General features: G+C 38.2%; 57 protein-coding genes, 1 tRNA gene and 2 pseudogenes (1 of these 60 running past the window's edge). 26 read left to right on the top strand and 34 right to left on the bottom strand.

Features of this window, described 5'->3' with window-relative positions:
• A pseudogene (locus tag CRJ00_RS12480) lies at positions 1 to 236 on the top strand (IS110 family transposase); the annotation flags it as partial.
• A gap of 360 nt (positions 237 to 596) precedes the next feature.
• Here CRJ00_RS12480 and CRJ00_RS12485 read toward each other — a convergent pair.
• Both CRJ00_RS12485 and CRJ00_RS12490 read right to left on the bottom strand, forming a co-directional pair.
• Positions 597 to 1,184, bottom strand: a complete 588-nt coding sequence (locus tag CRJ00_RS12485) for a TlpA family protein disulfide reductase (RefSeq protein WP_099367200.1) — start codon at positions 1,182 to 1,184, stop codon at positions 597 to 599.
• 41 nt (positions 1,185 to 1,225) lie between these two features.
• Complete coding sequence (locus CRJ00_RS12490) at positions 1,226 to 2,734, bottom strand: TlpA family protein disulfide reductase (protein ID WP_099367201.1); 1,509 nt, start codon at positions 2,732 to 2,734, stop codon at positions 1,226 to 1,228.
• Positions 2,735 to 2,904: 170 nt separating this feature from the next.
• On the opposite strand from CRJ00_RS12490, the gene CRJ00_RS12495 reads away from it, so the two are divergent.
• Positions 2,905 to 4,089 (top strand): class I SAM-dependent rRNA methyltransferase, encoded by a 1,185-nt coding sequence (locus CRJ00_RS12495; RefSeq protein WP_099367202.1) that lies wholly within the window; start codon positions 2,905 to 2,907, stop codon positions 4,087 to 4,089.
• 3 nt (positions 4,090 to 4,092) lie between these two features.
• Here CRJ00_RS12495 and CRJ00_RS12500 read toward each other — a convergent pair whose 3' ends face one another.
• From CRJ00_RS12500 to CRJ00_RS12550, 11 genes are all read right to left on the bottom strand, one after another.
• A complete protein-coding gene (locus CRJ00_RS12500; protein ID WP_099367203.1) occupies positions 4,093 to 4,845 on the bottom strand; it encodes an SGNH/GDSL hydrolase family protein in 753 nt (250 codons plus the stop codon).
• 43 nt (positions 4,846 to 4,888) lie between these two features.
• Positions 4,889 to 6,076 (bottom strand): aspartate aminotransferase family protein, encoded by a 1,188-nt coding sequence (locus tag CRJ00_RS12505; RefSeq protein WP_180268490.1) that lies wholly within the window; start codon positions 6,074 to 6,076, stop codon positions 4,889 to 4,891.
• A gap of 45 nt (positions 6,077 to 6,121) precedes the next feature.
• Positions 6,122 to 6,565 carry a hypothetical protein gene (locus tag CRJ00_RS12510; protein ID WP_257213776.1) on the bottom strand — a complete coding sequence of 148 codons (444 nt, stop codon included), beginning with the start codon at positions 6,563 to 6,565 and terminating at the stop codon, positions 6,122 to 6,124.
• Entirely contained in the window at positions 6,565 to 7,494 is a 930-nt protein-coding gene (locus tag CRJ00_RS12515; protein WP_099367205.1) for a hypothetical protein, read from the bottom strand. Before CRJ00_RS12515 ends, CRJ00_RS12510 begins: the two co-directional genes overlap by 1 nt.
• 34 nt (positions 7,495 to 7,528) lie before the next feature.
• Positions 7,529 to 8,074, bottom strand: coding sequence for an RNA polymerase sigma factor (locus CRJ00_RS12520; protein WP_099367206.1), 546 nt, complete (start codon positions 8,072 to 8,074; stop codon positions 7,529 to 7,531).
• 6 nt (positions 8,075 to 8,080) lie between these two features.
• Positions 8,081 to 9,034, bottom strand: coding sequence for a transketolase family protein (locus tag CRJ00_RS12525; protein WP_099367207.1), 954 nt, complete (start codon positions 9,032 to 9,034; stop codon positions 8,081 to 8,083).
• 19 nt (positions 9,035 to 9,053) lie between these two features.
• A complete protein-coding gene (locus tag CRJ00_RS12530) occupies positions 9,054 to 9,902 on the bottom strand; it encodes a transketolase (protein WP_099367208.1) in 849 nt (282 codons plus the stop codon).
• Positions 9,903 to 10,048: 146 nt separating this feature from the next.
• On the bottom strand, positions 10,049 to 10,243 hold the full coding sequence (locus CRJ00_RS12535) for a hypothetical protein (RefSeq protein ID WP_099367209.1): 195 nt from the start codon (positions 10,241 to 10,243) through the stop codon (positions 10,049 to 10,051).
• A 135-nt stretch (positions 10,244 to 10,378) separates the two neighbouring features.
• Entirely contained in the window at positions 10,379 to 10,933 is a 555-nt protein-coding gene (locus CRJ00_RS12540) for a NifU family protein (protein ID WP_099367210.1), read from the bottom strand.
• A gap of 72 nt (positions 10,934 to 11,005) precedes the next feature.
• On the bottom strand, positions 11,006 to 12,355 hold the full coding sequence (purB, locus tag CRJ00_RS12545; RefSeq protein WP_099367211.1) for an adenylosuccinate lyase: 1,350 nt from the start codon (positions 12,353 to 12,355) through the stop codon (positions 11,006 to 11,008).
• Between the two features lie 97 nt (positions 12,356 to 12,452).
• Positions 12,453 to 12,683 (bottom strand): hypothetical protein, encoded by a 231-nt coding sequence (locus CRJ00_RS12550; protein WP_099367212.1) that lies wholly within the window; start codon positions 12,681 to 12,683, stop codon positions 12,453 to 12,455.
• A gap of 236 nt (positions 12,684 to 12,919) precedes the next feature.
• On the opposite strand from CRJ00_RS12550, the gene CRJ00_RS12555 reads away from it, so the two are divergent.
• Both CRJ00_RS12555 and CRJ00_RS12560 read left to right on the top strand, forming a co-directional pair.
• Positions 12,920 to 14,269, top strand: coding sequence for an acyl-CoA dehydrogenase family protein (locus tag CRJ00_RS12555; RefSeq protein ID WP_099367213.1), 1,350 nt, complete (start codon positions 12,920 to 12,922; stop codon positions 14,267 to 14,269).
• Positions 14,270 to 14,372: 103 nt separating this feature from the next.
• The gene (locus tag CRJ00_RS12560) at positions 14,373 to 14,834 is read left to right on the top strand and encodes a hypothetical protein (RefSeq protein ID WP_099367214.1); all 462 of its coding nucleotides are present in this window, start codon (positions 14,373 to 14,375) and stop codon (positions 14,832 to 14,834) included.
• Between the two features lie 96 nt (positions 14,835 to 14,930).
• Here CRJ00_RS12560 and yidC read toward each other — a convergent pair whose 3' ends face one another.
• Positions 14,931 to 16,757 (bottom strand): membrane protein insertase YidC, encoded by a 1,827-nt coding sequence (yidC, locus tag CRJ00_RS12565; protein ID WP_099367215.1) that lies wholly within the window; start codon positions 16,755 to 16,757, stop codon positions 14,931 to 14,933.
• Between the two features lie 36 nt (positions 16,758 to 16,793).
• Positions 16,794 to 18,404 (bottom strand): CTP synthase, encoded by a 1,611-nt coding sequence (locus CRJ00_RS12570; protein WP_099367216.1) that lies wholly within the window; start codon positions 18,402 to 18,404, stop codon positions 16,794 to 16,796.
• 135 nt (positions 18,405 to 18,539) lie between these two features.
• Between CRJ00_RS12570 and CRJ00_RS12575 the strand changes: the two genes are divergently transcribed.
• Positions 18,540 to 19,529, top strand: a complete 990-nt coding sequence (locus CRJ00_RS12575; RefSeq protein ID WP_099367217.1) for a potassium channel beta subunit family protein — start codon at positions 18,540 to 18,542, stop codon at positions 19,527 to 19,529.
• A 98-nt stretch (positions 19,530 to 19,627) separates the two neighbouring features.
• Here CRJ00_RS12575 and rplS read toward each other — a convergent pair whose 3' ends face one another.
• On the bottom strand, positions 19,628 to 19,972 hold the full coding sequence (gene rplS / locus CRJ00_RS12580) for a 50S ribosomal protein L19 (protein WP_099367218.1): 345 nt from the start codon (positions 19,970 to 19,972) through the stop codon (positions 19,628 to 19,630).
• A 305-nt stretch (positions 19,973 to 20,277) separates the two neighbouring features.
• On the opposite strand from rplS, the gene CRJ00_RS12585 reads away from it, so the two are divergent.
• Positions 20,278 to 20,351: transfer RNA gene (locus CRJ00_RS12585), tRNA-Pro, on the top strand.
• Positions 20,352 to 21,129: 778 nt separating this feature from the next.
• Here CRJ00_RS12585 and CRJ00_RS19190 read toward each other — a convergent pair.
• Positions 21,130 to 21,891, bottom strand: a pseudogene (locus CRJ00_RS19190) (recombinase family protein); the annotation flags it as partial.
• 295 nt (positions 21,892 to 22,186) lie between these two features.
• Positions 22,187 to 23,656 (bottom strand): recombinase family protein, encoded by a 1,470-nt coding sequence (locus CRJ00_RS12595; protein WP_052217447.1) that lies wholly within the window; start codon positions 23,654 to 23,656, stop codon positions 22,187 to 22,189.
• Positions 23,657 to 24,411: 755 nt separating this feature from the next.
• On the opposite strand from CRJ00_RS12595, the gene CRJ00_RS12600 reads away from it, so the two are divergent.
• From CRJ00_RS12600 to CRJ00_RS12660, 13 genes are all read left to right on the top strand, one after another.
• Complete coding sequence (locus CRJ00_RS12600; protein ID WP_038330820.1) at positions 24,412 to 24,801, top strand: single-stranded DNA-binding protein; 390 nt, start codon at positions 24,412 to 24,414, stop codon at positions 24,799 to 24,801.
• A 45-nt stretch (positions 24,802 to 24,846) separates the two neighbouring features.
• Entirely contained in the window at positions 24,847 to 25,920 is a 1,074-nt protein-coding gene (locus CRJ00_RS12605) for a DUF932 domain-containing protein (protein WP_038330823.1), read from the top strand.
• 54 nt (positions 25,921 to 25,974) lie between these two features.
• Complete coding sequence (locus CRJ00_RS12610; RefSeq protein WP_052217449.1) at positions 25,975 to 26,253, top strand: hypothetical protein; 279 nt, start codon at positions 25,975 to 25,977, stop codon at positions 26,251 to 26,253.
• A 121-nt stretch (positions 26,254 to 26,374) separates the two neighbouring features.
• Positions 26,375 to 26,863 (top strand): hypothetical protein, encoded by a 489-nt coding sequence (locus CRJ00_RS12615; RefSeq protein WP_236688160.1) that lies wholly within the window; start codon positions 26,375 to 26,377, stop codon positions 26,861 to 26,863.
• Between the two features lie 204 nt (positions 26,864 to 27,067).
• Positions 27,068 to 27,670: a PRTRC system protein E gene (locus CRJ00_RS12625; RefSeq protein ID WP_038330828.1), complete on the top strand. Its 603-nt coding sequence runs from the start codon at positions 27,068 to 27,070 to the stop codon at positions 27,668 to 27,670.
• 26 nt (positions 27,671 to 27,696) lie between these two features.
• Positions 27,697 to 27,915 carry a PRTRC system protein C gene (locus tag CRJ00_RS12630; RefSeq protein WP_038330829.1) on the top strand — a complete coding sequence of 73 codons (219 nt, stop codon included), beginning with the start codon at positions 27,697 to 27,699 and terminating at the stop codon, positions 27,913 to 27,915.
• 17 nt (positions 27,916 to 27,932) lie between these two features.
• Positions 27,933 to 29,087 (top strand): hypothetical protein, encoded by a 1,155-nt coding sequence (locus CRJ00_RS12635; protein WP_038330831.1) that lies wholly within the window; start codon positions 27,933 to 27,935, stop codon positions 29,085 to 29,087.
• A 10-nt stretch (positions 29,088 to 29,097) separates the two neighbouring features.
• Entirely contained in the window at positions 29,098 to 29,811 is a 714-nt protein-coding gene (locus CRJ00_RS12640; RefSeq protein ID WP_038330833.1) for a PRTRC system protein B, read from the top strand.
• On the top strand, positions 29,808 to 30,617 hold the full coding sequence (locus tag CRJ00_RS12645; protein ID WP_038330835.1) for a PRTRC system ThiF family protein: 810 nt from the start codon (positions 29,808 to 29,810) through the stop codon (positions 30,615 to 30,617). The genes CRJ00_RS12640 and CRJ00_RS12645 overlap by 4 nt, the downstream gene beginning before the upstream one ends.
• A 321-nt stretch (positions 30,618 to 30,938) precedes the next feature.
• Complete coding sequence (locus CRJ00_RS12650) at positions 30,939 to 32,117, top strand: hypothetical protein (protein ID WP_038330836.1); 1,179 nt, start codon at positions 30,939 to 30,941, stop codon at positions 32,115 to 32,117.
• Positions 32,117 to 34,378 carry a hypothetical protein gene (locus CRJ00_RS12655; protein ID WP_038330838.1) on the top strand — a complete coding sequence of 754 codons (2,262 nt, stop codon included), beginning with the start codon at positions 32,117 to 32,119 and terminating at the stop codon, positions 34,376 to 34,378. The genes CRJ00_RS12650 and CRJ00_RS12655 overlap by 1 nt, the downstream gene beginning before the upstream one ends.
• Positions 34,379 to 34,528: 150 nt before the next feature.
• Positions 34,529 to 34,795, top strand: coding sequence for a transposase (locus CRJ00_RS19005; protein WP_206366949.1), 267 nt, complete (start codon positions 34,529 to 34,531; stop codon positions 34,793 to 34,795).
• A 20-nt stretch (positions 34,796 to 34,815) separates the two neighbouring features.
• A complete protein-coding gene (locus CRJ00_RS12660; RefSeq protein ID WP_218962213.1) occupies positions 34,816 to 35,619 on the top strand; it encodes an IS3 family transposase in 804 nt (267 codons plus the stop codon).
• A gap of 87 nt (positions 35,620 to 35,706) precedes the next feature.
• On the opposite strand, the gene CRJ00_RS12665 is transcribed toward CRJ00_RS12660, so the two are convergent.
• The 12 genes from CRJ00_RS12665 to CRJ00_RS12725 form a co-directional block, all read right to left on the bottom strand.
• Positions 35,707 to 36,051: a histidine kinase gene (locus CRJ00_RS12665; protein WP_099367219.1), complete on the bottom strand. Its 345-nt coding sequence runs from the start codon at positions 36,049 to 36,051 to the stop codon at positions 35,707 to 35,709.
• Between the two features lie 725 nt (positions 36,052 to 36,776).
• Entirely contained in the window at positions 36,777 to 37,226 is a 450-nt protein-coding gene (locus tag CRJ00_RS12675; protein ID WP_038330842.1) for a DUF3872 domain-containing protein, read from the bottom strand.
• A gap of 11 nt (positions 37,227 to 37,237) precedes the next feature.
• Positions 37,238 to 37,798, bottom strand: a complete 561-nt coding sequence (locus CRJ00_RS12680) for a conjugal transfer protein TraO (protein WP_038330845.1) — start codon at positions 37,796 to 37,798, stop codon at positions 37,238 to 37,240.
• A gap of 21 nt (positions 37,799 to 37,819) precedes the next feature.
• Positions 37,820 to 38,722, bottom strand: coding sequence for a conjugative transposon protein TraN (gene traN / locus CRJ00_RS12685; protein ID WP_038331136.1), 903 nt, complete (start codon positions 38,720 to 38,722; stop codon positions 37,820 to 37,822).
• A 23-nt stretch (positions 38,723 to 38,745) separates the two neighbouring features.
• The gene (gene traM / locus CRJ00_RS12690) at positions 38,746 to 40,098 is read right to left on the bottom strand and encodes a conjugative transposon protein TraM (RefSeq protein WP_038330848.1); all 1,353 of its coding nucleotides are present in this window, start codon (positions 40,096 to 40,098) and stop codon (positions 38,746 to 38,748) included.
• The gene (locus CRJ00_RS12695; RefSeq protein WP_038330851.1) at positions 40,085 to 40,372 is read right to left on the bottom strand and encodes a hypothetical protein; all 288 of its coding nucleotides are present in this window, start codon (positions 40,370 to 40,372) and stop codon (positions 40,085 to 40,087) included. Before CRJ00_RS12695 ends, traM begins: the two co-directional genes overlap by 14 nt.
• A 10-nt stretch (positions 40,373 to 40,382) precedes the next feature.
• Positions 40,383 to 41,006: a conjugative transposon protein TraK gene (gene traK / locus CRJ00_RS12700; RefSeq protein ID WP_038330852.1), complete on the bottom strand. Its 624-nt coding sequence runs from the start codon at positions 41,004 to 41,006 to the stop codon at positions 40,383 to 40,385.
• Positions 41,007 to 41,026: 20 nt separating this feature from the next.
• Positions 41,027 to 42,022, bottom strand: a complete 996-nt coding sequence (gene traJ / locus CRJ00_RS12705) for a conjugative transposon protein TraJ (RefSeq protein ID WP_038330855.1) — start codon at positions 42,020 to 42,022, stop codon at positions 41,027 to 41,029.
• 3 nt (positions 42,023 to 42,025) lie between these two features.
• On the bottom strand, positions 42,026 to 42,658 hold the full coding sequence (locus tag CRJ00_RS12710; RefSeq protein WP_038330858.1) for a DUF4141 domain-containing protein: 633 nt from the start codon (positions 42,656 to 42,658) through the stop codon (positions 42,026 to 42,028).
• A 27-nt stretch (positions 42,659 to 42,685) separates the two neighbouring features.
• A complete protein-coding gene (locus CRJ00_RS12715) occupies positions 42,686 to 45,187 on the bottom strand; it encodes a TraG family conjugative transposon ATPase (RefSeq protein ID WP_038330860.1) in 2,502 nt (833 codons plus the stop codon).
• Positions 45,184 to 45,513 carry a DUF4133 domain-containing protein gene (locus CRJ00_RS12720; RefSeq protein ID WP_038330861.1) on the bottom strand — a complete coding sequence of 110 codons (330 nt, stop codon included), beginning with the start codon at positions 45,511 to 45,513 and terminating at the stop codon, positions 45,184 to 45,186. The genes CRJ00_RS12715 and CRJ00_RS12720 overlap by 4 nt, the downstream gene beginning before the upstream one ends.
• 11 nt (positions 45,514 to 45,524) lie before the next feature.
• A complete protein-coding gene (locus tag CRJ00_RS12725) occupies positions 45,525 to 45,830 on the bottom strand; it encodes a DUF4134 domain-containing protein (RefSeq protein ID WP_038330864.1) in 306 nt (101 codons plus the stop codon).
• A 193-nt stretch (positions 45,831 to 46,023) separates the two neighbouring features.
• On the opposite strand from CRJ00_RS12725, the gene CRJ00_RS12730 reads away from it, so the two are divergent.
• Genes CRJ00_RS12730 through CRJ00_RS12740 form a run of 3 tightly spaced genes read left to right on the top strand, consistent with a single transcriptional unit; the run spans position 46,024 to position 50,337 of the window.
• Positions 46,024 to 46,320 carry a helix-turn-helix domain-containing protein gene (locus CRJ00_RS12730; protein ID WP_038330866.1) on the top strand — a complete coding sequence of 99 codons (297 nt, stop codon included), beginning with the start codon at positions 46,024 to 46,026 and terminating at the stop codon, positions 46,318 to 46,320.
• Positions 46,321 to 46,342: 22 nt separating this feature from the next.
• The gene (locus tag CRJ00_RS12735; RefSeq protein WP_038330868.1) at positions 46,343 to 48,424 is read left to right on the top strand and encodes an ATP-dependent endonuclease; all 2,082 of its coding nucleotides are present in this window, start codon (positions 46,343 to 46,345) and stop codon (positions 48,422 to 48,424) included.
• Positions 48,406 to 50,337 carry an ATP-dependent helicase gene (locus CRJ00_RS12740; RefSeq protein WP_038330870.1) on the top strand — a complete coding sequence of 644 codons (1,932 nt, stop codon included), beginning with the start codon at positions 48,406 to 48,408 and terminating at the stop codon, positions 50,335 to 50,337. The genes CRJ00_RS12735 and CRJ00_RS12740 overlap by 19 nt, the downstream gene beginning before the upstream one ends.
• A gap of 25 nt (positions 50,338 to 50,362) precedes the next feature.
• Here CRJ00_RS12740 and CRJ00_RS12745 read toward each other — a convergent pair whose 3' ends face one another.
• From CRJ00_RS12745 to CRJ00_RS12755, 3 genes are read right to left on the bottom strand one after another with little or no spacing between them, the layout of a single operon-like run.
• Positions 50,363 to 50,998, bottom strand: coding sequence for a hypothetical protein (locus CRJ00_RS12745; protein WP_038330872.1), 636 nt, complete (start codon positions 50,996 to 50,998; stop codon positions 50,363 to 50,365).
• A gap of 5 nt (positions 50,999 to 51,003) precedes the next feature.
• Entirely contained in the window at positions 51,004 to 51,441 is a 438-nt protein-coding gene (locus CRJ00_RS12750) for a DUF3408 domain-containing protein (RefSeq protein ID WP_038330874.1), read from the bottom strand.
• 5 nt (positions 51,442 to 51,446) lie between these two features.
• Positions 51,447 to 52,214, bottom strand: coding sequence for a ParA family protein (locus CRJ00_RS12755; protein WP_038330876.1), 768 nt, complete (start codon positions 52,212 to 52,214; stop codon positions 51,447 to 51,449).
• 724 nt (positions 52,215 to 52,938) lie between these two features.
• Between CRJ00_RS12755 and mobA the strand changes: the two genes are divergently transcribed.
• Together mobA and mobB are read left to right on the top strand one after the other, a co-directional pair.
• Positions 52,939 to 53,370: a conjugal transfer protein MobA gene (gene mobA, locus CRJ00_RS12760; protein WP_038330878.1), complete on the top strand. Its 432-nt coding sequence runs from the start codon at positions 52,939 to 52,941 to the stop codon at positions 53,368 to 53,370.
• Between the two features lie 5 nt (positions 53,371 to 53,375).
• The gene (gene mobB, locus CRJ00_RS12765) at positions 53,376 to 54,653 is read left to right on the top strand and encodes a conjugal transfer protein MobB (RefSeq protein WP_038330880.1); all 1,278 of its coding nucleotides are present in this window, start codon (positions 53,376 to 53,378) and stop codon (positions 54,651 to 54,653) included.
• A gap of 160 nt (positions 54,654 to 54,813) precedes the next feature.
• Here mobB and CRJ00_RS12770 read toward each other — a convergent pair whose 3' ends face one another.
• Positions 54,814 to 55,965 carry an Atu1372/SO_1960 family protein gene (locus CRJ00_RS12770; protein ID WP_038330883.1) on the bottom strand — a complete coding sequence of 384 codons (1,152 nt, stop codon included), beginning with the start codon at positions 55,963 to 55,965 and terminating at the stop codon, positions 54,814 to 54,816.
• 83 nt (positions 55,966 to 56,048) lie between these two features.
• Here CRJ00_RS12770 and CRJ00_RS12775 point away from each other — a divergent pair, with 83 nt between their 5' ends.
• Together CRJ00_RS12775 and mobC are read left to right on the top strand one after the other, a co-directional pair.
• The gene (locus CRJ00_RS12775; RefSeq protein ID WP_038330885.1) at positions 56,049 to 56,828 is read left to right on the top strand and encodes a helix-turn-helix domain-containing protein; all 780 of its coding nucleotides are present in this window, start codon (positions 56,049 to 56,051) and stop codon (positions 56,826 to 56,828) included.
• 108 nt (positions 56,829 to 56,936) lie between these two features.
• Positions 56,937 to 57,671: the beginning of a conjugal transfer protein MobC gene (mobC, locus tag CRJ00_RS12780; RefSeq protein WP_038330888.1), read on the top strand. It continues 1,263 nt past the right edge of the window; 735 of the gene's 1,998 nt are visible here — the first part of the coding sequence; it begins with the start codon at positions 56,937 to 56,939; the stop codon falls past the right edge of the window.

Consider the following 57,671-nt stretch of genomic DNA (forward strand, 5'->3'; position numbering starts at 1 on the left):
GCGTAAAGGGAAAGGGGCATATCTGCAAGATGGGGATGGGCCAGGTCAGAAAGGTGCTGTACATGGCGGCAATATCCGCCATCAGGAGCAACACCGCCTGCAGTGAGCTTTATGGGAGGTTGATGGAAAAAGGAAAGCCATACAAGGTCGCAATCATAGCAGTGGTGAACAAACTGATCAAACAGGCATTCGCCATCGCAAAATCTGGAAAGGGCTACATCGCAAAAGCGGCCTAATCAGAATATTATTTGGAGAAAATTTAATTTATTATTTGGATATATACACAGTTCATTGCGAGGCACGAAGCAATCTTTAGTCATGCTTTACCCTGTTCATGTCATGCTTTACCCTGTTCATGTCATGCTGTACTCTGTTCATGTCATGCTGAGCATCGTCGAAGCATCTGTTCGTGGTTCCCATTTACAGATCCTTCGACTTCGCTCAGGATGATATGGGAAGATTGCTTCGTCGTACCTCCTCGCAATGACGCCCAAGATTACTTCCTCGTACCTCCTCGCAATGACGTGCAAAGTTCCTCGCAATGACGTGTAAAGTTTCTCGCAAGGTTAGGCAAAGTTCCTCGCAATAACGTTTCTTTATTCCCCTACAAACTGCCTCAACTGCTCAAATAAAACTTCCTTAGAGCTCGGTCTTTTCGCATCCTTTACCACAATCTCCCCATTTTTAATAATCAAATATCTAGGAATCAACAGGCTTTTCCTTTCCCCCATATTCCTACCAAACATCTCCACCAATTGCTTTTTCAGTGTATCATTAGGACGCATATGATATCCTTCCAGGTTATGGCTTTTGATCATCTCCTTCCAAGTACCATCATCTTCCGGTTTATCAATGGATACATACAGTTTCTCAATATGATGCTTATCTGTAAACTCCTTCAACAAATCATTATATTTAAATTGTTGAACACATGGTCCGCACCAAGTCGCCCAAAAATCTACATAAACCACCTTATCTTTGAAAAACTCCTGAATCTCTTTAATATCATTGATCTTTTCATAAGCGGGAATAAACTTTATTTTCTCTGAAACTTCATGTTTAGCTGAATCTTGTAAGGAAACAAGCGCAGCATAAGCCTCATTCTTTTTTACTGATGTTGATGCATTTCCATTCCACACCATTAACATCGGCAGCAAAATGCCTAGTGATAATACCTTTTTCATAGTTTGTGTATAGATTTTTTTATATCAATTCGAAAATATCCTTAATTCTTAGTTTTAAAACTTTGTAGCTGTTCATATAAACCTTCCTTATTACTCGGTCTTTTTGCATTCATTTGAACAATCTCTCCATTTTTAATGATTAGATAATAAGGAATACCAAAACCTCTCCTTCCCCCAAAATCTTGGGAAAACTTTTCCCGAAGTTGATCCGATAACGCTTTAGATGCCCGCATATGATACCCTTCCAAATTATAGTACTTGATCATTTCCTTCCATTTATTATCCGATTCATCAATATCCACAGATATGTACAGTTTTGTAATCCCATTCTTATCCGCAAATGCTTTTAGACCATCATTATAAGCAAACTCGCTTTTACATGGTCCACACCATGTTGCCCAAAGATCAACATAGACCAATTGATCTTTGAAAAAGGATTCTACCTCACTAAAATTGGTAATCTTATCATAATTATCAACAAATTTTATTTTATCGGAAAAATCCTTTTTGATAGCACTTTGATAATGTTTAATCTTATCGATCTCTGGCATCAAATAAGGTAAAATAGCACTGTTTGGGTATTTTGCCGCCAAGGTTTCATATTTTCCGATCAGAAAGGAATCATAATTTTCCTGTATGATGCCCAATTCAATGCCCTGAGCCATAGCATATTCCTCATTAGCAGGATCAGGAACTAAAAGCGCTAGCTTGTACTCAATCTCCGCATAAGATCCTGTAATTTTTGGAATGGGTTGTTGTTTGTAAGTGTCTATATCAAAATAATATTTCTCAATGCTAGCCCGAGTCTGTAACAGATCAAAAAACGAATTTCGACTTTTGTTCAAAGGATTATTAAAGTCATAATCCTTTACTAAGTTTTTCCAATTGTCTAAGAAATATTTAACTGTTTGTTCTGCCAAAATCACGCTATCTTCGATGAGTTTCAACCTGTAAATCGAATCTTGTAGAACATAACTGTTTACAGAAAGATAGTAAGTATTTATTTCTGCAGTAATACCATCCTTAAATGCACGATCTATCGCTTTTATTTTAAATAAAGAATCCATTTGGTACAATTCTTTATCCCTCTTTCTGTCTACAGCCTCCTGCGCTGAGGCTATACTTTTATATTTTTTGAGATAACCTTCTGCAACACTTTGAAAAAAAGGCCTTTTGTAGGTGTCGTAAAGGTTTTGACCGACTTCATTGGACCCATTTAATAGCAATTCCACTGTTGCATCAGGCTTCATCGTAAAGGTCAACCAAACTTCATCGCCAGGTTTCAGGTATAGTGTTTTTCCATTGCCGGCATGACTAATGCTATAAAATCCAGGAAATTTCACCGTCTTCTTAAAATCCAGCACACCAGCCTTATTGATGCTCGTGTCTATTTTTGCAAGGTAAAAATATTGACCATCGACTGGGGGAATTATACGGACTTCTGGGTCTCCAAGAATATCTGATTTTATATGAATGTTAACTTCCTGGGCGTTTCCCTTTAAAATCAAAAAGGAGAAAACACAGATTAATAGTGATATATAGTTGTTCATGCTGCGGTTTATTAGAGTCTATTGGTTATTATTACTAATATACAGTTTAATTTTTTAATTCATTATCTGCCATTAGTTTTGTCTTACTTAAATCGGTCTGTAAGTGAGGTGTAAGTGAAAAAACACAAAAAGAACCCATCGTTCTATCCAATTGTTTTATTTTTGTAGCCATGAAAAAAATAATCCTTAACAAAGGGAAAGATAAGGCAGCTTGGCAGTTACATCCGTGGATATTCTCTGGAGCGATTGCAAGAGCACTTGGAAGTCCTCAAAATGGAGACATCGTTTCTGTTTTCAACCATGATGATGAATTCATTGCTTATGGGATGTATAATGGCAATTCAAGGGTAGCCGTTCGTTTGTTGGAATGGGATCCTCAACAGGAAATCAATGAGCAGTGGTGGAGGAATAGGGTAGCGCGCGCTGTGAAAAACCGTAAAGGATTATTACAGGAAGACAATAACACCCTAAGATTGATCTTCGCTGAGGCGGATTTTATTCCTGGTCTCATAGCAGATAAATATGGGGATTATATTTCCATTCAGGTGCATGCAGCCGGAACGGAAGTGGTGAAACATATAATTGTTGATGAATTGGTGAAACAATTGTCACCAAAAGGGGTTTATGAACGATCTGATCTAAAGGCGAGGGAACATGAAGGATTGCCGGACCTAAATGGTCTTCTTTATGGTGAGGTTCCACCAACTTTCGTCGATATCTTGGAGAATGGTATCCATTACCAGGTCAATATTGTGGAAGGTCAGAAATCAGGATTTTATTGCGATCAACGGGAGAATAGGGCGATTACTGCCCGATACGCTAAAGGCAAAAAGGTATTGGATTGTTTCTGCTATTCTGGAGGCTTTACCTTGAATGCTTTTCGTGAAGGCGCCGTTTCCGTAACATCGGTAGATAGTTCTGCTCTTGCCATAGAAACCCTGAAAAACAATGTCAGGAAGAATGGTTTTGATGAAAATAAGCATGATGCTGTTCAATCGGATGTCAATAAATATTTGAGGGAACTGGGTGAACAGGGGGAGAAATTCGATCTGATTATTTTAGATCCGCCAAAATATGCTCCATCTCGTTCAACGTTGGATAAAGCTTCCCGAGCGTATAAAGACTTAAATAGAAGGGGTTTGATGTTGTTGAACAGTGGCGGGTTATTGGCAACCTATTCCTGCTCCGGAGCCATGGATATCGACACCTTTAAACAGGTGATCGCCTGGGCTGCGCTGGACGCAGGAAAAGAGATCCAATTTATTTATCAATATTGCCAACCGGAAGACCATCCTGTGAGGGCATCCTTTCCTGAAGGAGAGTATTTGAAGGGATTGTTGGTTAGAGTAGTTTAACACCTACTTCAACAATCCCAACCAAGCTTCTGCCATTAGGTTTGCACCAGCCATAGTGGTGTGAACTCCGTCTGTAGTCCAGTATGCGCCATTATTAGCTTTTAGACCTTTATCAAAAACCTGCTGAAAGGGTAAGAAAACCGCCTTATATTCCTGGGCTACTTCCCTACATGCCTGTTGGTATTTGGTGAAATCTGGGAACCAAGAGTCATTCACATGTTTCACATTATTTACCGCAAATGGTTCACAGATAATTAATTTTACCCCCGGAAGTTCTTTCATGGTCTTATCCAATAACTGCTTATATTGGGCTTTATATTGTTCTGGGGTATTGGATGCTCCGCTATCCTTTGTACGCCAATAATCATTTACCCCGATCATTATACTCAAGATAGTTGGTTTAAGCGCAATAGCGTCTTGGTCCCAACGTCCGATTAGATCAGGAACTCTATTACCGGATATTCCACGATTATAGATTTTAAGATTTTTTGCAGCATGTTTGTTCAACAAGGTGCTGGCAGCCAACATGGCGTAACCATTTCCGAAAGCATTTCCTTCATTGGCATTTCCGTTGTTCCGATTACGTCCGGCATCGGTAATGGAATCTCCCTGGAATAAAATAATATCATTTGGGGAAACTCGAATTTTACCTGCTTTAGCTGAAGAAAAATCCTCCGCTTTGACCAAAGAAGACCCTACTGCGGTTGCAGCAATGCCTAACAAACCTTTTCTTAAAAAGTCTCTTCTGTTATTCATGATGTTTGTGATAGGTTGATATTGTTACAGCAATTTAAGCAAACTAACAGAATTTGACAATGGCTTCCCGGATTATTTTACAGGCTTCCTGAATTTCATCCATAGAAATGGTCAAAGGAGGTGCGATACGTAAGGCCGTTTCACAATGTAAATACCAATCGATAATTATCCCTTTTTCGGCACAATAGTTACTTACTGCATATACCTGATCGAAGTTTTCCAATTGAAGGCACATCATGAGTCCCAAGCCTCGGATTTCCTTGATCTGTGGTATATCCAATTCAGTACGAAATAGATTGGCCTTTTCGTTTACCTGACTTAAAAGGTTTTCCTCTTGAATGACTTTTAGAGAGGCTTTAGCTGCGGCACAACTCACCGGATGTCCACCAAAGGTGGTGATATGACCCAACATGGGATTATCCTTGATCACATCCATCACTTCTTTTGGAGCGATAAAGGCTCCTAAAGGCATTCCTCCACCGATACCTTTCGCCAGCATCAGGATATCTGGAACGATATCAAAATGCTCAAATGCAAACAATTTACCGGTTCTTCCAAAACCCGTTTGGATTTCATCAAAAATCAAAAGAGCGCCCGTTTCATCACATCTTTTTCGTAAGGCCTGCATATATTCTTTTGATGGTACCCGCACGCCCGCTTCGCCTTGAATGGCTTCCACGATGACCGCTGCGGTTCTTTCACTGATCTTTTCAAGATCGGAAAGATCGTTATAATCTATAAAGGAAACCTCCGGCAGTAGGGGAGCATAAGCTGTGCGATACTCCTCATTGCCAATCAGACTTAAAGCGCCTTGGGTGCTGCCATGATACGCTTTTTTGGCGGCAATGATTTCTCTTCTGCCTGTATATTTTTTGGCTACTTTCATGGAACCTTCCACCGCCTCCGCTCCAGAATTGGTGAAATAGACCGAACCATATTTTTTTGGTAACACGTCCAATAGGGCGGTCGCCAATTCCACCTGTGGTGCTTGTACAAATTCACCGTAGACCGTTACATGCATGAATTTTTCCAATTGTTGATGGATGGCGGCCAAAACTTTTGGATGCCTATGTCCGATATTGCTTACGTTGAATCCAGATACCAGATCCATATAGCGCTGTCCATCGGGACCATATAAGTATATGCCTTCTACGCGTTCTACTTCAATCAATCGTGGGGAATTGGATGTTTGGGCTGTATTTTTTAAGAATAACTCTCTATTACTAATCATGGGGATAAAGATACTAAAAAGTAAAAGCTCCTTTGGAGAGGAGCTTTAATCATTTCTATTACGGCTATCAAGTTCTTTGTAGAGTAGCTTGATAAACTCTTGTTCGATGGCGAAAAACTGTGAGGCCCTGGTCTGATCGAGCACCTCTGCAAATTTACCTCGGTATTTCTTTTTTATTTCAACTTCTTTGGCGTCATACTCGATGATATCCTGGCCTCCCCTAAAATTATTTGATCTTGGAGAATTTCCAGCATCTGCTGCACGCTTATTTTTCTGCGATTTAACATCCATGATCTCCTTGGTATATTGATTGTACAAAGGGAAGAAGCGTTGTGCTTCTGCTGGAGTTAATTTCAGTTGTTTGGTGATATAGGCTGATTTTTGTTTCTCGATCGCTTCAAAACGTTCCTGACGAGACTGTCCCTGAGCCACAAAGCAAGCAAACCAAATCAGACAAATCGTTGTAATTACCTGTTTTAAACGAACCATTATAATGTATAATTTAAGTATTCTTTCAAATCTTCAGCATCAATCCCACTTCCAACAGTTGTGGATTCATCCTGAGGTTCATAAATATACTCAGCGAATTCACTAATGTCGGATGCATCACTGTAGCTGGAAAGGTAGTTTAAGATTTCCTCTTCTGGGATCTCATTCAAAGCTAAGGAATTCTCCTTGCTTTCGTTATTAGGATCCGCATTAAAGGTATTAACAGCTACAAAAATACTGACACAAGCTGCAGCAACTGCACTTATCCAAGCATATTTTCTAAAACCACCACCTTGGTTCGCATCTTTTTTGGCGGCAGGCATTTGAATGACTTTCGGTTCATTTACCTGATCCAAGATTGCGTTTTCCAATGTATTGAAGTATCCCGCAGGAACTCCAAAGCCATCTTCACCAACGGTAGCTTTCAGTTTTTCTACGGCAATGCTGGCCATAATACTGTCTTCTGATTCGGCAAAATAGCCTTCAGGAACAGCAAAACCATCTTCTTGTTTCGCAATAGGTAATTCCACTTGGTCTACTTTGGCCATAATTCTATCAGCCAAATTTTCAAAATAACCTTGTGGAACTTCGGTCAATCCATCCTGGAGCTGATTGATTTTCACTTGAGCCATCACCTGATCATCTAGCTTATCAAAGTACCCCTGGGGCACTTGGAAGCCTTCACCCTCCCTTAATCCGTCGATTTTAATGTTGCTGATCAGTTGCGATTCCAATGTATCGAAATAACCTTCAGGTGTGCTGAATCCGGCTGTATCCTTTCCTTTGATTTCTTCCAGTTTTACTTGGAAAAGGATGCGAGATGGAAGTTCATTGAAGTAGTTATCAGGTACAATGAAAGGGTTGACACGCAACGAATTAGGTAAGTTGTTGCTTCCCGTGTTTTCGTGATATGTGTTGTTTTCTTTCATGGTACACTAATAGATGGTTTAGAGGCCAAAAGGTTTAATCGTGAGCGGCAAAAAAGTTCTCTATCTTTTTAACTGCAAGATGGTAGGAGGCTTTTAAAGCCCCAACACTGGTTCCCAATACTTCAGATATCTCTTCATACTTCATATCTTCAAAGTATTTCATGTTAAAAACCAGCCTTTGTTTGTCTGGCAAAGTTAAAATGGCTTGTTGTAATTTCAATTGGGCTTTATCGCCATTGAAATAGGATCCGTCGGCCAAAGAGTCGGATAAGTAAGCAGAGCTTTCATCATCCAATGAAACACTCTGCTTTTGTTTTTTCTTATTCAGAAAAGTAATACATTCATTGGTCGCAATACGATATAACCAAGTATATAATTGCGAGTCTTCCCTGAACTTCTCCAAGTTGCGCCATACCTTAATAAAAATATCCTGTACAACATCGTCAGCGTCGTCATGGTCAATCACCATCCGTCGAACATGCCAATATATTTTTTGCTGATATTTTTTTAGCAATAATCGGAAAGCCTCTTCACGAGTACTTTCGTCAGCGAACTTTGCTATTATCAGAGAATCTTCCATAGAGTATTATTTTCTGCTGATGACCTTACGCACGGCATTTACGATATGCGCTGCGTCTAATCCATATTTTTCCATTAATTGTGCTGGAGTACCTGATTCGCCGAAGCTATCATTTACAGCAACGTATTCTTGTGGAGTTGGAAGGCGCTGAGCCAATAACTGCGCAACACTATCTCCTAATCCACCTAAACGGTTATGTTCTTCGGCTGTTACCACACATCCAGTTTTTGTAACTGATTTTAGGATAGCATCGTCATCCAATGGTTTAATGGTGTGGATATTGATGATTTCAGCACTGATGCCTAATTTCTCCAACTCTTCACCCGCTTGGATAGCTTCCCAAACCAGATGTCCTGTAGCGATGATGGTCACATCCGTTCCTTCATTCAACATCACTGCTTTACCAATCTCGAAAGTTTGATCGGCAGGAGTGAAGTTAGGAACCACAGGACGGCCAAAACGTAAATACGCTGGGCCTTCGTGGTTAACTAACGCTAAAGTAGCTGCTTTTGTTTGGTTAAAATCACAAGGATTGATCACGGTCATTCCTGGCAACATCTTCATCAAACCAATGTCCTCAAGAATTTGGTGGGTTGCACCATCTTCACCTAAGGTCAATCCGGCATGTGAAGCACAGATTTTTACATTTTTACCAGAATAAGCAATAGATTGACGGATCTGGTCATAAACACGTCCGGTAGAGAAATTGGCAAAGGTACCGGTGAAAGGGATTTTACCACCAATGGTCAATCCCGCTGCAATACCCATCATATTTGCCTCTGCGATTCCGATTTGAAAGAAACGCTCTGGGTATGCTTTGATAAAATCGTTCATTTTCAATGAACCGATAAGGTCAGCACAAAGTGCCACTACATTTTCGTTCTGTTTTCCGGCTTCCAGTAATCCAGCGCCAAATCCTGAACGAGTATCTTTAGATTCTGTATAAGTATATTTTTTCATGTTAAGCTGCTTCTAACAATTAATAATCACCAATTGTTCTAGGGATTTGGTTCAATGCCGTCTCCAATTGTTCATCATTTGGAGCAACACCGTGCCATTTGTGTGATCCCATCATGAAATCTACACCTTTACCCATTTCGGTATGTAATAAAATGATCACGGGTTTTCCTTTTCCGGTACGAGATTTTGCTTCGTCCAATCCAGTGATTACCTGTGCCATATCATTACCTTGAGCAACTTCTAACACGTCCCATCCGAAAGCTTCCCATTTAGCGCGTAAATTACCTAATGAAAGTACATCTTCAGTGGAACCATCGATTTGTGCATTGTTATAATCAACTGCAGCGATAATATTATCCATTTTGTTGTGAGGTGCATACATTGCAGCTTCCCAAACTTGACCTTCCTGCAATTCACCATCACCCATTAATACATAAACAAGGCTATTGTCTTTGTTTAATTTCTTGGCTTGAGCTGCACCGATGGCTACAGAAAGCCCTTGACCCAAAGAACCTGACGCTACACGGATACCTGGAAGGTGCTCGTGTGTAGTTGGGTGTCCTTGTAAACGGGAATTGATTTTTCTGAAAGTAGCCAATTCGCTTACTGGAAAGTATCCAGCTCTTGCTAATGTACTGTAGAAAACTGGAGAAATGTGGCCATTTGATAAGAAGAATAAATCTTCGCCTACACCATCCATGTTAAAAGAAGGGTCATGCTTCATAGCATGGAAGTACAATGCCACAAAATAATCAGTACAACCCAAGGAACCTCCTGGATGACCTGATTGACATGCATGTACCATACGAACGATGTCTCTTCTTACTTGTGAAGCAACTTGTTCAAGTTTGTTTATGTCTGCACTCATCTTAATTATAATATTTCGATAATTTGCGGATAAAGTTAATGATTTTTAATGTAGTGCTCCTTATAAACCTGAATTATTATAAGGTAAATGCAAGAGAAAATAATGATTTTTTTGTTTATGTCTTCTTTCTAGGCTAAAGTTTAATTTTATTTCAGTTCTTCGATTTCTTTTAAGGTCAAACCTGTTGCTTCTGAAATAACTTCAGGAGTTACTTCCAATTTTTTAAGTTTTTTGGCGATGGTAGTTTTCGTTTCTTTACTTCCTTCCTTACCACCTTCTAGTCGTTCATATTCTTTAACTATATTAGTATCCCAGATGTTTTTAAGTTTTGTATTGAACATTTCTTTTTCCTCCTTAAGAAATAAATATCCTAATTAATATGATAATTCATAAAAATCTATTGGTAATCAAATTATTAACAAAAAAAAGGATTGCCTTTCGACAATCCTTTTAAGTATTTTTATGATTAAAAAGGTTTACATTGCATTCGCTACCACCTCATTAACTTCGGGAACCATGCGTTTTAATAAACCTTCGATTCCTGCTTTTAAGGTAATGGTTGATGAAGGACATCCGGAACATGAACCGCGAAGTTCAACCGTTACGATACCATCATCAAATGACTTATACGCAATTGCTCCACCATCCTGTTCTACAGCCGGGCGAACATAGTCATGAAGAACCTGTTGGATTTTCACTTCCACTTCCGAACCTTCGAAAACAACCTCTTCAGAATGCTCGATCGGTTTTACCGCTAATTCTGATTCCACCGCACCTTTAACAAATTCTTTCAACAAAGCTTCGATATCAGACCATTCTGCATCATCGGTCTTTGTTATGGTTACGAAATTGCTAGCGAAGAAAACACCATTCACGAAATTGAATTTGAATAATTCTTTTGCAAAAGCAGATTCCTGTGCCTTTTCTCTATCAGGATAATCCAAACTTCCATTGATCAACAATTTGTTGACCAAGAATTTCATGGTCGCAGGATTTGGAGTACTTTCTGTATATACGTTTATTGTTGCCATTATTTCTCTTTCTAAAATATTTAACAAAGATATATCTTTCCACCTCAGTGGTGGTCATGTATTCGTCAAAGCTTATAATTGAACTCCTGTATAATTGCTAGGGGAGATGGCTTTGATTTCAGCTTTAACTTCCTCCGAAACCTGTAAACCTTCCACAAATTCAGCAATTGTCGCTTGGGTTACATGAGTATTTGTTCTGGTCAAGTCTTTCAATGCTTCATAAGGTTTTGGATACCCTTCTCGGCGTAAAATGGTTTGGATAGCCTCGGCTACTACTGCCCAGTTATTCTCCAGGTCCTCTTGAAAAGCAGTCTCATTTAAGATCAGTTTCCGCAAACCGCGCAAAGTAGATTTGATGGCGATCATCGTATGCGCAATTGGCACACCTACATTCCGTAAAACTGTAGAATCCGTTAAGTCGCGTTGTAACCTAGAGATCGGTAATTTTGCTGCTAAGTGTTCAAATACAGCATTTGCCAAGCCAAGATTACCTTCTGCGTTTTCAAAATCTATAGGATTGACTTTATGTGGCATGGCAGAAGAACCGATCTGTCCTGCAGTAATCTTCTGTTTGAAATAATCCATGGAAATATAGGTCCAGATATCTCGGCAAAGGTCGATCAAAATAGTATTGATCCGTTTTAGACCATCACAGCTTGCCGCGAAATTATCATAATGCTCAATCTGTGTCGTAGTCTGCGAGCGATCCAATCCCAATACTTCATTTACGAATTGATTTCCAAAGGTAACCCAGTCCTGATTAGGATAGGCAACATGATGGGCATTGAAATTTCCTGTAGCTCCACCAAATTTGGCTGAAAAAGGAACTTGCTTCAACAATTGGATCTGCTTTTCCAAACGCTCAATGAAAACCTTGATTTCTTTTCCCAAACGAGTAGGGGATGCTGGTTGTCCATGTGTACGGGCAAGCATAGGCACTTTTTCCCAGCTTGATGATAAACCTTTTAGTTCGGTCAATAATTCCTGGATTGCAGGTTGGTAAACCTCTTCTAATGCTGCTTTCCAAGAATAGGGGATAGCTGTATTATTGATGTCCTGAGAAGTTAATCCAAAATGGATAAATTCCAGGGAATCGTTCAATCCAAGTTTCTCAAATTCATTTTTTAAGAAATATTCTACAGCTTTCACATCATGGTTGGTCACCTTTTCGGTGTCCTTGATCCATTGTGCATTTTCCAGATTAAAATTACGGTAAATGTCACGCAGTTTTTCATTGAGGCTTCCGTCAAAATGACTTAACTGAGGGATACCGGAATTGCATAGGGCAATAAAATATTCAACCTCCACCAATACCCGGTATTTGATCAGCGCAAATTCTGAAAAGTAATTCGAAAGATCTTTTGTGTTATTATGGTACCTGCCATCAATAGGCGTAACTGCGGTTAGAGGTGATAATGTCATGAGATAAATTTAATTTGACGCAAAAATAGGGAATTAGGGCCAAAACAACAAAAGCCCGTTATAAACGGGCTTTTGAAGTATTTTTTTGTTGTTCGGATTATTGAACGTTATTAACTGAATCAACAGCTTGGTTAGCAGCTGAATCGATAGCGTTAACAGCTGAATCAGCAGTGTTAGTGATAGAATCAGCAACAGCGTTAGCAGTTGAATCGATAGCGTTAGCAGCTGAATCAGCAGCAGCTTCAGTTTTAGTTTCAGCGTTGTTACAAGAAGCAACAGCTACAGTTAAAGCTAAACCTAAGAATCCGAATTTTAATACATTTTTCATTTTTAATTTTTTATTTAGTTGAAACAAATTTGTTTATTTTATCCTTAATACCAGTAACCTTTAAAAGGTAACCCAAAAAAAATATTTATTTTAAAAGTTTTTCAAATCTGCTGATATACAAGCTATTAATTTGAAGTCTTTTGCTTTGGGCAGCGCAAATATACTACTGTTTTGCTGATTTGCAACAATTAATTATAAATTTTGTTAAAATTTTGTTATTTTTTTAAAAACGATATATGTTCAATAAGATAAAAAACGCGATAAAGCTCTTTAAATCAGTGGATTTGGAGCAATTAGAAAAGATTTCTAAAAAGATAGATTTAGCAGAAGTTTTGGGCTCTGTATCAAAAGTGGACGAGAATCAGCTCAAAATGGCGATGAAAATGTTGACCGGAAACAAGAAAAAAAGAGAAGCGCCGCCCATCAATGCCGATTTTTATGATGTATCTGCAAAGTTATCGGAAGAAGATAGGGCGTTGCAGATGAAAGTTCGCCAGTTTTTGGAAACAGAAATCAAACCTATTGTAAACAGATATTGGTTACATGATGAATTTCCATTCGAAGTTATACCGAAGTTGGCAGAACTTAATGTCTGTGGATATGTCTATGAAGGTTATGGCTGTGCTGGTGGTACTTCGCTCATGGATGGCATCATTGCAAGTGAATTTGGTCGCGTGGATCCATCTATTGCTACATTCTTAGGTGTACAAAGCGGTTTGGCCATGGGATCAATTTATATGTGCGGATCGGAAGAGCAAAAGAATGAATGGCTGCCAGCCATGCAACAATTGAAGAAAATAGGTGCATTTGGATTGACAGAGCCATTGGTAGGGTCTGCTACAGCCGGAGGTTTGACAACCACATGTAGAAGAGAAGGGGATACCTGGATACTGAACGGACAGAAGAAATGGATCGGAAATTCTACTTTTTCCGATATCACCATCATATGGGCTAGGGATCTTGATGACCAACAAGTAAAGGGATTTATAGTGCGCAAGGAAAACCCTGGCTTCTCGGTCGAGAAAATTCGGGATAAGATGGCTTTGCGTATCGTTCAGAATGGATTGATCACCCTGACCGATTGTCGTGTTCCAGAATCAGACCGGATGCCGTTTGCCAATTCCTTTAAGGATACGGCAAAAGTGCTCCAAATGACTCGCGCAGGTGTGGCTTGGATGGCGGTAGGTTGTGCAAGAGGAGCATACGAGAACGCTTTGGATTATACGATCAAAAGAGAACAGTTTGGAAAACCTATTGCCTCATTTCAATTGATCCAGAATCATTTGGTGGAAATGTTATCCAATTTAACGGCCATGCAAACACTGGTTTTCCGATTATCGGAATTACAGGATGACGAAAAACTAAGGGATGAACATGCGTCCTTGGCAAAAGTGTTCTGTACGATGCGGATGCGTGATATTGTATCAAGGGCAAGGGAAGTAATGGGTGGAAATGGTATCCTATTGGAGTATAATGTGGCCAGATTCCTAGCTGATGCCGAGGCGATTTATTCTTATGAAGGAACAAAAGAGATCAATTCCTTAATCGTGGGAAGATCAATCACAGGTTTTAGTGCTTTCGTTTAGTTCGTAAATGATGCGATATCTGTTTTTCGATTTATTTAAAATTATTTTTATTAAATTGGTTTGTTTTCGTGCTCTTTAATTCATCCTATAAACAAACTAAATTATGAAAAGAGAATTAATAATGATATTGACAATGATTTTATGCTTTACCAATCAGGCATTAAGTCAAAAGATTAATGAAGAAAAGGTTTTATCTGATATGCTTGATTCAAAAATTAAATACGAGGAATCCTTGGTTTATGAATTAAATGCAAAGAAGAATGAAAATTTTAATCGAAAATTTACTGTTAAATACCCTAATGGAATTGTTGAAATAAAAAGGGCCTATATGGAGAATGTTAAATTCATACAAAACAATAGGGAGCATTTTGTTCACTTTTTTCAAGACAAAAAATGGAAGGATGACGGATCGCCAATGGCCTACAATTATATTGATCCACTTCTTTCCAATACGGAGAAATTTCTAACAACAAAAACAGCATATTACAAAATTTTTGAAGATTCTCTTTTAAAAAACAGTAATGAATTTCTTCCAGCATATCTATATAAGGTTAAACCTATTTAAAAAATAAATTTCAAAAGCGAAGACTGAAAATTAAAAGTCATAAAAAAAGGCGTTCCAAACGGAACGCCTTTTTAGGTTTTATACCAATAAGTATACTTATTTCTTGTTTTTATTTTGTTGAGCTGCTTGTTGAGCACGCATCATTTCTTCCATTTTAGTTTGGAAAGATGATTTCTTATCAGAAGCTGGTTTCTTTTTCTTCTCTTCGATTTTAGCTAAGATCTTATCATCATTCACAAATTGACGAATCAATACTTGTGTTAAGAAGGTAAGCACTGCGGATAAGAAATAGTAGTAGTTCAAACCTGCAGGGAAGCTGTTCAATACAAAGAAGAAAATCAACGGCATGAAATATCCAATATATTTCATTTGGTTATTTGCTCCAGCGGTAGTTGCATTATTGTACCAAGTCGTCAATAAGGTAGTGATCGTCATCAATACACACATTAGAGAGATATGGTCGATAAATCCGAACAAAGAAGGGAAGGTGATCGGCGCGTCATAGGTAGAAAGGTCTTTCACCCATAGGAAGCTTTCTCCACGTAATTCAAATAAGTTCGGGAAGAAAAAGAAGAAGGCCAAGGTAAATGGCATCTGTAATAACAACGGTAAACATCCACCTAATGGATTAACACCTGCTTGTTTATACAGCTTCATTTGCTCCTGTTGTAATAACATCGGGTTGTCATCACCAACTTTTGCCTTGATCTCATCCAATTGTGGTTTCAACACACGCATCTTACCCATAGATTGGTAAGATTTGTAGGTCAATGGGAACATGATCAATTTCAAGAATAAGGTCAAGATCAGGATCACGATACCATAGTTCATGTTGAACCCATCCAAGAAATCAAAGATCGGAACGGTAATGAACTTATTGATCCAGCTCATTGGTCCCCATCCCATATTGATGATCTTGTCGAATCCGTTTCCTTCAGCTTTTAAGGTTTTGTATTTGTTCGGTCCGAAGAAGAAACTGAAACCATACTGGGAATCAGCAGCAGTTGCTAATGGTAATTCTGCAGTAGCTTGGTAAGTTTTCACATAGCCATCTTCTGTCATAAAAGTAGATTTCAGATTGGCATTGTTCAAGCCTTCTTTGCTGGTCAAAACGGTAGAGAAGAAATGCTGTTTAAAGGCGATCCAGTTCAAGCTTTTTTCCAACTTCTCGTCATCATCACTTGTTTCTGACAGATGGTCTACATCACCTTCTACATCTCTATAATATAACGCTGATTTTTCTCTTTCCGATTTTACGTTCCGTTCTTTCTGTAAAAGGGTGGTCTGCCAGTTCAGCAACATGCTCTGTGATTTCACGTCCATCACATCTTTCATGCCTACCGCTTTTACATCCAATTTCAGGTTGTAATCATTGCCGGCCAAGGTATAGATATAATCAATATACTTGTCGGCAGCATAGTTCAAACGAAGGGTTACCGATTTGGCTTCAGAGCCAGCAACTGTAAAGCCTTGTCCCTGTGGTTGGAAATATAAATCGTTTGTTTTTACCGCTTTCCCTGGAACATTGAATTCCAAACCAAAACGGTTGTTGTCTCCATCAAATAAAACCAATTTAGATCCGTCAAAGTTGGTTTCGCCCTTAAGCTCGACCTTCTTTACGCGACCACCTTTTGAACTCAACTGTACGATCAAACGTTCGTTTTCCAAAACGATGTTTTGTTCTGTTCCAACTGATGAAGCTCCAAAAGGTTGGGTTAATAATACGGAATCAGGAACAGTTGGGGTAGCTTGAGCGATCTTCAACGAATCGGCAAGTGGTTGTTGACCATTCTTTGCACGACTGATGGAATCCTGAAGCTGTTGCTCCTTTTTGATCTCATCCTGGGAGGGCTTCAGAAAATAGAAGGACCCGGCAAGGATGGCAAAAATTAAGATAAATCCTAGAATGTTATTTCTATCCATTGTTTATTGTTTACTATTCACACTTGGCATCCTGCACTAGCTGTTTTTCTTGTGCGCCAAAGCAGCGGCTACAAAGCTAACAAAAAGTGGGTGAGGATTTACAACTGTTGACTTTAATTCTGGGTGAAATTGTCCAGCAACGAAAAAAGGATGGTCTTTCAACTCCACGATTTCCACCAATCCAGACTCTGGATTGAACCCTGAAGCGATCATGCCTGCCTTTTCGTAATCTTTTAGGTATTCGTTGTTGAACTCGTAACGATGACGGTGTCTCTCGGAAATTTTGGTCTTTCCATAGATGCCATATGCTTTTGTTCCTTTTTTGATTTCACAATCATAAGCACCCAAACGCATGGTTCCGCCCATGTTGGTGATGTTTTTCTGCTCTTCCATCAAGTTGATCACCGGATGAGGAGTGCTTTCGTCCATTTCGTAACTGTTCGCCCCCTTCAATCCCAATACGTTTCTTCCAAACTCGATTACGGAACATTGCATTCCCAAACATATACCAAAGAAAGGGATCTTGTTTTCACGAACGTAACGGATGGTTTCCAATTTACCTTCCAATCCGCGTTCGCCGAATCCAGGAGCTACCAAAACACCATCAAGACCTTTCAGTTTTTCAGCTACATTTTCTTGGCTCACGCTTTCTGCAGCGATATATTTTACTTTTACCTTCGTTTCATTGGTTGCACCTGCGTGAATGAATGCTTCCGCGATGGATTTATAGGCATCAGGTAATTCCACATATTTACCCACCAATCCGATGTTTACCTCGTCGGTTGGGTTTTTAAGTCTTCCTAAAAATGCTTTCCAGTTCTCTAAATCCGGTTCATTTTTGGTCGAAAGTTTCAATTTGGCCAATACCGTTTTGTCCAATTGCTCTTTCAGCATATTCAATGGAACATCATATATAGTAGGTGCATCGATGGATTCGATCACCGCATTGATGTTCACATTGCAGAATAAGGCCAATTTCTTGCGGATATCATTATTCAGTTTGTGTTCGGTACGACAAACCAGGATATCCGGTTGAACGCCGTATTCCAATAAGGTCTTTACAGAATGTTGTGTAGGCTTGGTTTTCAACTCACCAGCTGCTGCCAGGTAAGGAACCAAAGTAAGATGTATTACCAGTGAGTCGTTATTGCCCAACTCCCAACGTAATTGTCTTACCGCTTCGATAAATGGTAATGACTCAATATCACCCACAGTACCTCCAAGTTCGGTGATCACGATATCGTATTCACCAGTTTCACCAAGAAGTAACATCCGACGTTTGATTTCGTCGGTGATGTGTGGAACGACCTGCACGGTTTTACCAAGGTAAGCACCGGCACGTTCTTGCTCGATCACATGGCTGTAGATACGGCCAGTAGTAACGTTGTTCGCTTGGGAGGTTGGAACGTTCAGGAACCGCTCGTAGTGACCTAAGTCAAGGTCAGTCTCAGCCCCATCCTCCGTCACATAGCATTCGCCATGTTCGTAGGGATTTAATGTTCCTGGATCGATGTTGATGTACGGGTCAAATTTCTGGATGGTTGCTTTTAAACCACGCGCTTGGAGAAGCTTGGCTAGGGAAGCTGCAATAATACCTTTCCCCAACGACGAAGTTACGCCGCCCGTAACAAAGATGTATTTAGTCATAGCAAAAATGGATTTCTAAAGATTTTCTGACCCTTTTTATGTCGGGTCATCTGCTCTATGTACGGGATACAAAGGTACGAATTTTTTATTATTTTTCACGAGATTTCATTTAACTTTATTTCTCAAATTGTATTTATGGAATATAGAAGAATGGGAAAATCAGGATTGCAATTAAGCGTGCTTTCCTTTGGATCCTGGGTAACTTTTGCCCGGCAAACAGATGATGATATCAATGAGCGACTTATGGCGCAAGCTTATGAGGCAGGGGTCAATTTTTTCGATAATGCAGAAGTATATGCTGCAGGGCAGTCGGAGGAAATGATGGGCAGGGTATTGAAGAAATTAAATTGGGACCGCAGTTCCTATGTGTTGTCCAGTAAAGCTTTTTTTGGCTGGAAAGGGGAGGGCAAGAAACCTAACCAACATGGTTTGAGCCGCAAGCACTTGATGGAAGCCTGTGATGAGGTTTTGCAAAGGTTGCAGACGGAATACTTGGACCTTTATTATTGCCACCGTGCAGACCCAACTGTACCTATTGAGGAGGTGGTGCGTACGATGAATACCTTGATCCAGCAGGGAAAGATTTTCTATTGGGGGACCAGTGAATGGACAGCTGCAGAAATTATGGAAGCACATATGGTGGCCAAGGATCTGGGGCTTGAAGGTCCTGCTGTTGAACAGCCGGAGTATAATCTATTCAATAGAAGAAAGATTGAGGTGGATTATGCGCCTATATTCCGAAATGTGGGTATGGGAACCACCATCTGGAGTCCTTTGGCTTCGGGTATTCTGACCGGTAAATACAATAACGGTATTCCGGAAGGCTCTAGGATGTCTCTGAACGATTATGAATGGCTGAAGGATCGTGCTTTGGTCGAAGAAAAGATCTCTAGGGTGCGGGAATTGGAAAAGTTCGCACAGGAACTGGGCGTTTCCTTACCAAGCCTTTCCATTGCATGGTGCATTTCGAATCCAAATGTAACCACCGCCATATTGGGAGCAACGAAAGTTGATCAATTGACAGAGAATCTGAAAGCTTTGGAGGTGTTGCCTCTAATGACCGAGGAAGTGAAAGAAAAGATCGATGAGATCATGGGCACCAAACCCATTGTGATCAGGAATTAATTGTGATCAGGAGTTAAACGATACTGATCAGGAAATAAAAAATTAGGGCTTCGCAAATGCCAAGCCCTAAAATATCTTTTCTGAAGAAATTTTCTCGATTATCTTTTTGATTTGATACGAGCAGCTTTTCCAGTCAATCCACGAAGATAGAATAACTTCGCACGACGAACTTTACCAATGCTGTTTACTTCAATTTTTTCAATGTTAGGAGAGTTAACAGGGAAAATACGTTCAACACCCACACCGTTTGAGATTTTACGCACGGTAAATGTTGAATTAACACCTTCACTGTTTAACTGAATTACCACACCTTGGTAAACCTGAACACGCTCTTTATTTCCTTCGCGAATTTTATAATGAACGCTGATGGTATCTCCTGCTTTGAAAGCGGGATTTTCATTTTTTACTACCGCTTGTTCTTCTACAAATTTTACTAAATCCATGATTCTGAGTAATTAATAACGATATTTAACCTGTAAAAATCGGAATGCAATATTACAGCTTTATTTTTATATATGGAAATACTTTTTTAAAATATTTTCCTTTTTATTCAATGGATGCAAAAGTAAGGATTTTTATGGCAATTTTTATAGGTAATTTAAAATAATTGGAAGGAGAATTGGAAATTGATCTCCGTTAAAATTAAAAATCAATAAATGAGCTTGTTATAAAAATTTTATAAAAAAGCCTTGACAAGAATAAAAATCCCCGTATATTTGTGCCACACAAAACAAAGGTGATACCTTTTCGGGGTGTAGCGTAGCCCGGTATCGCGCCACATTTGGGATGTGGAGGTCGTAGGTTCGAATCCTGCCACCCCGACTTCACGGGACAAAGTAGAAAAATCTACTTTTGTCCCGTTTTTTTTTGTATATAACTTTTTGTTTATCAAGTTGATATGTTGTATAAAATCGTTTCGACGAGCGGTTCGAACTTGGCTTTCTGAAAAAATGATTTTTTCAGGGTAAATTGAACCAATATCTTTTGATATCTCTGCAAGTTCTCCTTTCATTACATTTTTCTCTATCTCAATTATCTTGTTAATTCCTTGTTTTATAAGGTCTTGAATGTTATCTGAATCATAATTAACTCTATTTAGCTTTGCTTCCAGAGCAGAAATCTTTGAACTATAGACTGATTTCATTTCTCTATAGTCTTCAGCTTCAATCTGACGAGTAGCAAGCAGGTCTCGCGTGTGAGATAATCGATCTTCATAATCTTTAATTTCTGCCAAAATCTCCTTTTTTTCTAATTGTACTTCTAGTGTTCCACCTAGGTAGTCTTTCGAAATGGTTTCTTCATAGAAAGATCTATTTTGGATTTTAGGAAGAAATTCAATTAAGTCTTCTACAATAGCCGCGTTGACTTTTTCAGCATTCACACGATGCGTACATCCTCCGATACAATGATAATATGCATAGTAACGGCTTCTACCTTTTGATTTACTTCCAGTCAATAACTTACTGCATTCAGGGCAAACCAAATATCCTCTAACCGGAAACTCATCAATGGTTTTTATCTTGGGACGATAGTTTCGTCCGCGTCCATCTAATACGTCCTGTACTTCATAGTAGAGCGATTCAGATATGATTCCCTCGTGTTGCCCATCAACGAAACAGCTTTCTTCGTCTTTGAACTGGGGAACGAATATTTTACCACAGTACAATGGATTTCGTATAACCTGCCAAAAAGCATTCTTGCTACATTTCAATCCCTTTTCTTTCGCTTGCTTAAACACCTGCTCGGTATTGAATATACCTTTCGCTATTTCTTTAAATGCGTACCTTAAAACGGAAGCGTCAGGCTCTTTCGGTGCAATAAATTTCTTTCCATTTTCGGAAGTTTTATTTTCATATGCTACAGGAGCTAATCCCATATAGCGACCCTCTTTCTTCGCTCGGCGCATTCCGTAAAATACATTCAATGCACGACGGTCATTTTCAACTTCAGGAGCCGCAAGATAAAATGCCAGCATCATTTTATTCTCAGGGATAGACAAATCAAGTGGTTGTTCTATCGCCTGCGGTTCTACGCCCAACCCGCGAAGAATGTTAATCATTTGATAGGCATCACCAGCATTTCTGCTGAAACGATCCCATTTCGTGAAAAGGATAAGGTTCACATGATTCTTTTTCTTTTTCAACGTTGTGATAAGGTTTTTCCATTGCGGTCTATTGAATGTTTTTGCTGAGTGATCTTCATAAATAACATCCCTTATCTCAATAGACTGATTAAGACAATATTTACGTAACATCTCTTCCTGATTTCTTTGGGAATAACCTTTATCAGCTTGTTCGTCTGTACTAACTCGTATGTAAATGTCTGCTATATAACCCATCGCTTTAAATCTAAAATTGCACATAATATGACCTAAGAGTTGTCCGATAAAAAAACTGCGTTGCAAAGTATTAAACAGTATCTTTTGTCTTAATGGCACTCGTTGGCTTTCATTGGCACTAAATTACTAAAACAATATCATCTAATCCCTTACTTTTCAGGAATATTGGTATAAAATAGCCGTTTTATTTAAAAATGATTTTCAGGATTGTCAGCGATAAATCTCATGCAATCCTGTACGGAATAAACCAAAAAAAAATGCCCAACTTGGGCATTTTTGATAGGTGCTTTTTCTACAGTAATTTTTATAGTTGGGATAATCAGATATAACTATAACCTATTTGTACAGCGGTGCAGAATTTTGATTTTGAAAACGATATCCCATCGAATAGCAACTTTTCTGGAAAGATCAGGCTTAAAAATCCCCTGAAGTCTTCACTGCTGCTTTGTTCCAAAACCTTATCGAGCTTGAGAAATTCTGCAATGTCATTTTTCAACAGCTCGTCTATATCTGGTATTCGCCCACAAACTTCCTGAAACTTTTTATTTAGCTGGTCAATTGACGTACTGTATTGGTTCTTTATCTCATGATATTCCGAAGCATCAATCTTGTCAGTGGCCAACAAGTCCCTGATATGCGATACCCTCTTTTCTAAATCCTTCAGTTGTACAGAAATTTGTTTTTTTGAAGTTTGAATGTCCCTGGTCTGTTCTAAATAGCTCTCTACTAAAATATCTCTGTAGACTTCTAATACTTCTTTTGAAGGTACATAACGTCTTAGCTCATTTTCAAGTAATTCAGTTAATTGTTCCGCACCGATTCGCATAGAACATCCTTTATAGCAATGATAATAATTGTAATATTTGTTTCTGCCTTTGGAACGGCTTGCTGTTAATAATTTTCCACATTCTGGGCAGATCAGAAATCCTCGTAGTGGGAATTCATTACGAGTTTCAATCTTTAAGCGGTATTTTCTACCTCTACCATCCAAAATGTCCTGCACTTGTTCAAATAGCTCTTCACTTAATATCGCTTCATGTTGCCCTTGCACAAAATAACTCTCTTCATTTTTAAATGTGGGTATAAATATTTTTCCGCAATAAAGTGGATTTCTTATTACTTGCCAAAAAGCGTTCTTGCTGCATTTTAGACCTTTTTCCTTTGCTTTCTTCCAAATTTGTTCGGTGTTGTATGTTCCTTTTGCTAATTGCTCAAACGACCACCGTAAGGTGGAAGCATCTGGTTCCTTTGGTGTAATGTATTTAGTTCCGGCCTCATCAATCTTGTTCTTATAACCAACCGGAGCCAGCCCCATATACCTTCCTTCTTTCTTCGCCCGTCGCATACCATAAAATACGTTTAATGCCCGCCTGTCATTTTCAACTTCTGGAGCTGCAAGGTAAAATGCCAGCATCATTTTGTTTTCTGGTATTGATAGATCCAATGGTTGCTCAATTGCCTGTGGTTCTACATTGAGATCTCGGAGTTGATTTATCATTTGGTATGCATCGCCTGCATTACGGCTAAAACGGTCCCATTTGGTAAATAGAATAAGATCGATACGATTCTTGTTTTTCTTCAGATTAGCTATCAATTTTTTCCATTCAGGCCTATTAAAGGTTTTGGCAGAATGGTCTTCGTATATGACATGACGTATTTCTATGGAATGGCTTTCACAGTATTTGCGTAGCATTTCTTCCTGGTTACGTTGCGAGTAACCTTTATCGGCCTGTTCATCTGTGCTTACACGTACATAAATGTCTGCAATGGGCTCTCTGCTTACTCTCATCTTTCCAAATATTTTTTTACAGCGATCCGTGCTAGTTTTCTTAAAAACTGAAGCATTCTCGTAGCATCTTCATTTGACATTTCCGTCTTATCACCTTTCAGAACTTTCTTAAGTTTTTCAGCGGTAACCTTAGTTTTTTGTGAATTATCTCTCATAACCAACCCTATTAGAAAATATGGATTTTGAAATTATGTATGATTTTAAAGCAAAAGCCCAAAGATGTAGTCTTTGTCTTTTAAAGGCAGTATTTGACCATATATTATTGGCGACCGAATGAGATAGCAAATAATAAGCTACTGATTGAACACTAAAGTGTTGTAAAATTCAGCTTCGATGGCTGCGTGTTTTCTACACGCATCGGGTCATTATCCAATGCCTTTTCCACTGGCTTCCACATTGTTTTTTATCCAAGAGCCGGTATGCTGGTTTTGTCCCATTTCAAGAGCAAAGGTATTTCAGTGTTCATAACGCAACAGCAAGGTCGTGCCCTTTGGGTTTGCAAAATAATCTCCACCCATGCGGGTCGTATTTTTTTGACAAAACCTTGCTGCTGCTAAACACTAACCTTTTATGCTCGTGAAACGAAACAAAGCATACTCCGGCTCTTTACACGAATAAAAAAAATGTCAGAAATGAAAAATATCAGCATTGGAAATGGAAAAAGTGAAACGAAAACAAGCACCTCCTCTCATTGCCGAATAAAATCAAATCAAAAAAAATCAAACAGGAATTTAACAACGTAAAAATCGAAAATCATGAACATCACAGGAAGACTGACAAGGGATGCGGAAGTACGCACAACGTCACAGGACAAACAAGTAGTAAACTTTTCAGTAGCAACAAACGACAGCTACAAAAACAAGCAGGGCGAACGCATAGATCAAACAACCTATTTCGACTGCTCGTACTGGATAACTCCCAAAGTAGCCAGACTACTCACAAAAGGCACACTGGTAGAACTGACAGGCAGAGTAAGTATAAGAGCGTGGACAGGAAATGACGGAGAACCAAAAGCAGGACTGAATTTTCATACCTCGCAAATCAAACTGCACGGAGGTAGCAGGAAAACAGAAACCACACAGGCTACTGACAATAACAAAGGTAAGGTTAAGGCGGAGCAAACCGAAGATGACCTACCATTTTAACAGCTATCAAATACTCATTTTTCAAACTTTTAAAATTTCAACAGCATGGCACATAATATCAATTTCAACAGCAAGACAGGACGTTACTCATTCTTTAGCGTAAAGGAAAAAGCGTGGCACGGTTTGGGGAAAATCGTACAGGATTACCCAACAAGCGAACAAGCAATCAGACACGCAGGGTTAGATTATGAAGTGGTAAAATCTCCACTCTTTACAAAAAGCTCAGGCATTATAGAAACTGCTAACGGTATCGAGATTGGAAATAGCGAACTGGAAGTACCTAATTATTTCGCCAACATACGCACCGATAACAATGCGGTTTTGGGTGTTGTGGGTAAAGACTACCATATCGTACAAAACAGAGATGCTTTTTCATTCTTTGACAGTATTGTAGGCGGTACGAACGGCATTTTATACGAAACCGCAGGAGCTTTGGGCAACGGTGAACGTATTTTTATTACAGCCAAATTGCCGAGTTATATCCGTGTGGGCAATGGCGATGATGTGACAGAAAAATACATTTTTCTAACCACTTCGCATGACGGTAGCGGAAGTATTACAGCCGCTTTTACACCTATCCGAATTGTTTGCCAAAATACCTTAAATGCTTCTTTACGCAATATGAGCAATGTGGTACGCATCAAGCACACCGCAGGAGCAAAACAACGTTTAGACAACGCACATAAAGTTATGGGACTTGCTAACCAGTTCAGCGACCAGTTAGAAGGGATTTTCAATGAGTGGACGAAAGTCAAGGTATCAGACCAAGAGGTTAAAAAGCTAATCCAATTGGCACTTTGCCCAAATAAGGAAACATTGGAACTGCTGAAAAAAGGTGCGGAAGATGAAGTTTCCACCGTATTCAAAAACGTTGTTGAAGATGCTTTTGCTTATGCAATGATAAGCGATACCCAACAAATGGAAACCACCAAAGGTACATTGTTCGGAGCATACAATGCGGTAACAGGCTACTATCAGAACGTAAGAAATTACAAAGACAACGAAGCCAAATTACAGAGTATTGTAATGGGTGGTACTGCTCAACTGAAATCACAGAAAGCATTTGAATTATGTACCTCTTTTCAGAAAGTCGGTGCAGACGTTTTTCAACTCAATTAATTAAACCACAGGCTACCGCCTTACAAACGGTGGTAGCCTTTAAAAAGCATTACAATGAAAGCATTAGAAGAAATGAACAATGTGGAAAAGGGATATATACTGGCAAAACTGTTTTCCAAAAACCTTAAGGAAATAAGCCTTTTTATACAGCAGGAAACCGAGCGTTTCAGAAAACACGAGGAATATATGCGGAGTATATGGGCAGATAAAACCCTTATTACAGCCAATTTTTGGTTTGGTCTTGTAGAGAATACCGAAAGAATTTTAAAGCAGTACAACGTGATGTTACAGCGAAACCCAAGAGTATTTTCTGACCAACTTTTTGACGGTTAGAATGCCATATTTGTTTCAAATAGCTTGATAGAATATGCGGAAAAACCCGAATGTAACCACCAACTAAAACAGGCTATACACCTGCTTTTCGGAGAACAAAAAATGATTGAAATAACCTTAAATGATAACAGCAATGGCGAACTGGTGTAGTAATACGGTTGTGTTCGAGGGAAAACCCGAAGCAATCACACAGATACAACAACTTTTCCAAATCTTAAAGGAAAAGGAAGAGCAAGCCGAAGAAGGGCAATTGCCCGACTTTTCAGACAGTACGAACGGTGGGTATTTCTTCAATATCTACTGGAACGAGGGCGATGAAGGAAATTTTCAGTACGAAACCAAATGGTCGCCTAACTCCGAGATACTGCGGAGCATAGCAGACCGATACCAAGTTGATTTTGTACAGGATTATGAGGAAATGGGAAACGGGATATATGGTAGAGCAACCTATCAAAACGGCATACTGGACGATGTATGTTTGAGCGATGAAGACATAGAGGCGTATGATTTTGATGAAGATACAGACACTTACCATTTTGAGGGGGAAACTTATGAAAGTGATTGCGAAATACTGGAAACGCTTTTGGAACGCAAATTATCATTGCTATGAAAGTAACGGATTTAAACGGATGCTCTATCGAAGTCACTGACCTTGATGAAGCCATAAAGATTAGCAAGCGGTTCACTGGTTACAGACACGAGGACGAAAGTTTCTACGAGTTCGACAAGAGACAGAACGCATACTGGACAGATATGTACAATAAACTGACAGCTAAGAAAAAACGATTAGAGGACAAACAAAAAAATTAGAACGATGAATACAAATTTTTTCAATCAGATACAGCAGTTGAACTTTACAGGAGTATTACAACTGAACATTTCAAAGGGAGCAGAAACCAAGCTAATCGTATCGGTTATGCTTAACAATGAACAATGCGGGGATAATGCAAAAAACCTTATTCCGCCCCTTACATTCAATGCTACCGCACAGGAGTTTGATGAGGGATTTTTTGAACAGATAACCGCACCAGTACAAACCGTTTCGGGTTTGATGGTGGATATGGAGAAATTCTTAAAGCAAATGGAAGAAGTCAAAAAACAATCGGCAATGGAGAAGGAAAAAGCCGATAAGGAGAAGAAAGAAAAGGAAGCCAGGGACAAGAAATATAAAGAAGCTATGGCAAAGGCTGACGAACTGGAAAAAGAGGGTAAATTCCGTGAAGCGTGGATGAAAGTGCCGAACCCTGCCGATTTTCCCGACTATGCCGATGCCATACGCAAACGTAAAACTTCACTATCGGGCAAATTTGCCACACCGAGCCTTTTCGGTGCGACAGAAGAAGCAACACCCGAACCGATACAATCGGCAGAAGTTACAGACGATTACCCCATTGATGAAGCAGGAGAAGAAGAATAAAAGTACTAACCCAAAAATCAAATGTTATGTTATTAGCAACGCAATTACAACGAGTTTTTATATTGAATGATAAGGGGCAGGAAATCAAACTGAACGACCCCGAACCGCAATGGAGTGTACAGGCAGTAATGAATTTTTATTCCAATACATACCCCATTCTGACTACCGCAAAAGTATCAGCACCACAAATCAAGGACGATACGGTACAGTACCGTTTTGAAAGTGCAATGGGAACAAAAGGTTAAACTAAAACAGTAAAACAATGACTTATGCAACGACATACCGTATCGGGAACATTCCAAATGCCCCAAGAACCCAAGCAAAAGCAATTGCACCGTCAGTTGAGCGAGTTCGCAAACTGGATGCAACGACCGAAAGACGCAAACGAAATCCAAAAGGACAAACAACAGTCCGTACCAGTAGCCATGTTACCAATGGTTTTTTAAGGACTTCGTTTCTCCCTAAACTGAACGAAACAGAAACAGTACAGGCTTGCAGGGATAATATCAAAATGGAAAGGGATTTTTATAGTTCCCTTTCTCAATTGGCAGAGCATTACGGCATCATTCCGAAATCAACGCAATCTTACGGCTATCCCTACAATATCGCATTGGCTTTAAAAGACACCGAAGAACAGCTAAAACTTAAAATAACGGATTGGGAAGAAATCAGACTGATACAGGATAGCAAGAAAGTGTTTTTTACAAGCGAGGAAAGATATAATACTGGTACAACCCTGTATTACATTCCTGTAATACCCTTATTTCGTTGGTTGAAAGACCCAAAGCGAAAACATACCGCTCAACTGTTTTTGTCAGTTTGCAGTTATTTGTACCACATTGCCGATATTCCATACTACAGACAGGAAAGTAGTTACCTGTACTGGATGTATGAAATGCACAAAGATTGGGTAACCGAGGATGATTACGGAGAAGATACAGAAGCCTACCTCAGCGAATTTTCTCAAGCAGAATGGATTGGCGACTGTATGGAAAAGAAGATTTACAACGAAGCTAATTTAAGGCTCTTTAAAGAACGTTTAAACCGTTTTAAAGCGAAAGATAAGATTGATGCTGATTGCTTTAAAGTAGCACAGGAAGCCTATGCAATTTATCAGCAGTACCCTAATGCAAACGTATTCCGCAATGCCCGACCAAATGGCGAAGCCAATGAAGAAGACATGGAAAATATCATTTCAATGGAAAAGTATGTTTCATTCTGTGCAGATGGTACAGGCTGGCTTATGGATAATGTGGTAGAATCAGTAAACAACGAATTACAGGAATACGGACAGATGGAAGAACCCATTATTATAAAACGGTTTGACGGAAGTGATATAACCGCCAACACATTGGAGTTTGAAAACCGTTTGCTTACGATGATAAATGAATTGACCTACATTTTGAATAATTTTTAAAAACAAGGCTATGAACGATATAACACAGGATTTCGGAACGCTATACTACCCAAAATCAGCATTGGTATTTTATCAGACTACTGGAAAGGGTAACAATACTTATGTAGAGCATTTTGATATGGATAAAAACGGTACTCCCATTAATGCTCACCCTTTGACCGTAAAAGAAGCAAACCAACTGGCAAAGGCGTTGAAAACTGCCAAAGAAGAAAAAGAACCGTTATTGAAACCGCAGGGAGTATTGAGCAATCAGGTTTTATACTTCGACCCTAATGGAAACAAAGTAGTTTGGTTTACAAAAGCCACACAAAGGGAACTATATTTTATTGAAAGTCTGGGAATACCCAAAGGCAAAGCCAATGTACCACCTATGCTGTGGGTAGCCAACCGCAACGGTTTAGCCGTTTTCGCCTTACCGAATAGAAGAAGACCTACAATAAACACAAAGCTGTACAATGCCCCCTTTTTTAACGTGTATGAGGACGGCAATGTATGTATGGGTACAGTAGATGTACGCATAAAGAAAACCGCTTCATTGGAAGAATTTATAAACAAATGGGAAGGCTTTTTCTTTAACAGCTATTTCAGTCATTTAATGCACGGTCATAACCCGATAAATGGAAATTGCGTAAGCCTTTGGGAGAATTTAATCGCCACAGGCGACGCCTTTCCAATGGAAGTATTGACAGAAAATAACCTAACCTTAAAAGACATATTGCGATGAACAACGAAAGAATAAAAGTCCATTTTACGGACAATAGTTTAATAAATGCCACCAATCCCATATCGATAAACCTTATCGGTGCAGGTGGCACAGGCTCAAAGGTTTTGACCGCCTTAATGGAAATGAACCACAGTTTAATAGCTTTAGGACACGCAGGATTGTCCGTTCGTCTTTGGGATGATGATGTTATCACAGAAGCAAATTTGGGAAGACAGCGTTTTGCAGAATGTGAGGTCGGGTTGTATAAATCCGTTGCTCTCATCAACCGAGCAAACCGCTTTACAGGTACTAACTGGAAAGCCGAAACACAGAAGTTTGAAAAAGATAGTTTGGGCAAAGTTCCCGAAAACGCACAGGCTACTATCTTTATTACCTGTGTAGATATTGTAAAAGCAAGGTTTGGTATTGCTGAAATATTGAAAGCATTGGATAACGGAAAATATTACCATCATAAACCAAAATATTGGTTGGATTATGGAAACAGCCAATATACAGGACAGGTATTATTATCAACGATTGGAGATATAAAACAGCCTAATTCCGACAGATACGAAACGGTATCTAATCTGCCAATGGTTACCGATGAATTTGGACATTTGCTGAAGCAGTCCGAACAACAGGACGATACACCAAGTTGCAGTTTAGCTGAAGCATTGGAAAAACAGGATTTATATATCAATTCGTCACTCGCACAAATGGGAAGTTCTTTGTTATGGGGTTTGTTCCGTAATGGATTGACTGAAAACAGGGGCTTTTTTCTCAATTTGAAAGATTTCCGTTCACAACCCATACAAGTCGCCCGATAGCAGAAATCTGGCGGCAAAAAGACACACCCTCCCGAAGGTCGGGGCAGTCTTTTTGCATTTAAGCGGTGCAACCACTTTGCCAAAATGTATGGCTACACCCCATCTTCACTTCTCATTTTATCAAACAGGTTGCGATCTGTTTTGCAGGGATATTCAGTATCCCTTTCGTTGTTTTTGGAGACTTCTTTTCTTTCCACATCTGCGACCAAAGAAAAGAAGCAAAAGAACGCCGCTTGGTTAGATTGGCTTTTAATATTTTAGTATGTTTGTTATTTGAAATTTACAAGGATTTTAGTAAAAGAATGTAAATAAAGAAACTATATGATCAAAATATCAATACCTAAAAATATCACTCCTCGCAAAATGGAGATTTTATATAGGAAACATATAAATAATGAGGTCGAGGGTGTTATAAATCTAAAAATGCCAGGTTCATTAAACAAATATACATTTGGACTATTGGGAGATTTGTTAAAGTTCATTATCACATTAAATAATAAATCAAATATTCAAACATTAGAATTAGATGTAGATAATGAAAACTTAAACAATTTTTATGATCAAGAATATGCTTATCCTGTAGTCTCATTATTATGGAATACAACAAATTTCATTGATAAAAACAATGTCAATATTAAGGATCGTTTAAGAGAACTGCAAAACGATTTTTTCATAAAAATGAATTCGTTAGATAGAATAAAGGGTAATAAATATATTCTGACAAATACGGATCATCTTTCAAAAAACAAAGGTTTAATAAGGTTACTTGAAAGTCCTGATGGGTTTAACGATGATGAAGATCAAATCAAATACAGCATCAAGAAAATTTTCAATGACTATGTTTTGACCTTTAATAAAAACAACAAAATTGAATTTGAGAATCTTATTGAAGATATTGGTGCAATAGTCTACGAGTTAACAAAAAACACTTACGAATGGGGGAAGACTGACCAAAATTTAATAGATATTCCTGCAAGTATACGCGGAGTTTACTTTAGGTTTCATATAAATAATAGTAATAAAATATTTGAGGAGTTCGAAGAAACACCTATTCAATCCTTTTTTCAACACCCGTTCATTTTGGAAAACTGCGTTAACGAACACAATCAAATTTATTATTTAGAAATTTTAGTTTTTGATTCAGGGGTAGGATTTATTGACAAATTTACTAAGAAAGAAACATTAACGGATTTAGAAGTTATTAAGAAGTGTCTTGTGAAAAATCAGACATCTTCAACCTCTAATCTAAAGTCAAAGAAAGGTATAGGATTAGACCGTATATTAAATATATTGAATAAAAAAGGTTTTGTGAAAATTTCAACCGATAAGTATTGTGTTTACAGAGATTTAATAAAGGACAATTACAAACCTATTGACATAGAAAAATTGAAGGATCTAAAGCTTGAGGATTGGAATAATGATGGTTTTAAAACGGACAATATCATTAAATCGCAAGGTTCTTATATCAGTATTCTATATCCATTCAAAAGCAATCGATAATGGGAAAATTTTACATTTACAACTCAAACATCGGAGATAAAAAATATAAAAGTGCCACAATAATTTTCAACCCTAATATCGAGTTTGATTTTGGTGCTTTGAAGAATGAATTGACAGAACATTTTAGATATTTCCATCAAACAAGTGCCCTCGTTTTTCTTCATTGCTCTACTGTATCTTCTGTAGAATCTCTTATAAAAATTAATCTCGATAAAATTTTTAAAAGTATTCCAAAAGCAGAAGAAAACTCACTTGTTGAAAGCATTTTTTATGTTGGTTACAATAAATCAGACTTTATCTTTTCAAAAGATGATCGCTTTTTGAAAGAGAACTTTAAGGAAATTATTAATCAAGGATTAGCAAACATCTTTATATCAAATGGAGGGCTAGTAGAGAGTAATGGCATTTCTCACCATTATGTTTTTCCATCAGGAAAGCATTCAACCAAATTTTTAAGAACGGCAAATGTATTAGTACAAAAAAGTGAAATTGATTTCATTGGATTAAATCTTTTGCATTTATTTAAAAACACAGAAATTCGAAATATTTATTGTGATACGTTATCTATAAATGTTGTCGGGTACTCCATAAGCCAATATCTGAAAAGATATGATAATAGAGAAGATCTTAATATTGAGTCATTTAAATCGTACGATGGCATATACAGTAAAAATACCAAATTCTATAAAGATTCAATTTTTTTAATATCTGCATCGACATCTGGTGGATTAGTTCATTATTTAAAAGGGAATCATCCAGAGATAGATTCAAAAGATGTTTGTATTCTTTACTATCTTCCAATAGAAAAGCCGTCAAATCTCTCACTTGAAAGAGTTCTCTGTAATTTAGAACGTAATGAAAAATTTCAATACGGATTAGAGATTTATAAGCAATTCAAGGCTGGTGAAAGATGTTCGTTTTGCGAGAATCAATCTACTGCAATTAAGATTGTTGGGGACTCCTTTAGTTTGGATGAACCTATTATAAATACTAGAAATATCGTTGCTAGTAAATACATAACCAAAACCTTAAAAGATTTTGTGGAAGTATTCAAATATAATGAGGAGACTGGCACTTCCTTAAAAGTTTCTTTTAGTGAAGATACTATCAATAGAAAAAAATACAATTTGTATATTGATTATGAGAATATCATTAGAAATATTGAAAAGAAACACTATAAAAGCCATAAAAGTAAGATAGACGCTTTCGTTAATCAATACGTACCAGCATCATTAAAGTATATAATCCATTTGAATGATAAAGGGTCAGAATTATTAGCAAAGTATATCTTGGAAAAGACTACTTGCTTTTCTAAGAATTCAATTGAAGTTATTAATCAATCTGAATTAGTTGATAAAAAGATTTCTGAAGAAGAATCTGGTTCTATTTTGATTGTAGCTTCTTGTATTACAAATGGGAAAAACCTACTTTATTTGAGTAGATATTTCAGAAATTATAATAATATCAGACTTATATACTTTATTGGTATCAATAGAATTAGTGATTCTGATAAGCATAAAGAATTAAAAAGTAATATTAAATATGGACTATATGGTGCAGAAAATAGTTCTTTCGTAGAAATAGAGACTATTAATTGTGATAACTCCAATATAGAAACACCTTGGGAAATTGAGCTAGATCATTTACGAGAAATACAAGAGGGCTTAAATGAACCATCTAGTTTTGTAAATGAAAGAATAACGACAATAAATAACTTTTCTAATAAAACATTCAAAGGTGGCACACAAAAAATATTTTATCCTGATATTCTAGGTAATGAATTACAAATTCGCAAAAATTCCGCTTTTTTTAATAGTAATGATTACTTTGAGCAAGTAACTCAATCGGATATTTATTTTACTATTTCTTGTGTTTTAAATAATCTAAGAAATAATAGAATTGACGGGCTTTATCAGACTAATTTTGTAAAGAATTTACTTGATCCATTTGTTTTTAATCGTTTCAATGATGGGATTATTCAAGCGTCTATTCTTAGAGCAGCAAAAAATGACGAGCTTAATTATTCATTTAGTCGTAAGAATTCTGAGGACATGTTGATGCTTTTAAAGACCTTTGCAAAACATAGTGATGAATATCAAGGTGAAGCACTAATGGAATTTCTCTATGCTCTCAGCATTGGGAGGTTACGTTTGTTTAAAGACCATTATCCTCTATTGATAGATGAGCTTGAAAATATTGAACATGAACACGTTAAAATCTTGTGTAAAATCATTTTAGAAGTGTACGAGAAGAGTCTATAGAGTATTAGATTGTTATTCATAACATTGAAAATTAGCCATTGACAAGGATGTCAATGGCTAATTTAAAATCATCAGCATCACTACCAGCTGTAACCCTCCCGAAAAGTCGGACTGTTTGAAATGCGAAAATTCGTAACTTAGAACAGTACAATGAAAAAAACAAGAATCAGCGAGAGTCAGATCGTTTCGGCGATCAAGCAACATGAATCAGGTAAATCCACTTCTGATATCTGCCGGGAGTTGGGTGTCCACCAAGCCACATTTTACAATTGGAAGAAGAAGTATTCCGGTATGGACAGCCAAGAGCTGCGCCGTATGAAGGAACTTGAGGAAGAGAACCGCCGTCTCAAACAGATGTATGCGGACCTTGCCCTAGACCATAAGATCCTCAAGGACGTACTATCAAAAAAGTTCTGAGGCCCTGCCAGCGCAAGGATATGGCTGCTTATGTGATTTCGACGCACCGGATCAGCATCAGCAGGGCCTGCAAGGTTGTCAATCTTCCCAAGTCAATGTATTATTACAGGAACAAGAAGGATGACAGCGAAACGATAGCGAAGCTCCGAGAGCTGGCCGATCGGTATCCAACCGAAGGACAGGACCTTTACTATTCACGGATCCGACACGAAGGACTGAAATGGAATTACAAACGAATACGCAGGGTGTATCAACTATTGGGGATGAATCGTCGCAGAAAGAGCAGAAGACGACTTCCAGCCCGGGTAAAGCAACCATTGTCGATTCCAGAGAAGCCGCTTAAAACATGGTCTTTGGACTTCATGAGCGATGTACTGACCAATAAGCGCAAGTTCAGGACACTGAATATCATTGATGACTTTAACAGGCGGGCCATCGCTATTGAGGTTGCACATAGTATGCCAGCAAGCAAAGTAACCTATCTATTGGAACGCATCATAAAAGAGCAAGGAAAGCCTTCACGTTTCCGTACAGATAACGGCCCAGAATTTATCAGCAGGGAATTTCGAGATTGGTGTGCTGACAAAGAAATAGAGATACAGTATATCCAACCAGGCAGGCCTATGCAAAATGCCTACATTGAACGTTTCAACCGCACATTTCGGGAAAGTATCCTGGATGCCTACCTCTTTGAAGATACTCTGCAAGTACAGATACTCGCAGAAGAATGGCTACAGGATTACAACTACAAAAGACCACATGAATCACTGGGAGGAAAGACACCAATGGAATACGATGCCCTGCCGGCGGCATGTTATCAATAGGTCACCTTTAAAAAAGATTGACCTATTGATAACAACTATATTTATATTTGAAAACTCGCCTGGATGCCAGTCCGAAAATCGGGAGGGTTACACAGCTAATAAATAGCTCGAAACACCAATATCTAACAAGTTTTTACCGACTTTCTTATCATCAATATCACTATGTGCAATAAGTTGAATGGTTGGATATTGTGTCCTTAATAATTGAAGCTGTGCTAGTACATTCTTGTCATAAAAGTCAAGATCAATAATACAAGCTTTAGGAAGTATTTTTAGTGTGAGTAAGTAATTTAATCCATCTTGAATATTTTCCAATCGGAATAAAGCTTCAATTCCTAAAGCATTTAAGTCATTACAAATACGATCTAGAATTGGACTTTTATCATTGATAAAACCAAGGGTCATTTTTTGTGGATGTGTGTCTGTTTCCATATCAATATACTTTTAAAAATTGATGTGGCCTTACGAAAAAAAGAAGCGTAGGCAACTACAACTTACCGATACTGAGGCACTGGTATACCCGACAACGAATAAGCGAGCGCCCACGCCTATAGCGTGAGCGTTCCTACTTATTGTCTTGTTGTCTTAAAAATTACCAGTTTTCAGTACCAAGACTTAAAGCAAAAACACTTTAAGATTTTCTATATTTTACTAAGCAAATATACTAAAGTCGTTTTAATTGATTAGCATACTCTCTATAATTGTAATCCTTATCAATCATTATCTCTTTTAAAAAACAAAAAATCGGATAACCTTTTAGATATCCGATTCTCCTAAAAATGTAATTAGAAATTATTTTTGATTTGATTGCTCTGTTTTTACTTCCTTTTTCTCCCTCGAATAAACCCACAATGACAATAGCCCAAAGATAATTAATGCATAGGCTAACCATTTGCCGATCCTTTCAATTAATTTAATGAATACCGAACTTTCGTATGAGGAAAATCCTTCTGCTCCCATAGGACCACGTCTGTAAAACTTTCGACGGTTAAGCCAATACCGTAATCCTAAGCCTGCAACCAAGAATATTATTGAAATAACTAACGATGAAACCATATCCAAATGTATTTAATTCTACCTTTTAAATTTACAAAAAATCACCCTCAATCTACATCAAAAAAGAAAACCCTGCTTTGTGGCAGGATTTCTTTTTACTTCTAATCATTACTGTTAAACTGAAAACTTATTTGCTTTTCATTCCCGAAGCTATCCGAAATCCACACATCAAAAGACTGCGATACGGATGACGTTGAAGTATAATACAAGCGAAATTGTTCCGATGCCAAAGGATACAAATCGTTGGGTAGATATGGTGGTTCATCGTAATACCTCAACGAGCCTTGTCCGTCGAATTGGAAGTAGCGTAGGAAATATTGTGTGTTGCTGTAATTTCCTGTACGCTGTATGGTAATGCGGATCTCAACGGTATTTCCATTGGCAATCTCTTTAGGAACTGGCATTACATTGACCTCAAAAGGAAAATCGTTCTGTATTTCGAGTTCGTCATCTTTACTACAAGATACCAAAGAAACCGAAGCTGTCAGGATTGCCAGCATTAAATATAACGGCAGTAATCCTATTCTGAATTTATTAAATATTGCTATCATAATTTTACGTATTAAAAGTTAAATCTTAATCCCGCACCTGCGGAAGGTCGGAATTGTCGCAAATCTGTACCCCATAACACTTTTGTATGCCCTTGTAAAACCAATACAAATCTGTCAGACAGGTACGTTTCAAAGGTCAGCCGACCACTGGCACCGTAGATGAAATTGTCCTCGCTAACTATTTTCGCACCATCGTACAACATTGTTTCTCCACGGTTGATATTTTCGTAACCAACAACACCTGTTATCCCTGCATTGAGTGTGATATTCTTACGGGCATCGCCCAATAAAAAGAAACTGTAACCACCTTCAGCCGTGTAGGTTTCCTGCGGTATTTGAAGCGATTTGTAATTGTGGTATTGATGTGTGTATTCCAAAGCCCATATCTGATAATTTCCGTTTTTACCGTTTACGGTCATACCCAGACTGATGTAATAATCGTTACCGATTTTATCATCAGATAAAATACCTGTACTTATTTCCAAACCTTTTTGTTTGGGTAACATTCTTTGTGCCTGTGTTACCGTGATGGCCATAAAGAGCAACATCACGGTGTAGATATATTTTTTCATTGTAATTACTTTAAAAGGTTATTAAAATTTCAGGTGCATATCATTGATTACACGGGCTTTGATTAAGTCCGAATTTTCTACCTGAAGCATTTGGTGTCGTCCGCCGTTTTTCTCAAAGATTTCAATCAGCAACACCTTATCGTTGGCAATGGTAAATTGGTCTAACAAAAAAACATTTTGCTCGGTAGATTGTCCGTTTATTCCGTCTTCCAAAGGCTTGTAAGTTCGAAGCGGTATCATAGGTCGTTCCTGTAATACGGTACGTTTGGCTACCTTTTTATCTACCACCTTGAAGTTGATAAAATCAATATTAAAAGGTACGTTGCTCTTGTTTCTCAATTCCGTATGGAAATAGTATTTCCCGTTGTGGATATAGATACCTTTCAAGATAAACTGAATACCGAAGCTCTTTGCCCCGATGTGCTTTACAATACGCTTATCTTTCTTGTAAATGGTTTCCAATAACAAACCAGCCAAAGACGGAGAATTGTTCCCCAATTCTTCAAACAACACATCGTTTCCATTGGCTTTATCTACTGCTTTTTGCATTGTTAGCAGGTCGTAGCTCAACGCTTCGGGGTAAGAACTGTAATACACATTGAAAGAGTAAAAGCGACCATCATTGGTAATTACGGAAAAGTTGGTTTCGGCTTCAAAATTCCGAACTGATGCTTTTACACGCAATACGTTTTCTGCATTTTCGGCTTTTCCGGCAATCAGGTATTCGCTTCCCAAATCCACATAACGAATGGCAGTCGGGAAAATCAGGTGCGATGTTTTATCGTAAGTTACTTCCATACGATATGGCTCAATTCTGCCCAATTCAAGAGGTGTTTTTACAGGTACACTATCCTGTGCAAAGGAGGTTACGGCAAAGCCGATAGTCAGGGCAACTGCCCAAAAGGTTTTAAAAATATTTTTCATTTTTTTAATATTTGAGTTTAACATTATTGCTTTGATACAAGAAAGACCTGATGCCCTGCTTTTAGTGTAACTTTTGGAGTGCGTACTTTCTTGGCGAAATAGCCCGAAACTCCCTGCACCACGCCACGGCTTAAATCTGCAGCTACCTGTTGTCCTGCATTCTGGGTAAGCATCAGACTGGTTCCACCTGTCTGACTCATATTGCCCGCCATTTCGGTAAGAGCATTCATTTCAGGAGAATACGGAACATACAGACCTTGCTGTCCGTCCAGATCATAGATGGTGATATCAACCGGAATGATATTGCCCTCCAGTTCAACAGAGGTAATTTTAAGCTGTAAACGTCCTCCTTGAAATTTGGCATTAGCTGTTACAATGGTTCCCTGTGGAATAGTACGGCTTGGTGTTTTTGCAGGTTCTAATAATCGTAAACGAACACCGGTTTCGCCAACCACTGTTTGTGCATCGTGTACACAGGCTTTGATACTGTTTTTGGGTTGTACCATTTGTTCGGTAGTACTTGCTGTATAAAACCCTCTGTTTCGGGTTTCGCTCCAATTTTCCAAAAACTCACTATCTGTAGGCTCACGATACAAGGCGGATACGGTATTCTTCCTTGCAGCAGTAAATGATACAAAATGTTCTTTTTTATTCTCACCCGAAGCCACTGAAGTGGTACTATTTGTTGCAGGTACAGGTTGTTCTGCGGTGTTGGTATTCGTATTTGTCGGGAGATATTTTGCCGCCATCTGATAGGATTTTTCCATCAATGCAATCTGGTCATCTACAGTTGTAGGCTTTGGCAGATCTCTATCAGCTAGTTGTTCTTTCAACTCGTCCAATTGCTTGCGAAGTTCCATTGTTTCAGAATTGTTGTCCTGATAGAAATTACCCAATGTACTTTGTGCATTTCGATAGCTGTTCAATGCAGGATTACTGTTTCTTCCCGAATTTCTACTACCACCTCCATAGCCGGTGCTTTCATCATCATCTTCGGTAAATTCATCCACAGGCTCTTTCTTGTCATCGGTGTTCCAATAATCTGAAAGCGTTGCTAAACCATTACGCTTCTCCTGTTCTTTGCGTTCCAACATTTCAAGTTCATACGCCTTGCCTTTGTCGGCAGGCATTCCTGCTCCGGTAGCCTGTGGCACGTCATCGTTTAGCCCGATGTTTTCGATTTCCTTTTTGTCTTCCGACGGTTTAAAAATTAAATACATACAACCCACGAAAACAATACCCATCAAACCAAAAATCAAAGGCTTTTTGAGCTTTTCCGTTTTATTCTCCTTACCGTTTTGCAGTACATCGGCGGTTTCTTTCGGGTTACCCTCCGTTACCCGAACAACCGACTTTTTGTTCTCATTTTCTTTCATAAATCTGATTTTTTAAAATTGTTGATAATGTGTCCTGTAACCTTGCAGGACTTTCGTTCTTTTTAAGGACAGGGTTTTCAATATGCTCTATCTGTATATCGTTTTTTGAATTGCTTGTATCGTACCATACTTTGGTAACAACGCCTACAGTAAGCAGTAGATAACCAATAAAGAAGTACAGCGTGTATAGGTGTTGCTTCCTCAATGGTAAAGCCCTCCAACTGTTGTCCAGCTTGTCAAAAAACCTGTCCATATTTTCCTTGAATTTTTTCATATATCCTGTTTTAACGTTCGATGACCTCTATATCCTTGTTCTCTACCACCGCAAATTTTTCGATGTTAAAACCTTGGGGATTGTTGTCGGAACGAACGGAGTTTACGAGATAGCAGGAAGTAACCAGGTTACGACGTGTTACATTACTTGACCTAATGATGAACTGCTTTGCGTAGGTACGCACCGCATAAGGATAATTGTCAAAGTTGCACACTACACTATCTACCTCTATGCGTTGCTGTACATTACCCGAAATAATACGGCTGTAATACCCTTTTTCAGAAAGGTCTTTGTAATAATCAAAGGCTGATTTATCGGCAAGATTGAAAGCCCTGCTCATATTACTTTCAATGGCATTCTTGTCGGGAGCCAGCGTAAAGAACAGTTCATGAAAACGCCTAACGTGTTCCCGAGCCTCAACAGGTCGATTAATATTGGCATCTTGCGACAGGGCAAGCATTAAGGATTTACCGTTATCCAGTACATAGATTTTTTGACGTTGCTCATCGGCAAAGCTGTAGGATTTCCATACGGCATATCCTACAATACCAATACAGAGAACTGCAAATACTATGGCATACAAACGTATCTGCCTAAAGCTGTTTTCTATATTTCTTAAAGTTTTAAATTCCATTGTTAACTGATTTAATTATTTTATTTTCCCATTAATTTGCCACCGATATTCCCTGCCGCCGAACCAGCTCCTGCACCTGCAATATTTCCAGTTTTCATAGCCGCTTGGTTTACGTTGCGTGTAAAGTTTCCTGCACCTCCGGCTTGGATTACCCATCCTGTTACTGTTGGTATGGTGAAGTATCCGATAATGCCGATAATCATAAAAATGATGTACACGGTATTGCTGGTATCAGGTATATATGTTGGGTCTGCTAGCATAGCTATATCTCTTTCCAATATGAGAGATTGTATCCTTGCCAGCATAGAGCTGAAAAGATCCGAAACGGGAAGCCAGAGATATACACTGACATACCGTGTAATCCATTGTGTGAGCGTGGACTGAAAACCGTCCCATACGGAGATAGCAAAAGCAATTGGACCGAGAATGCTTAAAACAATCAGAAAGAACGTTCGGATAGTATCAATGACTAAAGCCGCAGCTTGGAAAAGTATTTCGAGTAGGTTACGAAACCAATCTTTGATGGCTTTTTCGATCTTGTAGGCTTGTCTGTCCATATACATGCCGGCTATTGTTCCAATATCGGATGGCGACCAGCCCAGTTCCTCCAGCTTTTTATCAAACTCTTCGTCCGATACCATATAGGCTGTTTCTGGGTTTCTGACCATTGCTTCATATTCCAATTGGTCTTTCTGCTGTTGTAGCTTGTTCAGATCAAGTACCTGGTCTTCGAGTATTTGATGGGTTCCGGTTACCACAGGACTTAATACCGCATTAATGGTTCCCAACACGATAGTTGGGAAAAACATAATGCAAAGTCCTAAAGCAAACGGACGAAGTAATGGGAACACATCAATAGGTTCGGCACGGCTTAAAGCCTGCCAAACCTTTAATGCTACATAGAACAAAGCTCCCAATCCTGCCAAACCTTTCGCAACCGCAGCCATATCGCCTGCAAGAGGCATCATATCATCGTAGAGCGAACGCAGAAGTTCGTGAAGATTATCCCATTCCATAATTTACCAGTATTTTTGGTTAGAAGTTCCGTACAGATCAAGCACTCTTTTAGCATCATTTTTCTTTTTTGCTCTCAGGTAACTTACTGATATGTTCTTATTGGTGTAATAGCGTACAAGGCTGTGGTATTCTTTTACTTCTTTGTACACCCGGTCAATAATATCCATACGCTCTTTGTCATTCAGTGAAAGACTTGATGCACTGATGATCTGCTTCAATTCCTTTAGAAGTTCAGTACTTTCATTCAGCAGTGCCGAATACCCGTTACCAATAGCTACTAACTCATTTGGTTTGAAATTCGGATCGTTCATCATCTTACCGAAATTGGTCACATACATTTCAGACACATCGCCCACTAGCAAAACTGTTTGCTGTACCTTACGAGCATCTTTCACAAGGTTGTTGATAGCTTGCAGTTTATCGTAATATTCCTTGCCTTGTTTGTACACTTTTTCAACCTCTTTGAAGTTCTTTACGACATTGCTCACAGTGGATGAAGTCTGTACGATTTCATTCGCTGAGTTGAGAATACCTGAAGCCAAATTTGCCGGGTCAGTTACTACAAATTGAGCCTTTGCGGACGGTGCTACGGCAAACATCATTGCCGTAAGCATCATTAAAAATATTTTTTTCATTGTCTTAAAATTTTTGATTGTTAATAACTATTGATTTAAGTTGTCACGCCTTTGCATAGCGATATGCTTAATGGCGAGTTCCACATTACCGTCCAATTCGGAAGCGAGTTGCATCACTTCCATTTTTTCGGTTTCTTCTGTCGTGTAAGCCAAATATTCCTCAAGGCTTACTTCCGTTGCGTACACTGCCGAGTGTGTTCCGCCCAATCCAATCCAAACTTCCTTGTACAAGCGACTGGCATCGTTGTTCATATTGATGGATAGTACCTGTGCTTTTTCTTTATCCGTGAGCCCAAGCATTGCTTGTATATCATCAAACTTGTTCATATACTTACGCTGGTCTAAGAGGATTTTACAATCGGAATTGTTGATGATACTCTCTTTTACAATAGGCGACTGGATAATATCATCGACTTCTTGGGTTACGACAATAGCTTCTCCGAAGAATTTTCTTACTGTTTTAAAAAGATACTTTATGTACTCAGCCATTCCTTCTTTTGCAATTGCCTTCCACGCTTCCTCAATCAAAATGAGCTTTCGGATACCTTTCAGTCTTCTCATCTTGTTGATAAAGACCTCCATAATGATGATGGTAACTATCGGAAAGAGGATTTTGTGATCTTTAATCGCATCAATCTCAAACACGATAAAGCGTTTGGATAACAAGTCTAACTGCTTGTCCGAGTTCAGCAGATAATCATACTCGCCACCTTTGTAATAAGGTTCTAAAACGTTGAGGAAATTTGCTATATCAAAGTCTTTTTCACGAACCTGTTTTTCTTCGAGTACCCTGCGGTAATCTCCTTTTACATATTCATAAAAGCCATTGAATGATGGGAAAATGCCCTCGTTTTTTATTCGGTCGATATAACCTGAAACGGCATTGGACAAGGCAACTTCCTCTGACCTTGTAGGCGGTTCATCGTCACGTTTCCAAAGCGTGAGTATCAAAGTTTTGATACTCTCACGCTTTTCAATGTCGAACACACCATCATCGGTGTAAAATGGATTAAAGGCAATCGGGTTATCTTCGGTATAAGTGAAGTAAACACCGTCTTCGCCCTTGGTTTTTCCCTTAATCAATTCACACAATCCTTGATAAGAATTTCCTGTATCTACCAGCAATACATGAGCACCTTGCTCGTAGTATTGCCTAACCATGTGGTTTGTAAAAAAAGATTTTCCCGAACCTGACGGACCAAGTATGAACTTGTTCCGGTTAGTGATAATCCCTCGTTTCATCGGCAAATCCGAAATATCTAAATGGATAGGTTTTCCTGTAAGCCTGTCAGCCATCTTGATACCAAATGGGGAAGGCGAATTGTGGTAGTTGGTTTCTTCGGTAAAGAAACATAAGGCAGGTTCTATGAATGTGTAAAAACTTTCCTCGCTCGGAAAATCACCTGCATTGCCTGGCATTCCAGCCCAATACAAGGTGGCTACATCCGTTGTATTGTGACGTGGCTTGCATTCCATCAATGCTAATGCACTACCGCAATCATTCTTTAGTTGTTTGAGTTCCGTGGGATCTTCCGACCAAGCCATAATATTAAAGTGTGAACGAACAGAAGAAAGTCCGAATGAATGTGCTTCGTTCAAGTATTTCTCAATCCACTCTTTGTTGATTTGGTTGGCACGGCTGTACCGAGCCAACGAGTGCATGTTACGGGCAGATTTCTCAAACTTTTGCAGGTTATCCTCGCTGTTATCCAAAAACAGGTATTGGTTATAGATATGGTTACAGCTAAGGAGCAATCCTACAGGTGCAGCGAACGATAATCGACAGTCGCTTCGGTCGGTAGAGAGTTTTTCAAACCGGGTATCAGCCGAAACGGTTGCAGGCAGGTCGTCCGTATCGGACAAGGTGTGCAAGGACAACCTTTTGTTTCCAATACGGACTTCTTCAGCACTGAGTGCGATGTCCTGCATTGCCGTTCCGTTTTCTCTTGACAGCGTTAAGTATTGCTCCAGCAATCCCTGTGTTTCGTCCGTACCAATGATGTCGTCTTCGGTCAAACGTCGCAGGCTTATAAATCCGCTATCGTTCACAATCCGCTCAAACTGAGCCACCGCTTCCATAAATCGGTGTATCGTTTCTTTATTGATTTCCTTTGGAATGAGTGTGCCTTTACAAAGCGAACTGAAATTGCTTTGCATACGCATTCTATTCTTAGTGGTCTTTGTCAGAAACAAATAGCAGTAATGGTTCAGGAATGGTCGTTCGTTGAAATGACGTTGGTAGGATTTTGACAGAAAGCTCTGGTCTTCCTGTACCAAATCGGGAGCGTAATTCTCTTTGATGTACCAATCCTGTTTGTGAATGACGGTAAAGTCTGGTAAGGTTTTGATTGCTTTGTGCCAAGCGGAATGAATAGCCTCGTATTCTGCCGATGCAACGGTAAATAGTTCCGGCAACCGTACTTCAAAACAGGCGGTAATATCTGCATCTTTAGAAAGAATGCAGTTGTTCTCTACTGCCAGCAAAGGAAATTTGTTTTCCAATGTGGCTGTCTTAGCTACATTTCTCATACGTTTTTGGATTTAGGAGTGAATATTAAATACCTGTGTACAGGCTTGCGGCAGATGATGTAACGGGGATGCCTTTTTATGGCTCCCAACTTCATTAGTCCGTGTTCACCATATTTCCTGTTCAGTAAAAAGGTCTGCCAGATGATAAGCGAAGTACCTCCGGTTCCGAGCAGTAGACAGATGTAAGAGTTTACACCTGCCATATACATTATCATCACGAAGATTAAGGTACCGAGCAATCCTCCAGCGAAGATGAACAGGTACTGTGCTTTCAGTCCCTTAAATTCCACCGTTCTTCCGATGCCCTTGTTGATATTGTAATTCATAAGGCAAAGGATTAAAGGAAGAATGAACGCAGAATGGTAGCTGCTACAATCAGGAAGATACAAGCACCGAACCAAGAAGCTGCCGTCTTGCTTGTGTCAGGATCTCCACTACTAAATTTGTTATACACCTTAACACCTCCGATGAGCCCTACAACTGCACCGATGGCATAGATGAGTTGAGTTGCAGGATCGAAATACGACGTTACCATTTGGGTTGCCTCATTAATACCAGCCGAACCATTTCCCTGTGCAAACGCACCAATTCCTGACAACATCGCTACAGTTGCCAGCAAAACTTTTTTTCTTTGTTTTTCCATAATTGAAACACATTAATTTGTTAAGTTCACCCGCACCATGCGGGCTTTCGGGACAAAGGTGTTTCGGAAAACGAGGCAGTCTAACAAATTGGCAGTCAGAGGAATTATTTGGCGGTTAATGGCTTTACAATATATACTTATCAGAAAAAAATACTTAAATTTGACTTATTTAGACAAGTCTTAAAAAAGCAAAATGGCATTTGGTAAACATATAAAAGAACTAAGAGAAGATAAAGGCTTATTTCTACGAGAAGTTGGAGCTGCATTAGAATTGGATAGTGCTTTTATCAGTAAGGTTGAAAATGAAGAAAGACCATTGCCAAGAAAACATATTGAAAGGCTTGCAGAATTTTATAAAATTCCGATTAATGAGTTATTGATACTATGGCTGTCGGATAAGATAATTGAGTTGCTGAAAAATGAGCCTGTAAGCAAACAGGTTTTAAAAATATCTCAAAAAAGATTAAAAAAAGAGGAGAATAAAAAATAATCAAATACTATAACCAGCTATTATGAAGATAAAAAAAATAGAAGTTGAAAACTTTCGATTGCTGAAGACTTTCTCTATGGACCTCGAAGATGAGCTTTCTCTCGTTATCGGAAAAAACAATACAGGAAAGACTTCCATTCTATCAGTTCTGGATAAATTTATAAATGAGAAAAGTAGATTTTCTTACGATGACTTTAATATTGATTTCAAAAACGAAATTGAAGGTTTAATTAAGTCGGGTGATGTTCCAGATGAATTTCTTTCCAAAGGCATTAAGCTAAAAGTTTATATTGAATATAGTGATACTGATGATTTATCTAATGTCAGCAGAGTATTAATGGATTTAGACCCTGACAATAACAATATTGTTTTAGGTTTTGAATACACTGTAAGTTATGATGATTTTTTAAGAATAAAAGCTGATTATGCAGGCTTTGCAGCCAGTGAAAATGCAAAAAATGTTAAGAAGAAAGAATATAAACCAAGGGAGCTAAAATATTTTTTAAAGCAAAACTTAGAAGCTTATTTTAAAATTCATAAATTCTCTTTTGAATACGACACAGCAACAAACAAGATTACTGACACTAAACCAATTGACCTTGTTAGTGAAAATATTAATTTAAAAGACATCATTAGTTTCAAGTACATAAGTGCAAGGAGAGATGTGACAAATAAGGAAAAGGAAAACACACTATCAAAACAAACCTCAAGCCTCTATAAGAAGAAAGAAGATAGTAGCGATAAAACTCAGGCTACAGAAGACTTTAAAGACCAGCTTTCAGAAACCGATAGTACATTAAGCGAGATCTACAAAGACCTATTTAAAGATGTGATAAAAAAAGTACAGGATTTTGGTGGCGTTAAGTTAAATGATACTGACATTGAAATTATTTCAACATTACAACACAGAGAATTACTTGAAGGAAATACTACAGTGGTTTACACTCACGATGACCATAAATTACCCGAGCACTATAATGGTTTAGGATATATGAACCTTATAAGTATGATTTTTGAAATTGAAATTTTAGTACAGGATTTCAAAAAGGATAAAGACAAAAAGCCAGCAGACATAAATCTACTTATCATAGAAGAACCTGAAGCTCATACCCATCCCCAAATGCAATACGTCTTTATAAAAAATATAAAAAAGCTACTTAAGGAGGGTGTTAAAAGAGATGATGGGATAAATAGACCATTGCAGTACATTATTACAACACATTCATCACACATTGTTGCAGATAGTGATTTCAATGATATAAAATATTTGAAAGCAATAGCAAAAAATGATGTGAATGCTAAAAATTTAAAGGATTTAGTGGCTCTATATGATAAAGACCCGAAACACTATCAATTCTTAAAACAATATCTTACAATTAGCAGAGCTGAAATCTTTTTTGCTGATAAGGCAGTCCTAATCGAAGGAGATACAGAAAGAATTTTGATACCGACTTTTATGCGAAAAGTAGACTTAGAAGAAGTTGTTCGTTTAGAAGCAGAAGGTAATGCAGATACATTCTTACCACTTCTGTCTCAAAATATTTCAATTATAGAAGTTGGTGCATATTCACACATATTTGAGAAGTTTATCGATTTCTTAGGTATCAAATCATTGATATTAACAGATATTGATGCTATTAAAGTGACAGGTAAAAATACCAAAGGCGATGATGTTTGGGGAGCTTGTCCTGTTAAAGAAGGCACCAAAACAAGTAATTCTGCAATTGGTCATTTCTTAAATGCTGTAACTTGGGAAGATTTAAAAGCTCTGCCTGTTGGAGGTAGAACAATTATTGTCGGGAGTTCTACAATTTGTATATGCTATCAGCAGGAAGAAAACACCTATCACGCAAGGAGTTTTGAAGATGCTTTTATACATCTGAATAGAGCATTTGTAAAAGAAAATAAAGATACTTTCCAAGGAATAAAAAACGCTTCTGATTTTGATGACGATGAGAAAAGCCCTTATGATTTAGCAGATAAGTGTGTTAAGAAGAAAACCCATTTCGCTTTAGATATATTGTATCATAGTGATGAAAACTTTAGTAATTGGAATATTCCGGCTTACATTAAAAATGGTTTGTTATGGCTGAAGGAAGATTAAATTTAGAACCGGAAGTACAGGAAATTTTTCAGTCAATTGATAACGGCAGGAATTTCCTATTAAGCGGCGGTGCAGGAAGTGGTAAAACATATTCATTAGTAAGTGTTATTCGTCAAGCAATAGCCGAAAATCCAACAGCTAAGGTTGCTTGTATGACATACACTAATGCAGCAGTTAAAGAAATTGAAGAAAGGGTAAACCATAAAAATCTTAATGTATCCACTATACACGATTTCTTATGGGATAGTATTAAACATTTTCAAAAAGAACTTAAAGAAGCTCTTATTTCCTTAGCGAACAATGACGAAGTAACCAAAATTTCTATTGAAGAAGTCAATCCTGTTCCAGATGATTATTATGCAGTTTTGCCTGATGGTGTACAGTACAAAGAGTTTGTTAGAATACGTGAAGGAATTATATCCCACGATGAATTACTTACAGTAGCCAACTATCTCTTTGAAAAATACCCCAAACTTAGCAGTATAGTAAAAGATAAATACAAATTCATTTTCATTGATGAATATCAGGATACAAATAAAGCTGTTGTAGAAACATTTCTTACACATTTCAAGAAAAGTGAAAGAAAGAATATCGTAGGTTTTTTTGGAGATGCTATGCAATCAATTTATGAAGATGGCATTGGTAACTTAGACGATTATAAAGGAGAAGATGCTGAAAAAGTAAACGAAATTCCAAAGAAGCAAAATAGAAGAAATCCCAAACTTATTATTGATTTGGCGAACAAACTTCGTACCGATGGTATAACTCAAGAGCCATCTGCCGACCCGAAAGCTCCTAATATGGCTGGTGGTGTAATAAAGCAAGGCACTGTTTTGTTTCTGCATTCCACTGATGGGAACATCAATAAGGTTGAAGAGTTTTTAGCAGCAAATTATGCTTGGGACTTCAATAATTCAAAGGAAACAAAAGAACTGAACCTTACTCACAATTTAATAGCAGGTAAGGCTGGTTTTAGAACCTTGATGGATATTTATGATAGAGACCACGTGTTAAGCTATAGAGATAGAATTAAGAAATACATTAAAGATAATAACGTAGCTAATGATTTTTCAGAAAATACATTTGGAGAAGTAATTGAAGTATTACAGCAAGGAAAAAGTGGCAGAGATTTAAACGCTGTTCGTCCAACAAATACAATGCAGATTTTTATTGATGGTAATGCCGAATTGTATAATTATGCCAAATCATTAAAGTTTCTTGAATTTTCCAAAATGTATGTTGACAAAGACCAATTACTTGATGATAAAAAGCAAGATGAAGATGATGAAAACAAGAAAGGTTCAAAAAGAGATAATCTTATAAAACACTTATTTAAAATTCAGAATAATATTTCTTTGTATCAAAATAAAAAGTACAATGAATTTTTAAGAGCCACAGATTATCATTTTAAAATAACAAATATTGCAAGCAAAAAAGCCTTAAAAGAAAATATTGAAAGCCTTGTGAATGTTGGAGATAATACGATTGAACAAGTTATTAATGACGCTAACGAAAAGAGAATTTGTTTGATTGATGATAAGCTGATTGCTTTTAAAGAGAACAAAGAGTATTTGTATAATCGAGTGAAGGATGTTAAGTTCAGTGAATTTCAAAAACTATATGAATACCTTGAAGGACAAACACCGTTTTCAACACAGCATAAAACCAAAGGTGCAGAATTTGACAATGTTTTAGTTATACTTGATAATGGCGGTTGGAATAATTATAATTTTGGTAATCTTTTCTTAGAAACAGGGTCAGCAACTGTATTGGATAGAACTCAAAAAATATTCTATGTTTGTTGTACAAGGGCTAAAGAAAATTTAGCGGTTTTCTTTCACAATCCAGATGCACAAGTTATTGCAAAAGCTAAAGAATGGTTTGGAGATGCTAATGTGATTGATATTGATTAAGGTTCATTCATAAAACATTGGGGAGTTAAACAAACTCCCCAATGTCAAAATCATTCAAATCACTTTTCCGCAAAGTGGAAGAACCGGCATCCGTTTCAGAAATGATTGTATTATCCAAAAGCTCCGCAATTTTTCTGGATGCACCGTCCATGGAATTTTCCAGTAGGCTGAATAATTCGGTTCCCTGTATTTTATGAACTATAGCTATCGCTGTTTCCTTTTGGGCTGTTTCCAATTTTTCTTTTTGGAGCAATACCCCCACGGAGCTTAGTTCTTCAAAAGTAACCCCTTGGGCTAAACCATTATTGCCACCGGATATTCCATACCTGTTCCATTCTTCTTCCTCTTCCTCAAAATCAGGCGTATTACTAAAAACCTCATCCAGTTCTTCCTGCGGAATTTGAATACCTAAGTTTTCATTCTCGTCGTATTCTATGTCTAAATTAGCAGGATTAAACTGTAGATCCTCCATTTGGCGTTCAGTGGCGGTGTTTGGCACTAATTGGCATCTTATAGGTTTCGGTTGCCCCATTATATCTGGAAGATTAGGATTGACTTTTTCCTGTTTCGGCTTTTGCTCCGACCTCTTTTTGATAACAATCTTATCATGCAACAATAGCCCAATGACTATCAGCAGGCATATTACAATTAATGTTTCCATAATTATTAAATAGGTTTATACTTGTCGTTATAACTTTTGGTAATCTGTTCGCTAAATTCCTGAAAATGATAATCCAGTAAGTTGTCCAAATAAGCATAAATAGTAATCTTATCTTCGCCAATCACCTGTATGATGCGTGTCAATTTTTCATGAAATTCTGGTCTGATATAAACTGTTTTTCCGTCACGGGCATTGGTGTCTGATTTCTTAAAAAATGTATTTTCGTAATCTATTTCAGAAGTTCTCTTACTACGGCTCTTATCCTTGACAGCCTGTTTATCCTGTGATAGTTCCTTTGGCTTAACGACCACAGTTTCGGTTGCTTTTGGTTCAGGTTCCGGTGGAAGCTGTAACCCTTCTTTCTTTACACCGTCAACCATCAGGTTCATCATTAGCTCCTCGTCAATATCAGGAGTAATTTTTTTCTTATTATCTTTTTCCATAGGGATTATAATTGAATGATTTTTAAAAATTCGTTCATAAAAAGGTCTAGTTGGCAGGCGTTCATCAACCTTTCGTCCGGAGGCATCAGCGTTGAGCGAAAAATAGCTTTGCTGTTCACTTCGCTTTCTTTGCGAAAGCGTGTGCTGTTTTTTACTTGGCTTTGCATCAGGCTAAATCCCAAATCATTGATAAGGTTGTTATACACATCGTATAAAGGTGTGCTCTCCCTGCCATCAACCTGGTTCCAGAACAGGTTGATCGTTTTTATGGACGTTTCGCCTTTTTTCATAATCACGTCTTGCAAGAGCTGTGTGAAAACGAGCGTGCTTTCCATTACTACACGATCTGCCGTGATTGGCGTAAAAATGTGGTGCATTCCCGCCAATGCTTTCAGAATACCCGGCGTGTTTACCGTTCCCGGAAGGTCAAAAAATACAGCATCAATTGAAACCGGAGAAGCCTCAACAAATTCGTTGGCTGCTTCCAGTACGCTATCCGCTCTGTGCTGAATAATTTCGTACGCCTTTTTGTTGATGGTGGTAAACTGTTTATACGCCAGCTTTTTCAAAGCCTCGTTTTCCATTACCATTTTCAAATCACGCTCTTTCATTTTCAACAGGCTATGCTGTGGAAAATCTGCATCAAATACAGCTACATTGTAGCCCAAACGATAATGCAGGATGCTTGCCGCAAGTGTTGTAAACGTACTCTTACCTACGCCACCTTTTTGAGAAGAAAAGGCGATAAAAACTGTTTTGTGTTTTGCATTCATCTCTTTAACTTTTTTTTAATTATTTATATACTCATTTACCTATTTGCGTAGGTGCCTATGTTTGCAGTCTGCTACCTATTTATCTCTGCATATAGATATGTTACTCAATACAGATATATTTAGGCAGGTATCTATACACCTAAACACATACCTCTGTAGGTGTGCAGGTAAGTAAGTTTGTATCGAAAAACCTATTTACTGATGTGCCTGCATCTCTACATGTAGAATTACACAGATAGGTATCTGAACATGTACTTTCCTATGTACTTGTTTTTTTATCTATCTACCTCGATAGTTATATACTTAGGTTGTTACGTGCATAACTATTTATGCACTTATATCCTTTTGTTGGTACAAATAAAAAGAGATAAATAAGCAGTTCTTTCAATGTGGCATTGTTTGGCGTTCAAAGGCATTGTTTGGCACTGTATCACAGTACAATGCTTTCAAAAACAGGTCTTTACTTTGTATAATGATTTTTATTAACGGATTTATGCAAAATCGAATGGACAAAATGGAGTTTAACAGCCACGGCATCGAGCCGTTTTTCCCTGTTAAAATCAATCCGTCCCGCAGGGCGGATTTTTGTGTTCAACAGAACACGGCAAGTTGTGTTTTGAGGCACTCGAAACCGAGTTCGTGCCTCAAAACAACTTGCCCTGCTGGGAGCTGAAAAACACTCTCCGAAGTCGAGGTTTTGTACGGATTAAAAAATGGATTAGTGATGAACGAGAGCAATAATAACAAACGAAATAAGGGCGGTCGTAAGCCAAAGCTTGACCCAAGTACCCACCGTCACGTTTTTCGTCTTACGGACGAAGAAAACGCCAAATTTTTATCGCTTTTTGAAGGATCAGGAATGCCCAACAAAGCAAAATTTATCATTACACAACTGTTCGGAAACAAAATGAAGTCCGTTCAGATTGACAAAGGAACGGTTGATTTCTATATGCGGTTGACTTCGTTTCACAGTCAGTTTCGTTCTATTGGTGTCAATTATAACCAGATTGTAAAGCTATTGTACAAGAGCTTTTCGGAGAAAAAAGCATCGGCATACCTGTATAAATTAGAAAAGCAGACGACAGAAATGGTTGAGCTGTTTAAAAAAGTGCTGGAAATAACCGAGGAATTTGACAAGAAATACCTCAAAAAATAACAGAAATGATAGCAAAAATCGGTAGAAGTGCAAATTTGTACGGTGCGTTGGCATATAATAATCTAAAAGTAGAGAAAGAAAACGGACAAATCTTGTTTACAAATAAGATTATTGAAACGGCAAGCGGGCAATATTCCGTTGCGCAATTGGCACAATCTTTTGCTCCTTATCTTCTGGCAAATCAAAAAACTGAGAAACATACTTTGCATATTTCACTCAATCCCGACCCGAAAGATAATGTTAGTGATGATAAATATCGGGAAATAGCACAACAGTATATGCGGGAGCTGGGTTATGAAGAACAGCCTTTTGTGGTATTCAAGCACACTGATATTGACCGAAGCCATATTCATATTGTATCGGTTTGTGTTGATGAACAAGGCAAAAAGATTTCGGACAAATTCGAGAAAATGCGGTCTATGAACCTGTGCCGTGAACTGGAGCAGAAACATGGATTGATACCCGCAACCGATAAAGAGCGTAACCAAAATGACAATGTTTTCCTCCCGATAGATTATAAGGCAGGCGACGTAAAGAGCCAAATCGCTTCGGTTGTTCGTCACCTGCCAAACTATTACCAGTACCAGACTTTGGGCGAATACAATGCCCTGCTATCCCTGTTCAATATTACCACCGAAAAAGTGGAGGGCGAACTACACAAAAAGATGCGGCAGGGTTTACTGTACATCCCCTTAAATGAAAATGGCGAAAAAGCCGGGCATCCGTTCAAGGCTTCCCTGTTCGGAAAGAGCGCAGGGCTTCCGGCTTTGGAATTGCATTTTGCGAAATGCAAAACGGCTTTGAAAGACCACCCAGGCAAGCAGACCCTAAAAGCTGCCGTTACCGTTGCCCTGAAAACCACGAGCGACGAGCAGGCTTTTAAAAAGCAGCTAATTGAACAGGGCATTAACGTGGTGGTACGACAGAACGATACAGGTCGTATTTATGGTATCACATTCATAGACCATAATTCCAAAGCAGTTTGGAACGGTTCACGTTTAGACAAGGAGCTTTCTGCCAATGTCTTTAATGATTACTGGAATAATAATATCAAACCGGATATAAAAGAAGCTGCTGTACCAATCCCCAAACTATCCACATCAAATGATGCGGATCTTCCTGCGGAAGAACCACACCATTTGTTCGACTTCTTAACTACGGAAAAACACGAAGATGGTTTGATTGAAGCATTGGGCGGTTTGCTACCCGAAGCCCAGGGCGAGGATTATGAGGAACAGGATTTTGCTAACAAGATGAAGAAGAAAAGGAAGAAAAAAATGTAATTCTTCCTTTTATAGTTCACTAAAAATATATTGGATTCGTTCTTTAACATTACGCTGACCTTTCTGAAAGACAGTATATTGCAACATAGTGAATGAAAGAATGGTAATCAGAATTATTTTTCTCATTATCAATAATTATCTATCTGCGTATAACAGCTATCTACTCAACTTCAAAAATTGCCTGAATAGATACAGAAGAACCAACTGGTAAGGAATATGCCCCCGATGTATTTCGTGTATGCTTTCCCTTTTCTCCGAATATTTCCACTGTCAGGTCAGAAGCTGCATTCATCAACATAGCGTGCTGCGTATATGTTTCAGGAGTATTAAAAACGCCAATCAATTGCACACATTTTTTTACTTTGTTCAAATCGCCTCCCACTGCCTCTTTCAAAATTGCAATAATGTTGAGCATAGTAACTTTGGTCGCTTCTTCTACTTGTTGTTCAGTAACATCAATACCGACTTTTCCAGGATATAAAATCTTTCCGTCTTTAAGTGAAACCTGATTGATAAATACTAAATTCCCGGAACGCGAAAAAAGCTCGTAGTTTCCTACAGGTTTTGGTAATTCAGGTAAAACAATATTTTTCTGTTTCAATACCTCGTTGATATCCACTGTGTATGCAGATTTAGTTTCGATTGACTTTTGTTTGAAAGTTCCTTTTAATGCCGTGGAAACTTTAGCAAAATTTTCTCCCTGGAATTTGGCAAGATAACGTTCGCTTTTGCTTGGTCTTGTCACATCTTTTAAGGAAGCCAGACTAGTTGTACCTAACACCGAGTTCCCTTGCGGTATATTTTTTTCTATGTTTTCATATCCACGAATACCATTTGATACCAGTATCATACCGTGTACTGCCAGACTATTCCAGAAAGATTGCAATGCCAGTTCTTTTCCGGCTCCGCTTCCTGCAGACATAAAAACAGTTGCAGGCATACCTTCTAATTCGTGTTTTGTCCAGACATCTACCGTTTTTGATAAAAATTCGCTCATTGCCGTACTGATATTCCCGAAGTACACAGGCGAGCCAAAAGCTATGCCATCGTAGGAACTTAATTCATCAACGTTGGCTACGGGAATGTCTTTCAACTTGACATTATCTGATGCTTTCACCAACTTTATAGTAGCATTAGCATCGCTATTTTTCTCAATTCCTTCGGTAATGTTCTTTGCCAGTTCATAAGTGCCGCCATTATCAGAATGGATAAGCACCAGTATGTTTGTTTTCTTATTTTGAGCCATAGCAGTAGTGTTGATTGATAATAAAAAGGAGAGCGTGAAAACTAAAAATGAGATTGTTTTATTCATTGCACAGGAAATTTTTCTAATAATATTGCAAAATTAAATATTTCGTTTTTATTAGCTTTGCCAAAAAGTATATTTAAAACGCAATGCTAAAATGTGGTCTTAAGGAAACAACTCCTGGCAATTATTCAGATGATGTTATAAGCGATGCTTATATATGGCAGCAACAAAACTGGAAACACGATGATTACGAGCATTCTCACGCACGTTATCAGCTATCCTATGTTACAGAGGGTTTTCAGTATTTTTACATAGAGAATAAGGTTTATTTTGTACCTCAAAATCACGCAATATGGATACCGTCAAATATAAAACACCGCATATCATCATCAGCAGAAACCGTTAATCTGACAGTATTGCTCTTTAAGTATATTCCGCAAAATCAATTTTACAATTCCGTAAAGATTTTCCGTGTTCCTATTGTCTTACACGAAATGCTCAATTATGCAACTAAGTGGAATAAACAACTTATTGAAGATGATAATCAGAAAGTCTTTTTATTAGCCATTTTGCAAAACCTTCCAGATTTTTATCAGAAAAATAATGCTTTGGAAATCCCTGTACCTTCAGACGAGCGACTAATTCCGATTTGCAGTCATATCAATGAAAATTTCAGATATGAGTTTAAAGTCGAAGATTATGTAGAAATTGCGAATATGTCGGTACGCAATTTACAACGTATCTTTAAAAATGAAACGGGGATAACCATACAGAAATATATACAGCTTACCCGTATTTTGAAGAGTATTGAACTAATTGATACTAAAAAATATACCCTTACAGAAGTAGCATTCAAAGTAGGATACAAGAGTTTGTCCGCATTCCTTACTTCCTATAAATCATTAATGAAATCCGCTCCTAAATAAATACACTGATTAAGCCAAATACCGCCACGTACTGCCTTAGACTACCACAATCTTATAACTATTCCGCACAGACTTTAAATTCACGCCCGAACATTAAAACTCAAAATAATGCAGGGAGAGGACGATTTAAGAGGCTTAGCCAAGATAATGGCTTTTATGCGGGCAGTCAGTATTCTATTGGTACTGATGCACCTTTATTGGTTCTGCTACGGGTTCTTTTTAGAACGTGGCTGGACACTGGAAGTAATCAACAAGATTTTAGGCAATTTCGACAGAACGGCGGGTTTGTTCTCACATACCCTATATACCAAAGCCTTTGCTTTGGTATTGCTCGCTTTAAGCTGTTTAGGCACTAAGGGCGTAAAGAATGAGAAGATAACCTGGACTAAAATTTACGTGACTTTGGGTATCGGTTTCGTGCTGTTTTTCCTGAACACACCATTGCTAAAGCTATCCCCGGCAGTAGGCACGTTCCTGTATATCCTGACTATATCGTTAGGCTATATCGCTTTGCTGATGGCGGGTGTATGGATGAGCAGACTATTAAAGAACAACCTGATGGACGACGTTTTCAATAATGAAAACGAGAGCTTCCAACAGGAAACAAAGCTGATGGAAAACGAATATTCCGTCAATCTACCCACAAAGTTCTTTTACAAAAACAAATGGAACAACGGTTGGATTAACATCGTGAACCCTTTTCGAGCCTCGATTGTGTTGGGCACACCAGGTTCGGGCAAGAGCTATGCAATTGTAAACAACTACATCAAGCAGCAGATAGAGAAAGGGTTTAGTATGTACATCTACGATTTCAAGTTCGACGACCTTTCTACTATTGCCTAC

It is taken from the genome of Sphingobacterium sp. 1.A.4 (assembly GCF_002734245.1).
Lineage (GTDB): Bacteria > Bacteroidota > Bacteroidia > Sphingobacteriales > Sphingobacteriaceae > Sphingobacterium > Sphingobacterium tenebrionis.

Coding starts and splice junctions, on each gene's coding strand:
- CRJ00_RS12550 (WP_099367212.1), bottom strand. CDS start 12,683: ATGAAAAATGTATTAAAATTCGGATTCTTAGGTTTAGCTTTAACTGTA.
- CRJ00_RS12725 (WP_038330864.1), bottom strand. CDS start 45,830: ATGGAAAAACAAAGAAAAAAAGTTTTGCTGGCAACTGTAGCGATGTTG.
- CRJ00_RS12775 (WP_038330885.1), top strand. CDS start 56,049: ATGCTAAAATGTGGTCTTAAGGAAACAACTCCTGGCAATTATTCAGAT.
- CRJ00_RS12570 (WP_099367216.1), bottom strand. CDS start 18,404: ATGACTAAATACATCTTTGTTACGGGCGGCGTAACTTCGTCGTTGGGG.
- purB (WP_099367211.1), bottom strand. CDS start 12,355: ATGACATTATCACCTCTAACCGCAGTTACGCCTATTGATGGCAGGTAC.
- CRJ00_RS12485 (WP_099367200.1), bottom strand. CDS start 1,184: ATGAAAAAGGTATTATCACTAGGCATTTTGCTGCCGATGTTAATGGTG.
- traJ (WP_038330855.1), bottom strand. CDS start 42,022: ATGGAATGGGATAATCTTCACGAACTTCTGCGTTCGCTCTACGATGAT.
- CRJ00_RS12755 (WP_038330876.1), bottom strand. CDS start 52,214: ATGAATGCAAAACACAAAACAGTTTTTATCGCCTTTTCTTCTCAAAAA.
- CRJ00_RS12515 (WP_099367205.1), bottom strand. CDS start 7,494: ATGAAAGAAAACAACACATATCACGAAAACACGGGAAGCAACAACTTA.
- CRJ00_RS12555 (WP_099367213.1), top strand. CDS start 12,920: ATGTTCAATAAGATAAAAAACGCGATAAAGCTCTTTAAATCAGTGGAT.
- CRJ00_RS12695 (WP_038330851.1), bottom strand. CDS start 40,372: ATGAAAAAATTCAAGGAAAATATGGACAGGTTTTTTGACAAGCTGGAC.
- CRJ00_RS12710 (WP_038330858.1), bottom strand. CDS start 42,658: ATGAAAAAAATATTTTTAATGATGCTTACGGCAATGATGTTTGCCGTA.
- CRJ00_RS12605 (WP_038330823.1), top strand. CDS start 24,847: ATGGCACATAATATCAATTTCAACAGCAAGACAGGACGTTACTCATTC.
- CRJ00_RS12665 (WP_099367219.1), bottom strand. CDS start 36,051: ATGGAAACAGACACACATCCACAAAAAATGACCCTTGGTTTTATCAAT.
- CRJ00_RS12635 (WP_038330831.1), top strand. CDS start 27,933: ATGACTTATGCAACGACATACCGTATCGGGAACATTCCAAATGCCCCA.
- CRJ00_RS12505 (WP_180268490.1), bottom strand. CDS start 6,076: ATGATTAGTAATAGAGAGTTATTCTTAAAAAATACAGCCCAAACATCC.
- CRJ00_RS12535 (WP_099367209.1), bottom strand. CDS start 10,243: ATGTTCAATACAAAACTTAAAAACATCTGGGATACTAATATAGTTAAA.
- CRJ00_RS12735 (WP_038330868.1), top strand. CDS start 46,343: ATGAAGATAAAAAAAATAGAAGTTGAAAACTTTCGATTGCTGAAGACT.
- CRJ00_RS12740 (WP_038330870.1), top strand. CDS start 48,406: ATGGCTGAAGGAAGATTAAATTTAGAACCGGAAGTACAGGAAATTTTT.
- CRJ00_RS12530 (WP_099367208.1), bottom strand. CDS start 9,902: ATGAGTGCAGACATAAACAAACTTGAACAAGTTGCTTCACAAGTAAGA.
- CRJ00_RS12650 (WP_038330836.1), top strand. CDS start 30,939: ATGATCAAAATATCAATACCTAAAAATATCACTCCTCGCAAAATGGAG.
- CRJ00_RS12745 (WP_038330872.1), bottom strand. CDS start 50,998: ATGGAAACATTAATTGTAATATGCCTGCTGATAGTCATTGGGCTATTG.
- CRJ00_RS12615 (WP_236688160.1), top strand. CDS start 26,375: ATGATAACAGCAATGGCGAACTGGTGTAGTAATACGGTTGTGTTCGAG.
- rplS (WP_099367218.1), bottom strand. CDS start 19,972: ATGGATTTAGTAAAATTTGTAGAAGAACAAGCGGTAGTAAAAAATGAA.
- CRJ00_RS12660 (WP_218962213.1), top strand. CDS start 34,816: ATGGCTGCTTATGTGATTTCGACGCACCGGATCAGCATCAGCAGGGCC.
- CRJ00_RS12525 (WP_099367207.1), bottom strand. CDS start 9,034: ATGAAAAAATATACTTATACAGAATCTAAAGATACTCGTTCAGGATTT.
- CRJ00_RS12600 (WP_038330820.1), top strand. CDS start 24,412: ATGAACATCACAGGAAGACTGACAAGGGATGCGGAAGTACGCACAACG.
- CRJ00_RS12645 (WP_038330835.1), top strand. CDS start 29,808: ATGAACAACGAAAGAATAAAAGTCCATTTTACGGACAATAGTTTAATA.
- traN (WP_038331136.1), bottom strand. CDS start 38,722: ATGAAAAATATTTTTAAAACCTTTTGGGCAGTTGCCCTGACTATCGGC.
- CRJ00_RS12770 (WP_038330883.1), bottom strand. CDS start 55,965: ATGAATAAAACAATCTCATTTTTAGTTTTCACGCTCTCCTTTTTATTA.
- CRJ00_RS12520 (WP_099367206.1), bottom strand. CDS start 8,074: ATGGAAGATTCTCTGATAATAGCAAAGTTCGCTGACGAAAGTACTCGT.
- CRJ00_RS12490 (WP_099367201.1), bottom strand. CDS start 2,734: ATGAACAACTATATATCACTATTAATCTGTGTTTTCTCCTTTTTGATT.
- CRJ00_RS12540 (WP_099367210.1), bottom strand. CDS start 10,933: ATGGCAACAATAAACGTATATACAGAAAGTACTCCAAATCCTGCGACC.
- CRJ00_RS12500 (WP_099367203.1), bottom strand. CDS start 4,845: ATGAATAACAGAAGAGACTTTTTAAGAAAAGGTTTGTTAGGCATTGCT.
- CRJ00_RS12595 (WP_052217447.1), bottom strand. CDS start 23,656: ATGAGAGTAAGCAGAGAGCCCATTGCAGACATTTATGTACGTGTAAGC.
- mobA (WP_038330878.1), top strand. CDS start 52,939: ATGAACGAGAGCAATAATAACAAACGAAATAAGGGCGGTCGTAAGCCA.
- CRJ00_RS12610 (WP_052217449.1), top strand. CDS start 25,975: ATGAAAGCATTAGAAGAAATGAACAATGTGGAAAAGGGATATATACTG.
- traK (WP_038330852.1), bottom strand. CDS start 41,006: ATGGAATTTAAAACTTTAAGAAATATAGAAAACAGCTTTAGGCAGATA.
- CRJ00_RS12730 (WP_038330866.1), top strand. CDS start 46,024: ATGGCATTTGGTAAACATATAAAAGAACTAAGAGAAGATAAAGGCTTA.
- CRJ00_RS12560 (WP_099367214.1), top strand. CDS start 14,373: ATGAAAAGAGAATTAATAATGATATTGACAATGATTTTATGCTTTACC.
- CRJ00_RS12675 (WP_038330842.1), bottom strand. CDS start 37,226: ATGATAGCAATATTTAATAAATTCAGAATAGGATTACTGCCGTTATAT.
- CRJ00_RS12750 (WP_038330874.1), bottom strand. CDS start 51,441: ATGGAAAAAGATAATAAGAAAAAAATTACTCCTGATATTGACGAGGAG.
- CRJ00_RS12655 (WP_038330838.1), top strand. CDS start 32,117: ATGGGAAAATTTTACATTTACAACTCAAACATCGGAGATAAAAAATAT.
- CRJ00_RS12720 (WP_038330861.1), bottom strand. CDS start 45,513: ATGAATTACAATATCAACAAGGGCATCGGAAGAACGGTGGAATTTAAG.
- CRJ00_RS12680 (WP_038330845.1), bottom strand. CDS start 37,798: ATGAAAAAATATATCTACACCGTGATGTTGCTCTTTATGGCCATCACG.
- CRJ00_RS12575 (WP_099367217.1), top strand. CDS start 18,540: ATGGAATATAGAAGAATGGGAAAATCAGGATTGCAATTAAGCGTGCTT.
- CRJ00_RS12630 (WP_038330829.1), top strand. CDS start 27,697: ATGTTATTAGCAACGCAATTACAACGAGTTTTTATATTGAATGATAAG.
- CRJ00_RS12715 (WP_038330860.1), bottom strand. CDS start 45,187: ATGAGAAATGTAGCTAAGACAGCCACATTGGAAAACAAATTTCCTTTG.
- mobB (WP_038330880.1), top strand. CDS start 53,376: ATGATAGCAAAAATCGGTAGAAGTGCAAATTTGTACGGTGCGTTGGCA.
- CRJ00_RS12495 (WP_099367202.1), top strand. CDS start 2,905: ATGAAAAAAATAATCCTTAACAAAGGGAAAGATAAGGCAGCTTGGCAG.
- CRJ00_RS12625 (WP_038330828.1), top strand. CDS start 27,068: ATGAATACAAATTTTTTCAATCAGATACAGCAGTTGAACTTTACAGGA.
- CRJ00_RS19005 (WP_206366949.1), top strand. CDS start 34,529: ATGAAAAAAACAAGAATCAGCGAGAGTCAGATCGTTTCGGCGATCAAG.
- CRJ00_RS12510 (WP_257213776.1), bottom strand. CDS start 6,565: ATGGTTCGTTTAAAACAGGTAATTACAACGATTTGTCTGATTTGGTTT.
- traM (WP_038330848.1), bottom strand. CDS start 40,098: ATGAAAGAAAATGAGAACAAAAAGTCGGTTGTTCGGGTAACGGAGGGT.
- CRJ00_RS12640 (WP_038330833.1), top strand. CDS start 29,098: ATGAACGATATAACACAGGATTTCGGAACGCTATACTACCCAAAATCA.
- yidC (WP_099367215.1), bottom strand. CDS start 16,757: ATGGATAGAAATAACATTCTAGGATTTATCTTAATTTTTGCCATCCTT.